This window comes from Agrobacterium sp. rho-13.3 (assembly GCF_033957765.2).
Classification (GTDB): domain Bacteria; phylum Pseudomonadota; class Alphaproteobacteria; order Rhizobiales; family Rhizobiaceae; genus Agrobacterium.
Genome location: NZ_CP192775.1, coordinates 1 through 57,671, shown reverse-complemented (window position 1 = coordinate 57,671; position 57,671 = coordinate 1). Strand labels below are relative to the sequence as shown.

Here is a 57,671-nt window from a genome sequence, read left to right as displayed (position 1 = left end):
AGTATTGAAAAAATCGGTCCTGATTTCCGGATGCGGTTTGGTTTCGCTTCGCTAGAATTTTGTTTTTCCGTCCCGGAATGTGTTTTCAGTTTTTGGAATGTCACGCTGCCAGTTTTCTTACTTATTATCTTAAAAAGAATAATAATAATATTTGGCAGCGTGACAGCTCTGTTTTCTTACAAACATTCCCGGTTCGGGAAAATCTGTTCCGGAGTGTGAGGGGCCGTAGATAAACCGAGCTTATCTTTTGTATTTTGTTTTTTGGCTCTGCACCGCTGTTGCCGCTCCCGATCGATGCGTCGTTTGTAATCCCCAGCGGGATCAGCCACTCCGGCTTGTGCAGAAGCTTTTTCCAGAATCAGCTCGCCCAACATTTTGCATCCTTGCATCAGAGCTGGCTCGGGAAATCTGCACAGCGGGGATAAGTGGAATTTCTGCCTGACTTCGGCTTAGATGCCGGGAACAGGAGATACCATGACGAGACGACCGCGCCGGAACCACAGCCCGGCTTTCAAGGCGAAGGTGGCACTTGCCGCCATCCGAGGTGAGCAGACGCTGGTGGAATTATCCCAGCAGTTCGACGTGCATGCCAACCAGATCAAGCAGTGGAAGGACCAACTCCTTGAAGGGGCGACAGGCGTTTTCGGCGACGAAGGGAAGACGGAACCGGCAGGCCCGACCGTTGACGTCAAAACGCTGCACGCCAAGATCGGCGAACTGACGCTGGAAAATGATTTTTTGTCCGGTGCGCTCGGCAAGGCGGGATTGCTGGGCGGAAAGAAATGATCGACCGCGAGCACAAGCTATCCGTCGTGCGCCAGGCGAAGCTTCTCGGCTTCAGCCGTGGCACAGTCTACTATCTGCCTCGTCCAGTGCCTGACGGTGATCTTGCCCTGATGCGCCGGATTGACGAGTTGCATCTCGACTACCCCTTTGCCGGAAGTCGGATGTTGCAAGGGCTCTTGAGAGGAGAAGGGCTGGAAGCTGGGCGGCTGCATGTCGCCACGCTGATGAAGAAGATGGGCATCGAGGCCATATACCGTCGCCCGAACACATCCAAACCAGCACCCGGTCACAAAATCTATCCCTACCTCCTGCGCAAGCTGGCGGTGACCCGTTCCAACCAGGTTTGGGCGATGGACCTGACATATATTCCGATGGCTCGCGGCTTTGTCTATCTCTGCGCCGTCGTGGACTGGTTCAGTCGGCGGGTTCTGTCGTGGCGGCTGTCGATCACGATGGAAGCAGCCTTCTGCATCGAAGCAGTCGAGGAAGCGCTGGCCCGTTATGGCAAACCCGACATATTCAATACTGACCAAGGATCGCAGTTCACCTCGATGGACTTCACGGCAGTGTTGAAGAAAGCCGAAATCGCCATCTCGATGGATGGCAAGGGCGCTTGGCGGGACAATGTCTTCGTGGAACGCCTTTGGCGTTCGATCAAATACGAGGAGGTCTACCTCCACGCCTACCAAACCGTGTCCGAAGCCCGCGTCGGCATTGGCCGATATCTGACCTTCTACAATAGTCGACGCCCACATTCATCCCTTGACCGGCAGACGCCGGATCAGGCTTACTTCAACGCGCTGGCACCAATGATGGTGGCGGCATAATCGAGGCGGAAATCCACTTAACGAAACGCCCGAAACTGTTCAGACGAACCGAGCCACCTCTCATCTGCGGGCATGAAGCACGCTCGTATGAAGATGGATCGAGTGTGTAGTGCATCCCGAAACATGTTGGCCAGCGGTGCGTTGAAATCGGGTGAACAGGAATAATAGCGTCGACCGGAATATGATTCAGGTCGCTTTCGACAATCTCCATCGCCCGCTTGAATGTTCTTTCAGTGGTTATAGATTTGAACAACTCGGCAGGCACCTGCTGTCTTTCATATGTGAATGTCCGAATTGCACTGTGAAGCGGCATATTCACCTCCTTCACATAGTTCAGAACGAAGCGCCTGAAGTCGTCTTGTGCAGGAATTTCCCGATAGTTTTCGAGAAGGTAGGATGGATGGTCGACGGAAGCGAGAGTGCTGGGCAACTGTTCCTTCCATCGTGCAACTATAAACGCTGTCAGCCATGGAGTGGATTTATCATTACCATGCAACTGGTTCGGACGCGGGAAGCTCTTCCGCTCGTCACTTCGTTTGAGTGCGAAATCGAAAGCCGCCTCAATGTAGACAGGATAAGAGATGCCAAGTTCATCTGCGCGTTGGCGAGCCGCGACCAGTTGGCTTCTTTCGCGGGCATCAACTTTCATAGTGAGAACGTGGACGCCGCTCACTTTTTTAGCGCGCTCGACATCAACCTCCTCCGCAAATTTCCTACGGTAGATGTTCTGATAGGTATTCATGAAAAGCCGGTTGGCTTCCTTTGGTGACATGAACCGGTAGTCAAACCACTTGATGACAGTCAGAGGTCGCTCGGCTTCGAGGACTTCAGTGGGGTGCTCCTGGATAGTTTTGATGAGAGATTCGACTCGGATCTGTTCTGGGGATTTTGATGTTTCAGGCATGGGTCATCCTTTCCGCCAATGATGGCGGCTGTTTAGATTTTGATGTGAGGATGAGCGGCCGGCTGCTCTGAAAACCCATATAGCGAAATCGTCGGCGGTAATTGAAAAAAGTTACAGGTGGTCAGCGAAAACTTTTCCTCGCGCCAGCGATCATGAAAAAACCGTTCCTGTGCAAAGCCCAATAGTTTTGACCAGTAAAAGCATCACAATCGGCTGGAAAACTAAGAAATCCGGATTTCCGCGTCAACTTAGTGGAAAGATAGCGCTAACGATCATCTTATTTTGCATAAGAAGAACGACAGTTATTGTCGCCACCATTGGTGCCAGCCCGTGACGGTTCTCCCCTTGCAGAAGGCCGCTAAGTTGTCAGAACGTAAACTTCAGCCACATAAAAGGAGAGGTGGCTTGAGAATAAAAACCTTGGTGGCAACCCAAGGCATCCCCTTCACGCGAGACGACGTTCTCTAGGACTTCGCTTGCTGTCCGGGTGACATGCGCCCGGACATACAATGCAACATTAAACAGTAGATCGATCTATCCTAGGCGGGCGACCAGATCATCAGCAGCAAGATGTGTGTAGCGTTTCAACATTCGCAGCTCTTTGTGACCGGAGACGGCGCTGACCTCAATCACGTTCAGACCACGCTCGAATAGGCGACTGACGCCCTCGTGGCGCAAATCGTGAAATCTCAGGCTGGAGATGCCAACCCGAGCCAACAGACGATACCACACTTGCTCCAGGGAACCGGCTTTCATCGGAAAGACGATAGCTTGATCTACGTCTGCGAGTGACCTCCAGTCCATCAGGGCATCGAAGGCACGCTGGGACAGCGGCACCTCGCGGCTGGTTCCGTTCTTAGTCATCGCCAGACTGATCACCCTGCGATTGTGCGAGACATCCGCCCATTGAAGGCCGAGAAGCTCTCCACGACGCATCCCTGTCTCGATCGCTAGGATTAGCAGCGTCCGGAAGTAGGGAATCTTTCCACCAGCACAGCCATCGAGAAGACGCTGCTCCTCGTCGCCGATCAATCGGCGGCTGCGCTCGTTGCGTATGACCGGACGACGCACCAGTTTAACAACGTTCTTTGACAGAGGCAGACCCCAATCACGGATAGCGACTTCAAGGACGTGGCTGAGGATCGCAAGCTCTCTGACGGTAGTAGATGGAGCTACGGATTGCAGGCGTTCATCTCTGAATGACGCAATGTCCTGCTGGCTCAGACCGATCATTGTCCGGTAAGAAAGATCGTGCCGGCGCAAAACGTCGATGCGTTGGATTTCCTGGACGGACCCACGCTTCAAAGGAGAGACTTCCCGCTGATATCGTTCAAGAAGCTGTCCAAGCGTTGTGCTCTCGAGAATTTTCGTGTCGGGGGCTGCACCGAACCTATCAACCTGTGCTTCGAGATCGCGCGCCCATTTCTCCGCTTCGATCTTCGTGTCGAATGATTTGCAACGGGGCTTCATGCCACGACGACGAACCTGTGCTTGCCAGCGTCCTCTAAGTTTTCTGATAGTCGCCATGTGATCTCCAAGCAATGTTGAAAATCATGCGTAGGATGCCGCATTAGGGGTGCCAAGAATTATCCCGGTAAAGACGAAGGCAGGACAGTCCTCTTCGAAATTTCGGCAACGCGTCCCCGGAATGTTTGGTCGAGCCGGATCATCGAATCGACCATATAATCGACCATTGCCGGCCACTGTTCACGATCGAAGATATTGCCAGCTCGTTCTGATTTAATTCGGCAAGCCCGTCGACCTTCGAGACGCTCCCAGACCAATTCTTCGCCGAATTCAGTTTGTATTGCTGCGGCATCAGACAAGAGCGCGTCGAAGATGCGCTCATTTTGTCCTTCAGCACCTGCATCGATATAGACCTCTACCCTGGCAGCCGTGCTGGTCACTACAAACGTAAAGCTCACCCCTCGGCTCCCCGCACTGGTCCCAATGTAGTTCGTGGTCCTCGGGGACAAGTTTCGAAATAGTGGACTCCTCTGGTTCATCGCAGGCAGCAGCAGCGTCCAGAACTCTAGCCGCAGAGCGTGTCGCGTCTTTTCAGCCTCCACGCGTTTGACTTCTGTTTGCGCTTTCGCAGTCAAGCCGATCATAAAATCTTCGGCATCCTTAGTCGGGATGATTTGGTCGACAGTTAGAAAGAGGTCATCACCCTGCGAGAACGGCGAGACCTTGAAGCACTGGATGCGCAGATTGAAGCTTGATAGCCAGAGAACCGTCGAGGTGACCTCTTTGCGGAAGTTTGCCGCAATTAAGATTATGCGTTGCGTCACCCCTTTGTTCAGCGTGACGTCCTGATATTCATCTTCGTCCAGAAAATTGCAGAGCTTTTCTTCGGCATTGGCGCCAGGGAAATGTCGGTCCAGGTAGGACTGGAAGATATCGCGAATATCGTTGGAGGTCAGCCGGGAGCAATAAGAGGCGTATTTTAGGGCCTGCCATGTGACATCACGGCCTGTGTCGTCGAGCTTGTTCTCGATAACAACTAGTGAGCCCTGCTTGTCGATGGCGAGAAGGTCCAGGCGCTCTTGAGTGTCTGAGAAACCAGCAAACTCTTTTTGGACGATGAGCAGATCCTCGCCCAAGGCGTCCGGCTGATTTGCGATCCACTCCTGGAGATGAGCACGCTCTTTGAAACCAAGTTCCGTGAAAGACCGGGGCGAAAGACGCTCTATCCGGTTCTCTTGCTTTTTCAATTTTAAACACCGATAGCTCCAGTTCGCGGAGAGGAGTTGCCTCCTGGGACGATAAATTGGATACGGGCAGGTATATTCACCCGGTCAATCTCAGAAAGCAACCGACGCTAGCCAGTGTCCTCTGAGCTTCCAGATCGTTGCTACCGTGATCTCCAATCGACATGGAACATCACGCATAGGATGCCCTTGAAGGGGCGCCAAGGATTTCCCTTAGACTTACATCAACAGATCAAGATGCCTTCTCGACGTTCATAGCATGGATGTAGCAAGAGCTTAACCCCGCCGGGTTCCCAGAACTATTCGGTTCATACTATCAATTAGCGCAAGCATAGCATCGTCACATGTCTCCGCTTGAATATCATTGTAGCGATCGCGGTCTACTACAACCGGCCCGGATAATACTGTCCATGTCGCAGATGGTGCATCTTCGATCATAGCTATTAATCGTTCCGCGAACGGACGAACGCGCGGCGCGAATCGTTCAAGAATGCCGTATTCTTGGCTAGCCAACAACATCACTTGACTGAGGCGATCAGCTGGCCCCAAGAAAGGAGACTGCGCAAAGGAATCGATAACAATCATAGCGCTCGCTTGGAGCAAGCTGGCTTGGTCGTCTTCACGAGCAAGGCCCGGAATGAGGTCTACATCCTTAACGTAGCGCGATAAAACATTGATCAGTGTTTTGTATTCTCCCTCGAATACGAATGGGGTCAGGCAATCGCCTTCATTTTGCCACACACGCACTTGTGCTTCATCAATATGGCCTTCCCACGGATGCACCGATCCACGCTCTGAAATATCTCTGATGAAGTCGTCCCATTTAGAACCCTTTATACTAACGCGATCAAGCGCGTGTGCTCCAAGGTAACCATCATACCTAGATGGCAAGAAGATACTTACTTCGGTTTCTCCACCGACGTAATGATCCCACGAGCAAATCCAAAATACTCTTGAGGCAGTTCCCTGAACGGGCTCACCGACGTGGCCGAGGGCGGCACCGTTTATATCTTCTAACGTGAGTTTAACCTCTTCTAGAAGACGTATAGTTGATAGCGCACTGACAATGTAGGAAGGATCGTGTTTGATATTATTATATTCTTTCCGGAGATTATGGAGAGCATCAACGCGGAGCGCATCTATCCCACTAGACCTCAGCTCTTCTATAAAGTTATAAAAATTATCATTAGATGATTTAAGAGGAAATGCGTAACGCTTGAGGAAAACCTCGATGTTTCTCGCGCAATCGACAACAGCATCCGCGAAGCACTTAATTAGATAATCTTCATTAATATAATCTCTCAAACGTTTTACGGATTTCTCTGTCTCATTAACAATACTATTCCCATATGTATTCATTATCGTGTTTCCACCACATTTTGCCTAAGGCGGGGGATATACGAAAAGTATCAACAACTGGTAATTGGATAGCGAGGCAGCGGTGGCCTTTGCTGCGCCGAGAGTGTGGCGCTAGCCGATTCTGCATCTGTTTCTATGTTCCGGAAAAATCTACAGATTGCAAAAAAAGCGTTGGTAACCCAAGGTTCAATATGGCGGAGAGGGTGGGATTTGAACCCACGATACCCTTGCAGGTATGCCGCATTTCGAGTGCGGTGCATTCGACCACTCTGCCACCTCTCCGCGGGCACGAAGTTTTGAGGTTCGTGCGGGCGTTCTCATAACCAGCAATACTGGCGCATGCAAGGGCAAAATGTTTGTTCTGTGTGTCGAGGTGCAAGTTTTTGATGTTTTTATGAAAACGGTGAGTTCCGCTGCTGTCGAGTTGTAGACCGTGGTGTCGACTATTCGGAATTCATTCGGAACAAACTTCTCCCCAAGGGTGTTTCCCTGCCGACAAATGCGAGGGCAGCATGCAGGAGACGACATCGCTAAATCGAGACAATCACAGGCGTTTTTGGTCCCTTGAGTGTGGCGACTCTCCCGTCATCGGGACGGCCATTCACGATGGTCATGGTGCTAGACAAGATGTGCTGCCGCTCATGGCGCTGTCAGGTGATGATCGGCTTCGCGAGGAGGATCCGTTTACGGCGGAGATGATTTCCGGCCTTGCGAATCGCATCGTTGTTCACCGCTCTCGGTTTGAGGTTGATCTGAACCGGGCCAGAGCGCAGGCGATTTATCTGAAACCCGAACAGTCATGGGGGCTGAATGTCTGGTCACACCAGCCGAGCGAAAGCGTGACTGGCCAATCGCTTGATTTCCATGCTGATTATTATGCGATGCTGGAGCACACGCTGACGCAGATGGAAAAGCGGTACGGCAAATTTGTCGTGCTGGATGTGCACAGCTACAACCATCGCAGAAATGGCGCGAATGCTGCCTCCACGCCGCAGCAAGATGCGCCTGATATCAATATCGGCACCGCCTCTATGGATCGGGATCGTTGGGCCGATGTGGTGGATGCGACAATCCGGCATTTTGCATCCGTCACCATCGGTGGTCGGAAGCTGGATGTGCGGGAGAATATTGCCTTTCAGGGCAGGGGCGAACAGACGCGGTTCATCCACGAGCGGTTTGCTGAAAACGGCTGTGCCATTGCCATCGAGTTCAAGAAAATCTTTATGGACGAATGGACCGGCCAGCCAGATACCCAGATGATCGCGGATATTCGTGATGCGATGACATCTCTGGAAACGGTCCTTGAAGACCTGCTGAGGACGCGCACATGAGCGTGGCCGATGCAAAGCTGCCGGTTGCGGCCCCTGATGTCCTGGATGAGATTCTGGAAAGTCTCGCAGCGGGAAAAGCGATTCGAAAAGATATCGGCAGCAACGGACGGCTGCATATCGATAGGCCGCTGCCATTCATCTGCCTGCATGTGACGGGCGGCTCGAAAGATTTGGCAGCGCGGGATATTGCTGCCGCCCATGCGTCTTACCTGATTGCCGCCAATATCAGCGAGGCCATGCCATTCCTAAGAGCTGTTGGCGCAGAGATGCAAGAGCGATTCGGCACATTCATCGTGCTGGATATGGGAGAACTGGAACACGATATTCTTTTGGCGGATGATTCGCCCTATCTGCCGCACTATGAGGTCGCGGTTTCTGCCACGTCGGAGCCGGAAACGCAAAATGCCAAACGGGTGTTTATCAAGGCTGTTTGCGATGCGGAAATCCGTTTTCGCACACCGCGCATCACGCGTCCCGACGCGGAGAATGATCCGGTTTTAAAACTGGAAGCAGCGGGCCTCGCTTTTCCCTGCATCAGTGTTCGTTTTGCGCCAATTTATCGCCAGCCGGAATCGGGAGCGGATTATCCGGGCCTGCGGGAAACGATGATCGCCGATCTGTTCGATGCTGGCCTGCGGGCTTTTGCCGCCTTTTCCAGTCACTCGGAAGCGCTGAAGGTCACAACGCATCGCGCACTTGGGCGCAAGGCGTTTGTAGATGCCGTGCGCCGTGCGGATCGCTCCGTCGATGACATTGCCGCCTCGTTCGATTTCCTGCTGTCGGTCACGCCGATCAATGCCCGCAAGGCATTTGTGGATTTCAAAGAAAGCGGCTTTCAATATGCGCCGCATTTTCTTTATCGTCCGCTGGGCGTTGATGTCGAAGAGCAGAAACGGAAACTCTATTCCGTCGCGTTCGATCATTTGGAAGACCCGGTTCTCTACCATCTTTACCGCGAAAAACAGCAGGAGCTGGACCTGCAACTGACGATGCTGGCGCATCTGCATCGCCGTCAGTTTCCAGATTTCAGCCGTGCGCTTTATGGCTCCGTCGAGCCTGCATTGCTTGCCATTGCGCAGGACGTTCTGGCCCGTTGCCCGCGTGCTGACGATGGCGAAGTGGCGATGGTAGACTGTTATGAAGTGGCGAAACAGGCCCGAGACATGGTGGAGGCCTACCGCGCCGAAGAACCGGAATTCAAGGCTCGTGTGGACATTCGTGATGACCTGCCGCCGGGACTGATGGTGACGGGCGAAAAGCTGCTGGTGTCCCGCCATACGGTGATGGAGCGCAGGCGGCTTGAGGCTTTGCTGCACCATGAAATCGGTGTGCATCTTCTGACCTATTTTAACGGCTCAGCACAGGGACTTCGGCTGTTTCGTACCGGTCTTTCCGGTTATGAGGGTGTGCAGGAAGGGCTTGCCGTGCTTGCCGAATATCTGGCCGGAGGCATGACGCGCGAGCGGTTGCGGCTCATCGCGGGGCGTGTCGTTGGCTGTTCGGCGATGCTGGATGGCGCGAGTTTTGTGGAAACCTTTCGGCTCGTGACACAAGACCACGGCTTTGATGAGGTCGGTGCTTTCAACATGGTGTTAAGGATCTATCGCGGCGGCGGCCTGTCGAAGGACGCCATCTACCTGCGCGGTCTGTGTGAAATTCTGGAGCATTTGCGCAAGGGCGGCGCGCTTGATCCGTTCTGGATGGGCAAGATATCCGCTGCCCATTTCCCCATCATGCAGGAACTTGCGCTGCGCGGTCTTCTTCGTCCGCCCGGCATACGTCCAGCGTTTCTAGCGCCTGCAAAGGCAAATGAACGTCTGGAGAAAATACGATCAGGATTATCGATCGCTGAAATGGCAACTTTATAGGGAGGCACATATGCGTTTAGCATTTTTCGTCAATTCAATTGAGGGCGAGCAGCCAACCTTTGCTACGGGGCTTCTGGCAATGGCTGCGCTCAATCGCGGACACGAGGTTATATATATTACGCCGGGTGATTTTACCCTGCGCCCGGACGATTCACTGGTGGTCCACGGCCTCGTTCTGCCGCGCCAAAAATATAAAAAGGTCGAGAATTTTCACGCTGTCTTGCAAGAGAAGAAGCTTGAGCGGGAAACGATCAACATCGAAGACATCGATGCGTTGATGTTGCGCAATGATCCTTCGCTGGATCAAACGGCACGACCCTGGGCGGTGCATTCCGGCATTCTGTTTGGCCGGCTGGCAGAACAACGCGGTGTTGTGGTGCTGAATGATCCGGAAGGATTGGCGCTGGCGCAAAACAAGCTTTATTTCCAGAGTTTTCCAGAAATCGTACGGCCGACCACATTGATTTCGCGCAATGTCGAGGAAATTCGGGCTTTTGCGGACGCGCATCCAAAGGGCGTTATCGTCAAGCCACTTCAGGGTTCAGGCGGCAAAAATGTCTTCAAGATCGAGTCCAGCAAGGAAACCAACCTCAACCAGATATTCGAGGCGGTCAGCATCGAAGGCTATTTGATCGCACAGGCCTATCTTCCCGCAGCGAAAGACGGCGATATTCGTTTTTTCATGATGAATGGCGAGCCGTTGATGCGGGATGGACACTACGCGGCGCTGCGTCGTGTACCAGCCAAGGGTGATCTGCGCTCCAACATTCACGCCAGCGGAACGGCAGAGGCCGCAGAGGTGACGGATGAGGTCATCGCACTTGCAGAAATGATGCGCCCGAAACTGGTGGAAGACGGCATGTTCCTGGTGGGGCTGGATATCGTCGGTGACAAGATATTGGAAGTAAACGTCTTTTCACCCGGCGGTCTAGCGCACATCCGTGACCTGACCAAAGTTGATTTTACCGATACGGTCATCGAAGCGATAGAGAAGAAAGTTGCGATGCAGCAGGCCTCTGCCGGAATGCTCAACAACCGCTTGCTGGCGACTTTGTAAGCCGCCAGCATCAAGCCATCACGCGTTTCGAAGCCGCCCTTGCATCAGGTCAATCACCGCACGGGCGGCTTCCAGAACATTCGTGCCGGGGCCGAACACGGCAGCCACGCCATTGTCCAGCAAAAATTGATAATCCTGCCGTGGCACGACGCCGCCAACGATCACGATGACATTTTCAGCACCGCGATCTTTCAGCGCCTGCACCAGCTGCGGGGCCAGTGTTTTGTGACCAGCCGCCAGCGATGACATGCCCACCACATGCACCTTGTTTTCAACGGCAAGGTTCGCGGCTTCTTCCGGTGTCTGGAACAGCGGACCTGCGACGACATCAAAACCAATATCGCCAAAGGCCGATGCAATGATTTTTGCACCTCGGTCATGCCCATCCTGGCCGAGCTTGGCGATCAGCATTTTGGGCTTGGTGCCGACAACGGCGGAAAGCTCTTCCAGCCGGGTGCAGAGCGTCGCATATTCCGGATCGCCTTCATAAGCGGCACCATAAACATCATGCACCACTTCCGGCACGGCGGCGTGGTCACCAAAAATGCTGCGCATTGCGTCGGAAATCTCGCCAACCGTCGCGCGTGCGCGTGCCGCCTCCACCGCTGCTTCCAGCAGGTTGCCGGTGCCGGTTTTGGCAATGTCCGTCAGTGCGCAGAGGGCGGTTTCCACGGCTTTTGGGTCGCGCTGGCGGCGCACATTTTCCAGCCGCCTGATCTGGGAGGCGCGAACGGCGGAATTGTCGATATCGAGAATGTCGATGGGGTCTTCATTCTCAAGCCTGAATTTATTGACGCCAACGATGATTTCTTCGCCGCGATCCACTGCCGCCTGTCGTTTGGTGGCGGCTTCTTCGATCAGCCGTTTGGGTAGGCCTTCACCGACGGCCTTGGTCATGCCGCCAAGTGCCTCGACCTCTTCGATCAAGGCCCAAGCTTTCTCGGCCAGCTCATTCGTCAGGCTCTCGACATAATAGGAACCTGCCAGCGGATCGACCACCTTCGTCACGCCGGTTTCATGCTGCAAAATAAGCTGGGTGTTGCGGGCAATACGGGCTGAAAAATCAGTCGGAAGCGCCATGGCTTCGTCGAGCGCATTGGTGTGCAAAGACTGCGTGCCACCTAGCGCTGCCGATAGCGCCTCATAGGCTGTACGGATGACGTTGTTGTAAGGGTCTTGCTCCTGAAGCGACACGCCCGATGTCTGGCAATGGGTGCGCAGCATCAGCGAGGAGGCATTCTGCGGATTAAATTCCTCCATGATGCGCGACCACAAAAGGCGGGCGGCACGCAGCTTGGACGCCTCCATGAAAAAATTCATGCCGATGGCAAAAAAGAAGGAAAGCCGCCCGGCGAAATCATCGACATTCAGACCTTTTTTCAGCGCGGCGCGCACATATTCGCGCCCGTCTGCAAGGGTAAAAGCCAGCTCCTGCACCAGCGTCGCGCCCGCTTCCTGCATGTGATAGCCAGAAATGGAAATCGAGTTGAAGCGCGGCATCTCTTTGGCCGTATATTCGATGATATCGGCAATAATCCGCATCGAAGGTTCGGGCGGATAGATATAGGTGTTACGCACCATGAATTCTTTGAGAATATCGTTTTGAATTGTGCCGGATAGCTCCGCTTTTGAGCAACCCTGTTCCTCACCCGCAACGATGAAACTTGCGAGAATGGGAATGACCGCGCCGTTCATGGTCATGGAAACCGACATGTCTTTCAACGGAATGCCATCAAACAGGATTTTCATGTCCTCGACACTGTCGATAGCCACACCCGCTTTGCCCACATCACCAACCACCCGCTCGTGGTCACTGTCATAACCGCGATGGGTGGCCAGATCGAAAGCGACGGATAGGCCTTTTTGGCCGGCAGCAAGGTTGCGCTTGTAAAAGGCGTTGGATTCTTCAGCCGTGGAAAACCCGGCATATTGGCGAATTGTCCACGGGCGCCCCGCATACATCGTGGCCCGTGGCCCGCGCACGAAAGGTTTGAAACCGGGCAGGCTATCGAGATGTGCAATGTCTTTGACGTCTTCGGCGGTGTAAAGCGGCTTTACGTCGATGCCCTCAGGCGTGTGCCAAACGAGGGTTTCGGGAGAGCGTTTCAGTTCCTTCTCGGCAAGCGCCTGCCAGTCCTTCACCGTCTTTTTGTCCGACATTCACGTCTCCTCTCAATCAGCATTTTTGCCTTGGCAGACGCAAACGCTTCACCTTCCCAATTGGACGCATGTGTTTTGCGTTCGTTGAAGGCAAGATATGGAGCCAATCCTTTTTACACAACCACGACGGCGCGAACTTCTTTGATTTCGTTCACGCGTGCAGGCTCAAGGTGCAATACTGGGTAAGCCCGTCATCACGTTGAAAACTCCGAATTTTCGGGCAATTCTGGAACTTTCCGGGTTCGGACGGTTTGATGGCTAGACCGGGTCCGATGGAATGGGAAGCAGGCGATGAAACAGGCGTGGGTGCACTTTCGGCGGACCTATTTGACCACATCGGTCATGTTGAGATCGATCCCGGTGGGGGTCGTTATTGCAGCGGGCGTGGTGGCGACAAGCTGGACCCATATTTTGCTCAGCGACCATCAGCAACTCGTCGTGCAAACATATGAAGCCATAGACACCACCAAAGACGTGCTGATCGGCTTGATCGATGCTGAAACCGGCCAGCGCGGTTATCTGTTGAGCGGCGATCGTCGTTATCTGGAGCCCTACGACAAAGCGCTGACCCGGCTGACACAACTTCGAACAACACTACGGACGGAAATCGTTGGCAGCGCTGACAAGGTCGCGCTGGTCAAAGAGCTTGACACGCTGGTTGACGGCAAGCTTGGCGAACTGAAAGCGTCGATAGATTTGCACGACACCGTGAGCCCGGACGCCGCCAGAGAGCGGGAAATCGCCATGATGCAGCGGCCGACCATGGACCAGATACGGCGCACAATCGGCCAGATAACCGAGACCGAGAAAGGGTTGCTGTCATCCAGGCAGTCTGAAGTCGACCTTGATGAGACGCGCATACGCGTCGTCGCTATTCTGGTGGGTCTCGCGTCCTTCCTCACCCGCGCTGTGATCGAGATGTATATCGCGCGCTTGAGAAAGCGACGTGAGGCATCAGATCAGTCTCGAAAGCCTCTGGAAAATTAGAATTATCGACCGTCTTTTTTCCGTTCTGCGGGACCGTTCATATCGCGACCGACCCATTTGAAGAAGAAAAACACGGCAGCACCGATGAGCAGAAGCGGCATAAAACTTCCGAGATCAAACATAACAATCGCTCCTGATTTGGTATCAGGATTGTATGCCAGAATGGGAAGGGAGCGAACTGTCAGAAGTGTCGAGCGAAATGTTGGTTTTGATAAAAAACGCTGCGGATGCTGCCGATTCTCACGGCAGCATCCGGCTTTCAAAAATGCGTTTTATCGGGCAATGGCGTTATGCCGCCCTTTGACGATCTGAATGACCGTATTTTGATTTCGCCGCGACACCACTTCCAAGTTTGAAGCGGGACACAAGATCGCGCAGCCTTGCTGCTTCCTGGGCAAGATTGGCGGACGCCGCCGTCGATTGTTCGACCATCGCGGCGTTCTGCTGCGTGACCTGATCCATGGAGTTGACGGCGGTGTTGACTTCGGAAAACCCGGTCGACTGTTCTTTGGCAGATGTGGCAATCGCATTCATATGCTGGTCAATGCGCGCGATCTGGCCACTGATCGTCTTCAGGGCCACGCTGGTGTCGAGAACGAGTTTGACGCCGCTTTCGACTTCGATCGTCGATTTCTCAATGTGGCCCTTTATTTCTTTGGCCGCTTGTGCGGACCGTTGCGCGAGTTCACGCACCTCTTGCGCCACAACGGCAAAACCCTTGCCTGCATCTCCAGCACGCGCCGCTTCGACGCCCGCATTCAAAGCCAGCAGATTTGTCTGAAACGCGATCTGGTCAATGACGCTGATAATGCTGGATATCTGCTGGGACGAGGCTTCAATACGGTGCATGGCGTCTTCCGCGTGCGAAACGACCTCGGCGGATTTGGCCGCGTTCAGATTGGCGTGGGCGGCTTCGGCTCTGGCTTCGTTTGTCAGCTTGGTTGAGTTCGACACATTGACGGTGATCTGATCAAGAGCCGCAGCGGTTTCTTCAAGCGAGGCGGCCTGTCGTTCGGTGCGTCTGGACAAATCTTCTGCGCCCGACGCGATCTCGCCGCTGCCTTCGTCTATCGCGGCAACGGCTATCGCGATGGCGCCCAGCGTCTCGTTGAGTTGGCTGACGGACGTGTTGAAATCGTGCCGTAGGCCCTCAAAATCGGGGGTGAAAGGCTCGTCTATCTGGAAAGCAAGATCACCGGAAGCAAGGCGTTTCAGGCCATCGGCGAGACCAGACGTGGCCATGCGCAGTCGCTCGGCGGCGCTATCGTCCGCCTGCTTTCTTGCTGCAACTCTGTCGGTTTCGGCGCGCAATCTGGCTTCTGCGGCTTCCCGTTCCAACTGTCTGTTGGTGATCGCGGCTTGACGGAAAACCTCGACTGTGGCCGCCATCGTCCCGATTTCATCGGTGCGGCCAGTAGCGTTACAGGCAAAGTCGGTATCGCCCGATGCGAGTTTTTCCATGTCGGTCGAAAGCGATAGAATGGGCGTCGTTACGGTTTTACGGATCACAAAATAAAGACCAACTGCGAAGACAGCCGCAAGGCCGAGAAGAATTTGCAACACGATATCGATTGAGGCTTTGAGATGGGAGCTGTTGTCTGAAATGTCCTGCGAGGCAGCGGTGATCTGATCACCGGCATGTTCCATCGCCGTTTCCAGCGCTGAAAACTGCTTCATGAACTCAGGCAATGCCTTCAAGGCTGCGTCGGCATCACGCGAGGCGACATCAACCATCTTGGTAGCGCTAGCAATATAAGCCAGAAGAGGGCCTTCGACGCTTGCAAGAACTGATTTCGTGGTGGCGTCGGAGGCGAGAGCCTTGTTCGCGTCGATCATTTCGCGAAACGATGATTCATGCTCGGCCAGATCAGCCTTCACCGCTTTGATATCAATTCCGGCGGCCGGATTGGCCGCCAGGATGGATGCGAGTACATCGCCGCGCAGCGCGTCGTGCATCATATCCGCGTTCATGTGGTTTCGAAGGATTTGTGATGACTGCATGACATCGGCAGTATTTTCAGAGAGAATGGACGCGGACCACATGCCAATGCCAGTTGTACCACCAGCCAAAACAAAGAACGCGAGACTTGCTGCAATAATTTTATTCTGGATAGACGCCATGGCAAGTCTCTCACGTTAAAACTATCTCCGTGGTATATCGAAACATGTTTAATTAATTGCGAACTTAAATACGGTTGCTTTGTTCGTAAGACTTATCCCCACGCGTGCAAGAAACTGTCCTATAAGTCTTCAGCAAAAAGCCGCAACACGATATCGTGCTGCGGCTTTTTCGACGTCATGAATGGTTACGCGCTCACACGGCCTTATCCATTTTATAGTCCGTATTGGCGGGTTCTTCCTGCTTGTGCTGGATCAACGGACGATTGCCGGAGAGTTTGCGCACGAGCACGTAGAACACAGGTGTCATGAAAATACCGAAGAACGTGACGCCAATCATGCCGGAGAACACCGCGATACCCATTGCCTGGCGCATTTCCGCGCCCGCGCCTGTGGAAATCACCAGCGGTACGACACCCATGATGAACGCAAGCGAGGTCATGAGGATTGGGCGCAAGCGAAGACGACTTGCCTCGATGGCGGCGGCGATGGGCGTACGCCCTTCAAACTCCAGTTCACGGGCGAACTCCACGATCAAAATCGCGTTTTTCGCCGATAGTCCCACAAGGACGACAAGACCTATCTGGGTGAAGATATTGTTGTCACCTCCTGTCAACCACACGCCGACGAGTGCCGCCAGAATCCCCATCGGCACGATCATGATGATGGCGATCGGTAGTGTCAGGCTTTCATACTGGGCTGCCAGCACAAGGTAGACAAGCAGCAAGGCGAGCGGGAAGACGACAATGCTCGAGTTGCCGGCCAGGATTTGCTGGTAGGTCAGATCTGTCCACTCGAATTCGATACCGGGAGGCAGCGTTTCGTTGAGGATTTTCTCCATGGCTGCTTGCGCTTGTCCTGACGAGAAGCCCGGTGCGGGACCAGCGTTGATGTCCGCAGCAAGGAAGCCGTTGTAACGGTTGGTGCGTTCAGGGCCGGTTGTTGCGTCGACCTTGAGGAGTGTGGACAACGGTATCATCTGGCCGGTCGAAGAACGCAGCTTCAACCGTCCGATGTCTTCCGCCTGGGCGCGGAACTGGGCATCTGCCTGTACCCGCACACTGTAGGTTCGGCCGAATGCGTTGAAGTCGTTCACGTAGAGCGAGCCGAGATAGATTTGCAGTGTCTGGAAGACGTCTGTGACCGAGACGCCAAGTTGCTCCGCCTTTGCGCGATCGAGATTCGCGTAAAGCTGTGGCACGTTGATCTGGAAGCTGGAGAAGACACCAGCCAGTTCAGGTGTCTGGTATGCCTTGGCGATAACGGCCTTCGCCGCTTCGTCAAGGGCCTGATAACCGTAGCCTGAACGATCTTCGATCTGCAACTTGAAGCCGCCTGTCGTGCCGAGACCGTTGACCGGCGGCGGCGGGAACATGGCGATGAAGGCGTCCTGAATGCCAGAGAGCTTCTGGTTTAACTGCATGGCGATGGCATTGCCGGAAAGCTCCGGCGTCGTGCGCTTTTCGAAGTCATCGAGAACCGCAAAGACGATGCCGGAATTGGAGCCTATGGTGAAGCCATTGATAGACAGGCCAGAAAAGGCGATGGCATTGCTGACGCCCGGTGTGTCCAGAGCGATGTCGCTCATGCGCTTGATGACAGCCTCCGTCCGGTCGAGTGTTGCTCCATCGGGAAGCTGTGCGAAGCCAATCAGATATTGCTTGTCCTGTCCCGGTACGAAACCGCCCGGCACGGTCGTGAAAATACCATAGGTCGCGCCGACGAGCGCCAGGTACACCAACATCACAAGGCTCTTGCGCGACACGAGACCGCCCACAGTACGGCCATAGCCGTTGGAAGCAGCACCGAACACCCGGTTGAAGCCACGGAAGAACCAGCCAAAGACCTTGTCCATACCGCGTGTCAGCCAGTCTTTCGGGGCGTCGTGTTTCTTGAGCAGCATTGCCGCTAGGGCAGGAGAGAGTGTCAGCGAGTTGATGGCCGAAATGACCGTCGAAATGGCGATCGTCAATGCGAACTGCCGGTAGAACTGGCCAGAGAGGCCAGAAATAAAGGCAAGCGGCACGAATACGGCCACGAGCACGAGCGCGATGGCTATGATCGGGCCGGACACCTCGCGCATGGCTTTATAGGTCGCGTCACGGGGGGAAAGTCCCTGCTCTATGTTACGCTCGACGTTCTCGACCACGACGATGGCGTCATCCACGACGATACCGATTGCCAGCACCAGACCAAACAAAGTCAGGGCATTGATAGAGAACCCGAAGGCATACATCACCGCGAACGTGCCGATGATCGATACGGGAACGGCGATGAGCGGAATGATAGAAGCGCGCCACGTCTGAAGGAAGATAATCACCACCAGCACCACGAGGCCAATGGCTTCGAGGAGCGTATCGATCACTTTCTCGATGGACGAGCGCACGAACTTTGTCGTGTCATAGACAATTTCATATTTCACGCCATCGGGCATTGCCAATTGCAGGTTGTCCATGGTCGCGCGCACGTTGTCGGCGATTTCAATGGCGTTGGAGCCGGGTGCTTGAAGGACGGCAACGGCAACGGCAGGCTCGCCATCAAGCATAGAGCGCAGGGTATAGTCCGCAGCGCCAAGTTCGATGCGGGCAATGTCCCGGAGGCGGGTGATTTCACCGTTTGCGCCACTTTTGACGATGATGTTGCCGAACTCCTCCGGCGTCGTCAGGCGTCCTTGAGCGTTGACGTTCAATTGCAGGTCGATGCCGTTCGGGCTTGGTGAGGCTCCGATGATACCGGCTGCCGCCTGTACGTTCTGCTGGCGGATCGCGTTGGAAACGTCACTGGCGGCGAGGTTGTGTTCGGCAACCTTTTGCGGGTCGAGCCAAATGCGCATGGAATAATCGCCAGCGCCGAAGACCTGCACCTGACCGACACCTTCAATCCGTGCCAAGCGGTCCTTGACGTTCAGCGTTGCATAGTTGCGCAGGTAGGTGATGTCATAGGCGTCGGTCTTGGACACCAGATTGACCACCATGATGAAGTTCGGTGAACTTTTGACGGTCGTAATCCCCAGCGCCTGAACCTCCGATGGAAGGCGAGGCCCTGCTTGGGACACACGGTTTTGCACAAGTTGTTGTGCTTTGTCCGGGTCCGTACCGAGTTTGAAAGTGACAGTCAAAGTCAGCACGCCGTCTGACGTCGCCTGGCTCGACATATAGAGCATGCCTTCAACGCCGTTGATCTGCTCCTCAAGCGGCGTAGCAACCGTTTCCGCGATAACCGCCGGGTTTGCTCCGGGGTAGGTTGCGCGCACGACGACAGATGGAGGAACGACTTCCGGGTATTCGGAAATGGGAAGGGCGCGCATGCCTAAAAGGCCCGCGACCACGATTAGAACCGATAAAACGCCAGCAAAAACTGGCCGGTCCACAAAAAATCTGGAGATGTTCATAGTAAGGGCCCTCTCCGGGTGGATTTTGGATACAGGAAAGTCCCCAGCGGCGTCAGGCCACTGGTGGGTTGTTTTTCCTGTCATGAATTTGCTGGCGGGCCTGCAATCGGCCCGCCATAAACAATTACTGCGAGGCCGCGACCTTTTCTTCGGTCTGCGGTACGACCGTGGCGCCGGGACGAATGCGCTGTAGACCGTTGACAACGATCTTGTCTCCGGCAGCAAGGCCGCTTTCAACAACGCGCTGGCCGTCGGTCGATGTGCCGGGCTTGATCTGGCGGTAATTCACCTTGTTCTCACCGTCGACGACGAAGACGAATTTCTTGTCCTGATCCGTACCGATGGCCCGGTCGCTGATCACGATGCGATTTTCGGACTTCGGCTCACCCATGCGAACCCGCACAAACTGGCCGGGGATCAGGTGTCCATCCGTATTGGCAAACACGGCGCGGACCCCGATTGTACCGCTTGCGGCATCGACCTGATTGTCGATGAGATGCAGGGTGCCCTTGATCGGCGTACCTTCATCAGCCAGCGTGCCGACTTCGACCGGGATTTGCTCCAGAGCCTGAAGCGAGCCATCCGATACCGGAAGCTGCGACAGGGCCTTGGCCACCATTTCTTCGCTGGCATTGAAGCTGGCGTAGATGGGGTCTACAGATACGAGTGTTGTCAGAGCCGGTGATGCCGAACCGGCAGCAACGAGGTTGCCAACCGTGATGTCAAGCTTGCCGACGCGGCCTGAAACGGGCGCGCGAAGTTCGGTGTAACTCAAGTCCAGTTGTGCCGTGGTCAGAGCTGCGCGAGCGGCCCGTACCTGTGCTTCCGCATCAGCAACGTTGCTCTGTCGCTGATCGAGATCGCTTTGTGAAATCGTGCGGTTATCCGACAGTCTGCGGCCACGCTCAAGCTCGGTTCTGGCAAGGCCGACCTTCGCTTCTGCGGACGCAACCTGTGCTTCGGCACCGGCAACCGTTGCCTGATAAGGCGCAGGATCGATGGTAAACAGTGCGTCGCCCGCCTTCACCAGAGCACCTTCACGGAAGTGAACGGCTTTGATCTGGCCTGCAACGCGTGAGCGGATCTGCACCCGCTCGACGGCCTCCAAGCGACCGGAAAACTGTTCCCAATGGGTAATATCCTTGCTTTCGACAACGGCGACAGTCACGGGAACAGCGGGTGTCTCAGCAGGACCGGATGCGGCAACCGCACCGGTTGTGATGGGAAGATCAAATAAGAATGCCGCCGCTGCAACGGACACGGCGATGCCTATGCCAGCACCCGCAAGGGCCTGGCGCTTGTTCTTCAGCGTCATGGGTCTCTCCTTGGCTCCATCAGGAGCCGATCAGTTATTTAGAAAAATGCTAATGCTTTAGGTCTTGAACGAAATCCGAAAATTCGGCGCAAACACTGGATAACCATTTGCCACCTTCGCCTCGGTAAAGCCCTGTCCAGCCGGAACCGGCAGGGAAAACGCGTTGCCGAACCTGTACCCCTGCGTCACTCAGGCGACCGGCATAATTGACGGTCTCGTCGCGCAGAGGATCATCCTCGGCTGTAAATATCAGTGCCGGAGCAACCCGGTTAAGCCGCGTGCAATGGCACGGGGCAGCATAGGGATGTGCGAAACCGCACGCCTTTGCCAGATAATGGCTCCAGCCTTCTGCCCAGCGCTGCCGCATACCGATCTTGTCCGCATCACGAAAGGACGTGGACGCCATCAGCGGATCGATCATTGGCGACAGCAATATCTGCCCCGCCAGTTTTCCCGGCATCCGGTCCCGCGCCTTGAGCGCCAGACCGGCGGCAACATTCCCGCCTGCTTCTTCACCCGCAACGAACAGCAGCGATTTGGCACTGCCGTATTGTTTGCGATGGTTGCTCAAGCAATCGAGCGCCTCGAAAGCGCAATCGATCACTGCCGGAAACTCATTGCAGGACGTGGTGCTGTAATCGGCCTCGATCACCACCGCACCATTGTCCGCAAGCGCTCTGGCCACCGGAAGCTCAGGACACTGGCCACCCTGTTCCAGAAACGAACCGCCTCTCAGATAAAGCACCAGCGGCGGTGTTCGGTTTTCACCTCCGCTTTTGTAGACGCGCACCGACAGAGGAGGCTGTGCCGCTCCACTGCTTTCTATGGTGTGCCACTGGGTGTTCATCGTCGTCTTTCAAAGCCAAAAAAATGACTCACTTGCGGTAATTTCTGAAATAGATATTATTGTTCGGGATAAAATGCACAAGTATCCAAAATTGAAAACACTATTCCAAAAATCGGAACAATCCATCAAAAGGGAAAATGCGCTATGGACCAGCTGGCAGCGATGCGCGTTTTCGCACGCGTCGTGGAAACAGGCAACTTCACGCGGGCGGCCAATGCACTGAATATTCCCAAGACCACCGTGACGAATATGGTGCAGGGGCTGGAAGCACATTTGCGCACAACGCTGCTGAACCGCACGACGCGACGGGTCATGCTAACGACGGATGGAGCGCTCTATTATGAACGCGCCGTGCAAATCATATCCGAACTCGACGAACTGGACGGAAGCCTGTCCAGTGCAAACGTTCAGCCATCCGGCAGGCTGCGTGTCGAAATGGCCGGTGCATTCGCCGATACGATCATCATTCCCAACCTGTGCGATTTTCACGAAAAATATCCGCAAATACAGCTGGACCTCGGCGTCGGTGACCGGCTGGTGGACTATATCGCTGAAAATGTCGATTGTGCTTTGCGTGTCGGGACGCCACGCGACCAGTCCCTCATTGCGCGCAAAGTGTCGGAACTTGAATTGGTGACCTGCGCGTCACCGAGTTACATCGAGAAATTCGGCATGCCAGGGCAACCGGAGGATCTGGAGGGCGATCATTATTGCGTGGGATATCTCAACGCCTCCTCCGGTCAGATCATGACGATGGACTTCGATAACGGTGTGCGCTCAGTCGAAATCGCGCCGCGCTACATCGTTTCGACCAATGACAGTCGCACCTATCAGACTGCGGTTTTGGCGGGCATGGGGGTCGCTCAACTCGCGCCGTTCACCATCCGTGATGAAATAGCCAAAGGTAATCTCGTGCTTGTTCTGACCGAATGGAAATGCGAACCCATGCCGGTATATGTCGTTTATCCGCAGACAAAACACGTCACCAACAAGGTCCGCGTTTTTGTCGATTGGGCCGCAAAACTGCTGCACAAGAGTGCGCTGGGAACGTTGTAACCACATCGCAAAGAGCTGGCCTCTTGTGGGGCCAGCTGGCTTTTTACGCCGCTGTTTCCATTTGTGATGAAGCAGCGCCAGCCTTTGCGGACACGCCCTCATGGGAAGCATTCAGGCGGCGGGCAACCACATCGTGGTTGAGCCATTGCACAGGCGCGTGAGGCTCGGAAGACGCGCCGAAAATCAACTGACCGGTAGCTTCGACGACAAGTGCACTCAACAGGTCGCTGATCATGACTTTGCTGTCACGGTGCATGGCCGTGATTTCATTGGACGTCCCGATTGTCAGGTCAGCCTGCGTCTGGCTGTTGGGCATCGGCCATGCGGAGAAATCATAGAACGGAACCATGACGTCGCTTGCCTGAAGGCTGCTGATTTTGGCGATGACGTCATCCAATGTGAAGCCATCTGCCAGAAGCGCTTCACAGGCCTGCCACTGCTCGTCGGCCCATTTGCCGCCGTTCTCTTTCTTCAGCGCAAGCAGAAGCGGGATGAGCGGCAGTTCAATGCCGGTAAATACATCCGAGGAGTTGGTGCGAATTTCCGGGCAGTTATAGACCGTGGCCTTAACACCCTTTGCCCATGCATCTTCGGCGATGCCCTCGAGGCGCATCTTGGCATAGCCTTGCGTGTAGTTCGTGTAGGTCTGCCAGCGATATTCGCCGCCGATAAGGATGCCAGTGCCGTGATAGCCGTAAGCCGTATATCTGACCTGACCGCCGGACGTCTCGACGCGCTCGCGAATGGCTGCGCTGAAGTCCAGAAGATGTTGGAAGGTATTAGCGGAAACTTCATCGAAATTGCGCAGAATGAGCTTGCCCATGTCGCTATCGATCAGCGCCTGCGAAGACATGTGCCGTGCGCCGGTGCCCTTGTAGATTTTGTTGGCGACGACCAGAAAGACCTTCGCCTTGGGAATGCCGCCCGCCATCGTATGGGCAAAAAACACGTTGCGGCCAGCAGGGATCATGCCGTCAAGAACAGCCATGACCTGTGACAGTGCACCCGTAAACCGTTCCGTCGCAACGGCCTGACATTTTTCAATGTAGTCCCAATCGAGCTTTTCACGCTCCCAGCTCTCAAGTGTCAGCCCGGCCAGAAGATCGGTAGGGGTGGGGCCACCCGCTGGCGCATCGAGATCAAAGCCAGCCATGAGGGGAATATTGATGATCGTTCCGCCCAACCGGGCTTCCGCTTCCGAAAGCTCGTCGCTGGTGAGTGGACGTAAGGCGTTGTTCTCGTCACGCCGTCCAACGGTGATGCCGACGATCTGCATTCCGGCTTTGCGGGCCTGGTCCAGCAGGCCAGTGGCATAACCGCGACCGAACAATTCACCAAACAGAACAAAAACATCGCCCTTACGAAACACGGTATTTTCGGAGATGTTCTTCAGCGCGATCGGTTTTTTCATGTGCTCAGTTCTTCAGATAAGGAATCGCCGGGCAATAACCCGGCATGTGTTGACCCTATTTGAACACAGACGACCCAGATGGAAAGTCATTTAAAGTAACCGATTATATCGAAACGTGAAGCGGTCCGTTATTTCGGTCGTCGCAGCGTAATCACAGTCAGTTCCGATAGTCTGCCGAGCCGCAAGGCAAAGCCGGGCCAGAGACCAGTCCCGTTGTTCACATAAAGCTGCATTCCGCCGACATCATAGAGGCCAGACACGAAACCATTGTTTCCGCGGGCAACAAGCATATCCAGACCTCTGATCATTCCACCATGCGTATGACCGGAGAGTTGCAACGCGACACCGGCTTGCGCGGAGCGTTCCGCCATTCTGGGCTGATGATCGAGAAGAATGACAGGCGCATTAGCGGGCGCGCCCCTCAACGCAGCCGTGAGATCAGGCGCTGGAAAGGCGCTGCCCATGGCTGCAAGATCGGTCAGACCCGCCACGACGACGCGATCCTCACCGCGCTCTATGACTGCATGTTCGTTCAAAAGCATGCGGATTCCCAAACCAGCATCATGCCGCATCCACCCGTCATAACCGAAGTAATATTCGTGGTTGCCGGGGATGGCGAGAACACCGTCTCGCGCACGTAGGTTTGCAAGCGGCGCAACATCCACTTGGCGCGCCTCCAGCGTGCCATCGATGAAGTCTCCGGTAATCACCGTCAGATCAACATCAAGAGCGTTCGACCGCTTCACGACTTCCTCCGCCCAAGAGGCTGGGAAAAGACGGCTGATATGCAGATCGGTCAGTTGCAGGACACGGTATCCATCGAATGCCGCTGGCAACCCGGCGATGGCGATCTCGATATTCTTGAGGGGCGGGATGCGTATCGCCTGACTGACGCCAAACGCCGAAAGCCCCAGTGCCAGAACACCGATGCCATAGCGAACAGACGGTGGCACGACAGGAAAGCCACGGTTTACCAAAGCCACGATGAGCGAAATCGCATCTAGCGCGAGTTGGAAGAAGGCAAGCAGCACAATCGCCCCGAAGACGACATTAAAAGCAATGATCAGTGGTCGCGGAAATTCCGGCGAGAACACAGACCCGGAAGAAAGGCGGCTGACCAAATGATATTGCGAAGCCACCAGAAGAACGACTGCAACGGCGATCTTGACTGACAAAATCCAGGGGAGGGGCTGAATGAAGCGGAGGACAACAACGAGCCAAGGAAGCCCGAAGATCAGATGAAACATGAAGATGCCTGCCAGATAATGAGACCGGGAAAAGTGGTCGGGAAAGCGTAATGTGGATATGGGAGTGGACGCTGACAAGGGCTTCACCGTTCAGCGTAACGACGTGCCTCCGGTGTCGCTTTCCCCTGAAACCAACTCGAGCGGCCAGATAATTTGCGGTTTCTCATTTGGATAAAGCGACGCATAAGCGGGCATTGTTGAGAGCAGAGTTTTTCCCACAGACACGCCGAGATCACGCAAGGATAGTCTGAAACTGGTGAGCGGCGGTTGAAGAAAGCGGCCACGTGGCTCCTCGCGAAAGCCGATAACGGCCAGATCGTGGCCCACTTTCAGCCCCACTTCTGCCAGCCGCCGATACAGGCCAAGCGCCATCAATTCGTAAATCAGCACGATGGCTGTGGGCCGCTGGCTCATATGCAACAGCTCGCTGCCAGCATGATACCCGCCTTGTTCACTGGATTTCGCCTTGATGACCAAAGACGGATCGAAGCTAAGCCCGTTTTCCGTCAGTCCTTTTTTGTATCCGTCGAGAAAGATATAGCCCAGATTGATGTCGTTATCGGGAACAGCGACAGCAATGCGTTTATGTCCGCTTGCAGCAAGCCGGTTGACCGAGGTTCGCGCCACCCCCTCGAAATCCAGATCGACCCATGGATAATCGCCACCGGATTGTGATCTGCCTAACGTCACGAACGGCACGCCGGTCTTGACCAGAAAATCGATCCGCCGATCAATGCGCCGTGTGGACGAGATGATCATCGCGTCCACGAGACGACGCGCGACCATACGTTTCAAATACTCTTCCCGGTCTTCGTCATCGGAGCAGGGGAGGATGACGAGGTCGAGCTTGTGAGGCGCAAAAACGCTTTGCAGCCCGTCGGTTACGCCCATGAAGAAGTTGTCGGAGTTTTCCACCGTGTCGGCGTTGCTGCCCATCATCAGGCCGATCACGTTGGTCGTGCCTTGACGCAGGCTACGGCCAGACTGGTTGGCGACATAGCCCAACACTTCGGCGGCTTCCAGAACGCGGCGACGGGTTTCTTCGTTGACATCCGGCTTGCCGTTCAGTGCCCTCGAAACGGTTCCGATGGAGATGTCGAGATGTTCGGCAAGCTGGCGTATTCCCTTCATATCGAACCATTCTCCGTATCGTCGATTGACGGCGTTTCCATACGCCTCTTGACACATATATCATTTCCATCATAGCGTCGTAAACGTTTACGGAGTCTCGCACCTTGAGGAGTTTGGTGCGAAAACCGGGAGGAAATCGTGATATTGAATGCCGTTTTATGCGGATGCGGAGCTATGGCAAAAGGCTGGCTGCGGGCCATCGCCACAACGCCGGAGCTTGCCGCATCCATCAAAATTGCCGGACTTGTGGATTTGAACCCGGATACGGCGCAAGCGCTGGCGCTTGAGTTCGGGCTCACAGATGTTGTCATCGGCACCGATCTGAAAGAGATACTCGAGGCAACGAATGCGGACATTCTGTTCGACGTCGTCATTCCCGCCGCACGGTTCAACGTCGTCTCCACCGGCCTTGCCGCCGGATGTCATGTGCTGAGCGAAAAGCCGATGGCATCATCGCTTGAGGAAGGACGCGCGCTCATTGCCCTGGCTGAAAAAGCTGGCAAGGTGCACGCGGTCGTTCAGAACCGCCGCTTTATTTCAGGTGTTCGCCGCCTTCGTCGCGCTATCGCCGAAGGTTTGATCGGCAATCTTACCGGCATTCACTGCGATTTCTTCATCGGTCCGCATTTCGGCGGCTTTCGCGAAGAAATGAAAAACGTGCTGCTGATGGATATGGCGATCCATACATTCGATGCCGCACGTTTCGTGGCAAGCGAAACGCCGCTGGCGGTTTATTGCCTTGAAACCAACCCGTCCGGCTCGTGGTACGCCCACGGCGCTGCGGCCAATGCCGTGTTTGAGTTTTCCAATGACGTGGTCTTTACCTATCGCGGCTCCTGGTGCGCCGAAGGTGAGCGTACGAGTTGGGAAAGCCGTTGGCGGCTGGTCGGCACGAAGGGCATGATTACCTGGGATGGCGAAGAGGAATTTCTGGCCTCGCTCGCCGGAGAAGACGCCGGGTTACTGCGTGGCTCTAAAGCCGTAAACGTTTCTGGCCCCGCCCACGATGAGGAAACCCACGGCCATGCCAGCGTGATTTCCTCCTTCGTTTCCGCCATCCGCAATGGCGGCGTGCCGGAAACGGCTTCATTCGACAACATCAACAGCCTCGCCATGGTCATTGCCGCGATTGAAAGCGCGCGCATTCGCCAGCGGGTTACAATTGCAGCGTAAGGATCGATAACAGTGAGCAATCCGGCAAAATCCATCCGCATCGGCACCATGGTCAGCGCTACCAAAGGTGCTGCGGCAGAACGCATCGCCCAGATCGCCGATATGGGATTTGAAAGTTTCGAGCCATTCTTTTGGCAAACCACCGGTGGGCAGGACATTGCCGAACTCGGCAAACGCTGCCTCGATTCCATAGGCGACCGTGACATCACAATCTCCACGCTTGGCATGTTCGGCAATCCGCTCGAAGAGACGGATATCGACCTTGAAACCTTGCAGGGCTGGAAGGATTGCATCGATAACGCGCATCATTTCGGAGCAACCTGCGTTGCCGGTTTCACTGGCCGTTTGCGCGGCAAGCCGCTGCCGGATAGCCTGCCGCGTTATAAGGAAATCTGGAGCGAACTTGCCAAGCGCGCAGCGGATAAGGGCATCAAGATCGCGTTCGAGAATTGTGCCATGGACGGCAACTGGGCAAGCGGTGACTGGAACATCGCCCATAACCCGGATGCGTGGGAGCTGATGTTCAACGAGACGCCGCACGACAACATCGGCATCGAATGGGAGCCCTGCCATCAGATGGTCTATCTTATTGACCCGCTGCCGCAGATCCGCAAATGGGCAGACAAGATTTTCCACGTTCACGGCAAGGATGCGACCATTCGCTGGGACGTGATCAAGGAACACGGCATTTTCGGTAAGGAAAAATTCGTCTTCATGCGCACGCCTGGATTTGGCGATAGCAACTGGACGGACGTGATTTCGGAACTGCGCCTTGCAGGTTGGTCCGGTTCCATCGACATCGAAGGCTGGCACGATCCGGTCTACCGCGATGCGCTGGAAATGACCGGGCAGGTGCATGGGCTGAACTATCTCAAGGCCTGCCGCGGCGGAGACTTTGTCACCGATCCGGCGTGAGCGACGAGCGCGGCTCTGGAGGTGAGCCGCGTTAGAATTGCAGAAACGATAACCACAGAGGAGGAGATCATATGGGTATCGCGAAAAGCATGATTATGGGTGCAGCAGCACTTGCCGGCGTTTCCCTTGCCGCACTGTCGGCAAAGGCTGAAGACGTCAAGATTACGGTGTGGTCGCTGGACCGGGACATTCAGCCAGCGCCCAATCTCATCAAGGACTTCAACGCACTTAAAAACGGTATTCAGATCGAATATCGCCAAATCCAGTTCGATGATGTGGTGAGCGAATCCATGCGCGCTTATTCCACGGGCAAAGCGCCTGACATCATTGCCATCGACAACCCCAACCATGCGATGTTTGCAGCGCGCGGGGCGTTCCTCGACATAACGGACAAGATTGCAAAATCGGATGCAATCAAGCCCGCGAATTATTTTCCCGGTCCGCTGAAATCCGCGACATGGAATGGCAAATATTTCGGCGTGCCGAAAGCCACCAACACGATTGCACTTTATTACAACAAGGATCTGTTCAAGGCTGCGGGTCTTGATCCTGCAAAGCCGCCGCAGACATGGGACGAACTGGTTGCGGATGCCAAGAAGCTGACTGACCCGTCCAAAAATGTCTATGGCCTGACATTCAGCGCCAAGGCGAATGAAGAAGGCACGTTCCAGTTTCTGCCTTGGGCGCAGATGGCCGGTGCCACCTACAAGAATATCAATACCGATGGTGCCATAAAAGCGCTGGAGGTGTGGAAGCAGATTATCAGTGAAAAACTGGCTTCGCCCGATACGCTGACGCGCAGCCAGTGGGATTCGACCGCCACCTTCAATGCTGGCAACGCCGCCATGGCGATTTCCGGTCCGTGGGAAATCGACCGTATGCTGAAGGACGCCAAGTTCGATTGGGGCGTTGCGCTGCTGCCGGTTCCAACGCCGGATGCGCCACGCTCTTCGGCCATGGGTGACTACAACTGGGCGATTTTCTCCAGCACCAAGCACACGGAGGAAGCCTTCAAGGTGGTCGAATATTTCGCCTCGCAGGACAAGGATATGTTCAAGAACTTCGGGCAGTTGCCTGCCCGTTCAGACATCGCCATCCCGCCAACCGGCAACAAGCTGAAAGACGACGCGCTGAAGGTCTTTGTTGATCAGTTGCAATATGCCCAGCCGCGCGGTCCATCTCCCGAATGGCCAAAGATTTCCAAGGCTATTCAGGATGCAATCCAGGCTGCTTTGACGGGTCAGATGTCGCCCAAGGAAGCGCTCGATCAGGCCGCTCAGAAGATCAAGCTGGTCGAAGGTTGATGCACATGCCGCAGCGTTGAAAGAGGCTGCGGTGTGCCACCTTAACATTTCCTCCCGGCGGGCTGTCTGTCGTTGATGACGGCAGGCAGCCCCGCCCGGAAGATAACCCTGTTCGGAAAACAAGGGCATCTCATGAAGAAGCTATTTTCCAGTGTGAGCGATGGCCGCGGTTTCGATATCGTCTTGGTGGCGTTGCCGCTCGCATTCCTGTTCGTCATGGCGGGTTTGCCGCTGATCTACAACATCCTGATGAGCTTTCAGGAAGTTGACATGTTCAGCCTCGGCAGCTTCGTACGGCCGTTCGTCGGCTTCAAAAACTATATCGATCTGTTCAAGCAACCCGAGACGATCCCTATCCTCACCAACACGGTGATCTTCGTGGTTGCCTCCATCGCCGGGCAGTTTTTCTTCGGTTTTGGACTGGCACTGTTTTTCTGGACCAACTTCCCCGGCGCATCATGGCTGCGCGGCCTGTTTCTTGTGTCCTGGGTTATGCCCGGCCTTGTGGTCGGCGCGATCTGGAACTGGATATTGTCCGGTGATTTCGGCGTGCTGAATTTCATTCTGCGCGAAAGCGGCATCATCGATGCGAATATTTTCTGGCGCTCGGACCCGAATTTCTCGCTCTGGGCTGTGGTTCTTGCCAATATCTGGCTTGGCACATCGTTCAATATGATCCTGTTGTCCGTTGGACTTGCTGCTATTCCTGGTGATCTTTATGAGGCCGCAGAGCTTGACGGCGCCAATGCATGGCAGCGTTTCTACACGATCACCCTGCCCATGATGCGCTCGACCATTGGCGCCATCGTCGCGTTGGGGCTGATCTTCACCTTGCAGCAATTCGATCTTTTCGCTGCCATTACCGATGGCGGGCCGAACAACACGTCGAATGTCGCGCAATATTGGGCTTGGGATCTGTCCTTCCGGCAATATGATTTCGGCAAGGGTGCGACCATCTCGGTCATCATGATCGTGTTCGTGATGCTGGCATCCGTCGTTTATGTTCGCTCCACACGTCATGAGGTGCGCGGATGAACCTCGTCACACGCAATCGTTTCATGCTGGCCATCGCCATCGTCATGGCCGCGATCTATCTGTTTCCGCTCTACTGGATGTATGTCACCTCGCTTAAAAGCGGCTCGGAGATGTTCGCCAATCCGCCAAGCTTCTGGCCGTCCGCACCGCAATGGGAAACCTATGCCTATGTGTGGGAAAGCCGCAATATGGGCCGGTATCTCTGGAATTCGGTTCTGATAGCCACCGGTGCCGTCAGCCTCATTACTATTCTCGGTGTCGGGTGTGCCTACGTGCTGGCACGCTATCGCAACCGCTGGGTGGATGCCGGTCTGTTCCTGATCCTGATGCTGCAGGTTCTGCCTGCCTCCTTGATGATCACGCCCATTTTCGTCGGCTTTTCGCAGGTCGGCCTTCTCGATTATCCGCGATTGGCGGTCATTTTGGCGATTGCGGCCAAGAGTATGCCGTTCTTCGTCATTCTGGTGCGTGCCACCTTCATGGCCGTGCCGCAGGAATTGGAGGAGGCGGCACTCGTGGATGGCAATTCGCGTGTTGGCGCTTTCTTCAACATCGTCCTGCCGCTTGCCCGCAACGGCATCCTCGTCTCGGCCATTCTGATCTTCATGCAGGCTTTCGGGGAATTCGTCTATTCGAAGTCCATGATCCAGGCGGTGGAATTGCAGCCTGCAAGTGTCGGACTGAATTCCTTCATGGGGCCAAACACCAGCGAGTGGAACAACATCATGGCCTACGCCACGATGTACGTGACGCCCATCCTCGCCATCTTCATTCTCTTGCAGCGCCGCATCGTTTCCGGCCTGACATCGGGAGCACTCAAATGACACTTCAAATCGAACTTTCCGGTGTGAACAAATATTACGGCGCGTTTCATGCGCTGAAGAATATCGACCTCTCCATCAAGAAAGGTACCTTCGTCGCCCTCGTCGGCCCCTCCGGCTGCGGCAAGTCCACATTGCTGCGCTCATTGGCCGGGCTCGAAACCATATCCGGCGGTGATATGCGCATCGCCGGTAAGCTCATGAACGGCGTGCCGCCCCGCAAGCGCGATGTGGCCATGGTGTTCCAGTCCTACGCACTCTATCCGCATATGACGGTCGAGGAAAACCTCACCTATTCGCTCCGCATCCGCGGCGTGAAGAAAGCCGAGGCCCGCAAGGCTGCCGAAGAGGTGGCGGCGACCACCGGCCTTTCGCAATTGATGAAACGGTATCCCCGCGAACTCTCTGGCGGCCAGCGCCAGCGTGTCGCCATGAGCCGCGCCATCATTCGCGATCCGCAGGCGTTTTTGTTCGATGAACCTCTATCCAACCTCGATGCGGCTCTACGCGTGCATATGCGCAAAGAAATCAGATCATTACACGACCGTCTTCATGCAACATCTGTGTACGTGACCCATGACCAGATCGAGGCGATGACCATGGCAGACCATGTGGTCGTCATGAAAGACGGTGTCATCGAACAGCAAGGTTCGCCCATCGAGCTTTATGACGCCCCGGTCAATCGTTTCGTGGCGGGTTTCATCGGTTCGCCAGCCATGAATTTCGTCCCCGCGATCGTCGGCGATGATGGGCTTCACCTGTCGCTTCAATTCGGTGCTGGCCTTGCGGCAGGAAATCTGCGGTTAAACCAACCGCTGAAGCCAGGTTCCCGCATCCTTGCCGGTATTCGCCCGGAACATATCCAACTGACCGAAGCAGGAAAGGGCCAATTCAGCCTGCCGGTGGCCGTGGTGGAAACAACCGGCTCTGCAACGTTCATAACGACCGCAACAACACCAGAGATTTCGATGGTCGTTCAGGGTCGGAGCAATGTGAAATCCGGAGAGCAGGTGGGGTTCGCCATTGACCCGGCTTTGGTGCATCTGTTCGATGAGACGACGGGCAAGCGGATATGATGATGGAGTAAACCATCGGCGGCGGGCTGGTTGTCGAACTCTAGCCCGCCTTTCATCACCGACCACCGCTCGAAGCGTTCACGCCCGTTAAATTATAACGTGAGTTATCAAGCCGTTCTTGCCTGTATTTCAGCGTTATTCTGTTGAAAGACCTGTCGAAATCATGCCCTTCCGCCAACTCCGCCGCCAGACCTTTGATCGGTTCTCGGTTGCCGATGAGCGCATGGACCAAAGCTGCCGCCCGCGCAGAAAGCACTTGGCGTGAGAGAATGGAGCCAAAGTTCAGTTTCAATCTGAAACTGCTCCACGTGCCTGCTTTTAGTCCGCGTATCTGCACGAAAACCGATGGACTATGACCCGTTTCGGAATACTCCAACACATAGACGCATTCCCAGCCACCATTTTCTCTTTCGGTAAAAACCGGACGGCTTGCAAGTGATAAGTCAGCAATGCCGCGGCATCGCTGGCGGTTAAAACTCGGCACCGGGACAGAAGGTGAGCTTATCTGGAATGTTTCAGCACCATCCAATTTCAAGTACAATGGATTTATCGCTTTGGTTGCAGGCGCGCCACCAAATCCGTCGGCATCGAACGCCAGTAAAACCAACGATAACAACGAGGCAAATAGCATAAGTCACGCGCCTCACATCTGCTCGGGTCGAACTCTAAAACATATTATGCTGGTAACACTCATTTGATAACCATTCTAGAAAAAGCGTCTTAGATCTCGCGGACATCCTCCGTCTTTGGCTGTATCAAACGTCCAGGATCAAAAGTCGCGACGATTCCCGGTTTTTGTGACGATACAGATAATTGCGCACCGCATCATAACTGCTGGACAATCCGGCAGCCGTCTTCAATATGCAAAATAGATGGCACAATATAGGGTTGATCAACCACCGCGTTTAATGCATTCACGCGCTATAAGATTGTTAGATAGAAAATGAAATATGACCGTTGAGATCATTGGGCGCTCCGTCCGCACCCCTTCCGCTCGCAACGTAGATGAGCTTTTTGAACTTTTAAGCAACGAAGTTTGTGCGGTATCAAACATCCCCGCAGACCGTTGGAGCATGGCGCGCTTTTGGCATCCTGTGGCTGGAACGCCCGGAAAATCATACAGTTTTGCCGCGGGTGTACTTGACGATATTCATGATTTCGATCCGGCAGTGTTTGGCCTCACTGCGCGTGAAGCCACATACATGGATCCGCAGCAGAAGATTTTGCTGCAACTGGTGTGGCGGGCTCTGGAAGATGCCTCACTCAACGTAACGGCACTTCAGAAAGAACGTGTCGGCGTTTATGTCGGTGCATCCAGCATCGACTCTGGTAATTTGTATGTCGAGGATCCGGCCTCCGGTGGTCCTTATTTCATGACGGGGAATACACTTTCCATCATCGCGAACCGTATTTCTCACGTCTTTGGTTTGAGCGGCCCGAGCCTGACCATTGACACGGCCTGCTCGTCATCACTGGTTGCGCTTGATCAGGCAGTGCGTGCGCTGCACAATGGCGAAATCGATACCGCCATCGTTGGTGGCATAAACATTCTTGCGCATCCCTTCTCGTTCGTCGGCTTTTCACAGGCGCGTATGCTGTCGCCGGAAGGTCTGTGCCGGGCCTATGGCGAAAACGGACAGGGTTATGTTCGCGCCGAAGGCGGCGGTGTGGTCGTTTTGCGCTCCAGCGCCAAGGCGTCGGCCAATGGCGACCGAAGCTACGCCACAATCGTTGCGACGGGATTGAACTCGGCAGGGCGCACCAATGGCATTTCCCTGCCATCGCGTGAATCGCAGGCGGCACTGCTTCGCAGCGTTTACGAACTCAACGGTCTCAACCCCAACGATCTCGCCTTCATCGAAGGCCATGGAACGGGAACGAAGGTTGGAGATCCGGCAGAGCTTTGGGCCATCGGCACGGAGTTGGGGTCCAAACGGCGCGAGAAATTGCCTATTGGCTCGGTTAAAACCAATGTCGGGCATTCCGAACCAGCGTCGGGCATGGTGGGTTTGGTGAAGGCAATGCTGGCACTCCAGCATGACTTTCTGCCGGCGTCTCTTCATGCCGAGGAACTGAGCAGCGAGATCGATTTCGATGGTCTCAATGTCGAGGTCAACCGGGCCGGGCGGGCAATACCACGCGGCGACAACAAACGTCTCGCCGGAATAAATTCCTTTGGTTTCGGCGGTACCAATGCGCATGTGGTGATTTCCGACCCAGAACAACAAGCGCAGACCGTTTTGCCGTCCTCTGGCATCTTCATGGTCAGCGCGCACACGCAAACCGCATTGACCACGCTGCTTGAAAATTACGCCACGGAGCTTGAAAGCAATCGCCCTGGCGTGAGTGAGGTTGTTTCTGTTTCCGCACATAACAGGGCGCATCATAAATTCAGGTTCGCGGTCGATAGCGTCGAACCGGACACCGTTCAAAAAAGTATAAAAGATTATCTTGCGGGCGATACGGCCGCACTTGGACATAGCGGTGAGGCGTCGTCTACAGAAACGCAAATCGCCTTTGTTTTTTCCGGCAATGGATGCCAGTGGGCAGGCATGGCGCTGGATGCCTATCAGCACGAAACGCAATTTCGTGAACGCTTCGACGAAATCGGGTCTCTTTTCATGCCGTGGCTGGAAGTTGATCTGGTCGCGCTGTTGCAGTCGCCAGAACTCAGCAAACATCTGCGGGATACACGCATTGCTCAGGCTTTGCTGTTTGCCATTCAGGCGACGCTTTCCGATCTTCTGATCCGCAAAAACATCAAGCCGAACATGGTATTCGGTCATTCTGTCGGAGAAATCGCCGCGGCGTATTGTTCAGGCTCCCTGTCGCTTGAAGATGCCGTTGCCATCGTTGCTGTTCGGTCGCGCCATCAACACGCGCTGTCTGGCGAAGGAAAGATGGCCGCTGTTTCCTTAGGCGCAGAAAAGGCGATGGACTTCGCAAGACAACATGCGCTGATTGGTATTGAACTCGGCGCAATCAACACGCACTCTTCGGTAACGATATCCGGTCCAGCTGATGAAATCGCCTTCTATAGAGACAGGGCGCGCAAGGCGCATATTCCTGTCCATGTTCTCGATATCGATTATCCGTTCCACCACTCGATTATCGACCGAGGAAAAGACGCCTTCCTTCGGGAGCTGCCATTCTACCAGCCAGACACAGGCGACATAACGTTTATTTCCACGGTGACTGGTCAGGTCATGAGCGGCAATGAACTGGATGCCGGTTATTGGTGGAGCAATGTTCGTGATGTCGTGCGTTTTAGTGATGCGACAGCCGCTGCGTTGAATGCCGGATGCAATCTTTTCATAGAGATTTCGCCGCGGGCCATTCTCTCGTCTTATCTGACTGAAAACGCGCGCCAAAAGGCACTGTCTGTCACCACGCTTTCAACGCTCACCCGTCCGGTGCGCGCCGCAAATCCCCTGCCACACATCGTCGCGCAGGCAATTGCGTCCGGTGCGTCGGCCTGGCAAAACGAAGACGGGCGTGGCCGCAAATCCGGAGTGACGCTGCCGCCGCTTCCTTTTGAAGAGCAAACGTTGCGCCCCACGGAAACATCGGATCGGGTGAATGTGTTCGGTCGCGGTGAAGGTGCGCATTCTTACACGCTTTTGGGCTGGCGTACGGACCCCAGTGCGGGCTCATGGAAAAACCATGTAGACGCAAACCTGTTTCCGGACTTGGCGGAGCATGTCGTGGATGGCAAGTCCATTCTTCCGGGCAGCGCTTTCATCGAAATCGCCGTCACCGCTGCTGCGCAGTATTATGGTAGCGCGAACATCGAGCTTAGAAACCTCGAAATACTGCGGCCTTTGGAATTGCACACCAGCCGTATCAGCGAAGTATCCACCATTTTATCGCCAGAAACCGGGCAGATCGAAATTCGCTCGCGCGAGTATCTGAGTGAAGATGACTGGAGCCTGCACGCTGTCGCCCGCGCTCGCAAGCCCGTAAAAGCGCAGGCGCGAGATGCTGCTCGTGCTGACAGAGTCCAGCAATCAACCAAAACCATAGATGCCGCGACTGCTTATAGAACGGCGAGCCAGTTCGGCCTTGATTACGGCCCGGCATTCAGACTTCTGAAAAACGCAACAGTTTATGCGAACAATACGCTTAGTATCGATCTTGTGACGCCGCAGCAGCCTGCGCATCCTTATCTCACCTACAATCTCAACCCCATGTCCATCGACGCCGCGTTCCATGGCCTCGTTGCGCTGTTTGCAGATTTGACAGGCGATATGGGTGGCGCACCCTATATTCCAGTGCGGTTCGGAACGGTGCGGTTGCAGTCTATAAGCGCCGCCATCTGTTCGGCGCGCATTGAAATCCTGCGGATGTCCCCTCATTCACTGAAAATTCGTGTGGAATTGTTCGATGGACAGGGTGCTCTTGTTGCCGCCCTTGATGATTGTCGCTTCCGTCGCACATTCTTGAAAGTGCACCACACGCTGGATACGATTGCGTTTCATTATGACCGCATCAGCCATGTTCGCAGTGTCGCGCAAGATGCCATTTTACCAGGCCTTGTCCCGTCCTTCGAGGCCGCACCGGCGGCACCTTTCACATTGCTTTTGGATGCCGCCATTTATCGTGCCAGCTATGATATTGCCCACAGGGTGATTGCTGCATTCGGCAGTGTTGAATCGCCCGCGTTCAGACATTACGCCAGTCTGCGGTCCTATCTCGCAAACTGTTTTCTCATTCTGGAAGATTGCGGGCTTGCGACGTATGAAAACGGGTTGTGGCTGCTTTCGCCAGAATCCGGCCTTCCAGCGGTGGACGGTGTTATCCGTGAATTGATCTGGACATCGCCGGAAAGCAGCGCATCGGCTATTCTGGTCAATGACGCCTATCGGTATACAATGGCTTGTCTGGATGAAATTTCACAGGGTGGTGACGGCACGACACTGTCTGATTTCAAGCCGTCAGACGCCACCGTTGATCATTTCCGCAACCATGTGGCGCTTTCAGCCAAGCGCATTGATAGTGTCTACCAAATGGTCGAGGCCTATCTTCAACAAGCCTCATCCACACGTTCGGGTTTGGTCATTGCCGAGATCGGCGCGACCTCTGTTGCGGTCAGTTCCCGATTGGCAGTGCTTGCGGATCGTTACGATGCAAATCTGTTCATCGTGGAGAGCGACGAGAACCTGCGGCGCACGCTGGAAGTCGCGCTCGTCAACAATCCGCGGGTGACTGTCATAGACGGTGACATTGCCGCGTTCTCCCCGCATGTCGATCTTGCGTTCAGTGCCAATGGCTTCCTTTGCGAAAGACTGGATGCAAATGGAGGCGTTCGTTCTGCATTGCGCAGCGTCGTTGGCTTGGGTGCAGAAATTCTGTTGCTGGAGCATCCTTCGACAGCACTCGACGATTTTGTATTTGGATTGCAGCAAGACTGGTTTGGACAAGGCGTTCTGTCCGACCTGCCAGTTGGAAAAATGCTTTCCACGTCTGAAATGCAGCATTTGCTTGAGGATGCCGGCTTTGAGGATGTGTCCGCTCATCAGATCGAGTTTGCCGAAGGCCCGCTTGCGATTTTAACCGGCCATGGAAAAAGTGCGGCTGCCGAGTTGGTGCAATTGCAGGTTCGCGAAAGTTTGCTGGTAATCCGGGCCGATGGGCTGTCTTTTCCCGACCTCAATGCGAAGAAACATGTCACGCTTGCATGGCAAGACAATCTGACGCCGGAAGCAGCGGGTAGCGCCATCGCCAAGGTGGGTGTGGATGATCTCGACATCGTTTATGTCTTGCCGGATAGCGCGCATGATCACGGCCATTCCATCGCCGTTCAGGAGCATATCGACTTTATAGGCGTCCTGGCTGAATCCCTGCGTCACGCACTGACTGGGAAAAACGCACATCGTCCACGGCTCATCATTGTTGCGCCGGGCGGTGCCAGCACAAATGAAGCAGGTGTCAATCCCGTTAATTATGCGATCTGGACATTCGCACGTGTTCTTCAGAACGAATATGACGAGTTTGATGTCGTGCTGATGGACGTGCGGCAAGAGCATTTGTCCGCAAAGGTTTGGTTCGAGCTTCTCGCCTTGCAGGAAACGGGTGAAAGCGAATTGCTGTTCAACGCAGCAACGGGCTTGTGCCAGTCGATCAGAGTGGTGCCGGGCCCAGACAACGCATCGCTTCGTCTGGTGGATCGCTTCGAGGCTGCGACCATCGTGCAAAAGTCGCCGGGGCGGATCGAAACGATTGAGTGGCGGGCAACAACGCGGCCATTGCCACAGCCTGACGATGTTGTCGTCAAAGTCGCGGCGACCGGACTGAACTTCCGCGATGTGATGTGGGCCATGGGGCTTTTGCCGGAAGAGGCATTGGAAGACGGTTTTGCTGGTGCAACCATCGGCATGGAGTTTTCCGGCACTGTTGTGTCGGTCGGTGAAAATGTCTCCGACATCAAGGTCGGTGATAAGGTCATGGGCATTGGCCCCAAGGCGTTTTCGACCCATGTTTCCGTATCGCAAATGGGCCTGACGAAGATTCCCGACAGCATCGGCCTGATCGAAGCCGCAACATTGCCGGTGACATTCCTGACGGCTCAATATGCGCTTGTGGAGCTTGCCAGATTGCGGGCAGGGGAGACCGTTCTCATTCATGGTGCGGCTGGCGGTGTCGGGCTTGCCGCCTTGCAAATCGCAAAACTCAAGGGCGCTATCGTCATCGCGACGGCAGGGACGCAAGAGAAGCGAAATCTGTTGGCAGCCCTCGGTGCCGACCATATCTTCGATTCCCGCTCTCTCGATTTTGTTGGTGATATTCTCGACATCACGGATGATGAGGGTGTCAATGTCGTCGTCAATTCGCTGTTTTCAGAGGCGATGGAACGCAGCATTGAACTCGTCAAACCATTCGGGCGTTTCCTGGAACTCGGTAAGCGCGACTATTATGCTGATCGCAAGATCGGGCTGCGACCGTTCCGCAAAAACATCTCCTATTTCGGCATCGACGCGGATCAGTTGCTGGTCGACGTGCCTCACATCGCCGCAAAGGTTTTCGGCGAAATATCCGCGCTTTTCCGCGATAAAAAATTGAAGCCGCTGCCGTATCGTACATTTTCCTATGATGAAGTGCCAACCGCTTTCCGGCTCATGCAAAGCGCCGGTCACATCGGCAAAATCGTCATTACGCCTCCGGAAACCGGGCGCGATTTCATCCAGCCTGCACCGGCGCAGACCCTCAGCCTCTCCAGCGGCGTCTACCTCGTCGTGGGCGGCATCGGCGGTTTCGGTCTTGAAGCTGCCAACTGGCTGACCACGAAGGGCGCGTCGCATGTGGCGCTGGCAACACGCGGTGGAAAACGCGACGCCGAAACCAGTGCCGCTATCGAGCGATGGAAGCACGCGGGCATCACGTCTTCGGTTCATGCGTGTGATGTTACCCACGAGGCCCAGCTTTCGAGCTTGCTGGATGATTTGCGTAAGATCGGTCCGCTCAAAGGCATCGTGCACGCCGCAATGGTCCTCGACGACGCGCTGATCTCCAATCTTACGCGTGAACGCAACAGCCCGGTCATCCACACCAAGGTGGAAGGTGCTGCACTTCTGGACAGGCTGACGGATCAGGATGAACTCGATCTGTTTCTCCTGTTCTCGTCAGCAACCACCATGGTCGGCAATCCCGGCCAGTCCAACTATGTTGCCGCAAATGGCTACCTCGAGGGGTTGGCGCGGTCGCGTCGTGCGCGTGGCAAGCCAGCATTGGCCGTCGGCTTCGGTGCGATCGCCGATACCGGCTTCCTCGCCAGAAATACCGAGGTCAACGAAAAACTCTCGCACCGCATCGGTAAAATGGCGCTGAAGGCACGCGATGCGTTGAGATTTGTCGAGGAATATCTGACCAACACTCACGCTCACGCATCCGTCATGATCGCCGAAATCGATTGGGCTGCGGCATCGGCTTTGACCACGGTGAAGCGACCCGCGTTTTCCTCCATCGGTATCAGCCAGTTCAGCCAGCAGGCGAGCGACGGTGAGCAGATCGATCTCTACGCCCTGATGGACGGAAAACCGATCCATGAGGCGGAAGCGACGCTACATGCCATGATCGCAACCGAACTGTCATTGATCCTGAAACTCGCAGAGAATAACATCACGCCCGATAAGGTTTTGCGTGATATCGGGCTGGATAGTTTGATGGCGATGGAGTTGGGTACGAGTTTCCAGCAAAAAACAGGGATCGATCTTCCGTTGAGCAGCATCTCGGATACCACCACAGTCGGCAACATCGTCGGTAAGCTGCGCGACAAACTGCTCAGCCGTCGCTCCGGTGATGACAGTGCTGGTGAGCCGGACGAATTGCTCGAAGGTCTAACCAGCAGGCATTCGGCACCAAAATCGACAGCGGTGGCGTGACCATGGAAAAAGACCCGCAAGAACAACCAGAGATGCTTTCTTCCGGCATGATGGACCGCTTGCGGCAGCAACGCCAGTCCGTCGATCGCAACAGAAGCCGTCGTAGCGTGGAAAACATTCCGATTGCTGCTCCGGCGGTGGATCAAACAAAGTTCGAGAATTTACCGCAATATAAAGCCGTTCAAATCCAGAAGGCCATTGCTGCATTCGCCGGTGTCGAAAACCCGTTTCACCGCGCTCATGATGCCGCTGCCGGTGCGGAAACACATATAAATGGTCGTAAACTCATCAATTTCGCGTCCTATGATTATCTCGGGACAAATACCCGTTCCGAGGTTCACGAGGCGGTCAAAAGTGCAGTCGATCAGTATGGCGTGTCTGCCTCAGCCAGCCGTTTGGTGGCGGGAGAACGGCCACTGCATGTCGAACTTGAACACACCATCGCCACCAATTACGGCGTTGAAGCTGCGGTGTGTTTCGTCAGCGGCTATCTGACCAATGTTTCGACCATCAGCTGCCTGATGGGACCGCAGGATCTGATCATCCACGATGAATTCATCCACAACAGCGCATTGACCGGCGCACAGCTTTCCGGCGCTAAACGGCTGTTTTTCAAACACAACGACAGCCGTGATCTGGAACGCATCCTCAACACCGTCGCCAAGGATTATCGGCATGTGCTGGTCATCGTCGAAGGTATATATTCCATGGATGGCGACATTGCGGATTTACCCGCCCTTTTGCGACTGAAATCGCGTCATCCTTTCTGGCTGATGGTGGATGAGGCGCACGCGCTTGGCGTGCTGGGAGCCAGTGGCAGAGGCACATTCGAGCATTTCGATATCGATCCTCAGGACATCGATATCTGGATGGGAACGCTCTCCAAAACGTCATCCAGTTGCGGTGGTTACATCGCCGGCAGTGCGGCACTGGTGGATATTCTCAAGGCTCATGCGGGTGGCTTCGTCTACAGTGTGGGTCTTGCGCCACCCCTCGCCGCGGCAGCGCTTGCCAGTCTTTCGATCCTCAAAAATGAGCCGGAACGGGTTGCCCGGATTTATCGCAACGGACAGATGTTTCTTGAGAAGGCCAAAGCGAACGGCCTCGATACGGGCACAAGCGCAGGCTTTTCAGTGGTGCCCGTCATCGTCGGCGATTCCTTGCGGGCGGTCGAGCTGAGCAACCGCCTGTTCCAAGCGGGCATCAACGCACTGCCGATCATCCATCCGGCTGTGCCGGAGCGGCTTGCACGCATCCGGTTCTTTCTCACCAGCGAACACACGGAAGCGCAGATTTCGCGGGCCGTCGAGGCAACGGCGCGACTTCTGCCAGAGCTGGTGGAGCAAAATGTCAGCACCGCAGCGCTTGATCTGGCCGAGTTGCAACGCATCATCTCACCCAAATGAGCCGCAGCAACACCAGACATATCATCGTCACGGGTGGCTCCAGCGGAATCGGCTTTGAGGTCGCCCGCCAGCTGGCTGTGAAAGGAAACAACGTTTCCATCATCGCCCGAAATCCCCAAATGCTCGAACGTGCGTGTGAGAACTTGCGCAGAAGCGCACCAAACTCGATTTTCAGCGCCTCGGCAGATGTGACGCGACCCGATGAACTGATTGCGGCCATCGGCGCTTGTCAAAAAAACTTCGGCCCTTGCGACGTGCTGATAACCTCCGCAGGCATCGTTGAACCCGCTTTTTTCGATCAGCTCCATCCGGCGCAGTTTCAGGCGCAGATGGATACGAACTTTTTCGGAACCGTCAACGCGGTTCGGGCGGTGTATTCGGATATGAAAGCGCGCCGAAGCGGTAGCATCATGATGATTTCATCGGCTGCCGCGTTTATCGGAATTCCGGGCTACACGGCCTATTGCGCATCAAAATCTGCCCTTGCATCCTTTGCGGAAAGTCTTCGGAGTGAAGCTGGGGGTGATGTTCATATCGGAATCAGTTTCCCCCCCGATACGCAGACACCGCAATTTGAACAGGAAATTCCAAAGAGGTCGGAAAGCGCAAAAACCTTGATGGGTAATGATGTGCCCTGGCCTGTGGATAAAGTTGCTCACCATATTGTGAACGGTATTTACCGCAGGCAATACGAGGTGCATTTTGGACTTAAATTGCGATTGCTGAATCTATTGGGCAACCTCATTAAGCCATTACTTTACAGACGCTTGCGCGGTTAAAATCGCCAAGATCATGTTTTGTCTTTGGAACTTCAAAGCTGGCCCCGAAATGTAACAGGTTACTTTACATAGTTGCTTAGGGTGTGAAGCCGGAAACATAAGGCTTTATGCCTTATTTTGATCTATTTTATGACCAGCCGATTATCTTGATCGTTTTGAGTTTTATATTGGCATCGGCCATCGTTTACGCCACCGACTTTATGGCGCTGCCTGCGGCGGCGCGGCTTAAATATGCGCAGAAGAGAAGTCCGCTTCGCCTTGTTGTGGAACTTGTCGCACGCCTCCCCATTATTGCATTTATCTTTGCTTTTTTCTTCGTCATTTCCTGGCGACCTATTTATTCAGGCTTCGCAACAGCCAGCTTTTTCGTTATTTTTACGGCGATTTCGCGCATCAAATTTAAGTTCATTCGCGAACCGCTGTTGTTTTCGGATATCGCGCTTGTTTTCGATGTTTTCAAATACAAGACGATCTTTTACGCAACGAAATTCAACATCCTGTTCTGGGTTGCTGCGCTCAGTTATGTCTTTGGCCTCTCTGCCCTCTACATGGTGTTCGAGCCGCACATCCTTCCAGCCACGTTTAAATTGTTTTGGGTTTTTGTCGGTTTGGCAGCGTTCCTCTGTCTCATCGCGCTGCTGTTCGTCAAACCGGTCAATCGTTTGGCAGCCACCTTGTCGGAACGCCTGTTGAAAACCCTGAAAGTCAGGCCAAATACCGTGCGTTTCGGCACGTTCACATCGGTGGCATTGCATTTTCTGGTCTGGCTGGGAAAAAATCGTGACGTTATCGTCAACGAAATGTCGCAAGGGCTGCACCGCGTCATTCATGACCTGATTGATAGCGAGCATCATGATGCGCCTTTGATCATCGTCTGGCAGTCGGAATCCTTCTATGACTTGCGGCATATGGGCGATAATGAGCTTCAATTGCCGACCATCGACAGTTTGAAGGAAAGGGCAGTTCAGTGGGGTCGCCTCACCAACGTGTTTGAAGGCGGTTATACGCTGCGTACGGAGTTTGCCGTGCTCAGCGGTTTGAAGCCCGACGAAGTTCACATCGATGCATCCTACCCTTACCTGCGGGCTGGCCATTACGCGGATGTGGTGTGGCCGAACAAGCTTTTGCGCAACGATTGGCACACGCATTTCATTCATCCCTATGACCGCACCTTCTTCATGCGGCATAAGGCGTTACCTCTGCTTGGTTTTGAGCACATGACGATGCTGGATGAGTTCGATCATCAGCCCACGCCAGCCAATCCCTATGTTTCCGACATGGATTTGACGCATAAGGTTCTTCACACGATTGGTGGCATCGGTGATGCCAAGCCGTCGCTGGTCTTCGTCGCATCCATGGCCAATCACGGTCCTTGGGAGCCAGAGCGCTGCGCGGGGTTGACGGAGCCCGTCGAAATTTACCGCGAACTTATGCGCCGTGCCGACGAGGCACTTGGAACGTTGATCGATGTGTTGGACAAGTCCACACGTCCAGTATGGCTGGCTTTTTACGGTGACCATGCTCCGCTGCTGAAATCCTACGCTGATCCGTTCCCAGATCCGCGCACGGATTACTTCATTGTTCCGCTCGGGGCCGCACGCGCTGAAAAACCAGCCCATGCTCACCCAAGAGAAGAAGCGCCTTGGAATCTTTTCGAAACAATTCTGCTCCATGCCAAGCTCTATAAGGAGCGTTTTGCATGACTGCTCCATCTGAGGGGGCAGATGGTTCGCATGTGTTTTTGTTTCTGCAAGGGCCGTCATCATCACTTTTTTCCAAGCTGGCATCCCGTCTGGAGGATGCAGGACACACGTGTTTGCGTGTCAATCTGAACGCGGGTGACTGGCTGTTCTGGAAAGGCAAAGGCGCACTGAATTACCGAGGCAGCTTCGCAAACTGGCCTGACTATGTCGCCAGACTTCTTTCCACGCGGCACGTAACCGATCTTATCCTTTTGGGGGAAGAGCGGCCATATCACAAGGTCGCCATAGACGCTGCAAAGGCACGCAACATCGCCGTGACAGTCATCGAAATGGGCTATCTGCGGCCCGATTGGATAACCGTAGAGCGCGACGGAATGTCTTCAAACTCCCGGTTTCCCAATGATCCAGGGGAAATCCGGCGTTCTGCACGCGACCTTCCGCCAACAGTTCTTGAACGGTCTTACAACCAGAGCTTTTTCATGGAAGCCTTGCTTGATCTTTCATACAATCTGCCGAATGTGTTCCTCGCCGGTCTTTTTCCCGGCTATCGGCGCCATGGTCTTTTTCACCCCTTAAAAGAATATGCGGGCTGGGTGAGGCGGCTGCTGAGTTCTTCACGCCGGCGCAAAAAAGCTGACACCCTCATTCAGTCGATGAGTGAGAGAAAACCCAGCTACTTCGTCTACCCACTGCAATTGGAAACGGACTATCAATTGCGCTCCCACTCTCCTTACCATTCGCAGTTTCAGGCGATTGAAGAAATACTTTCATCGTTTGCCAGCCACGCGCCACCAGAGGCGGAATTGGTCGTCAAGACCCACCCACTCGACAATGGTTTGCTGGACTGGGAGCGAAATATTACCGAGATTGCGTCCCGTTTGGCTGTCGATAAACGCGTGCATTATGCGGATGGAGGCGATCTTGCCGCCATGATTGAGGGTTGCAGCGGAATGGTAACCGTCAACTCAACTGCCGTGTTGCATGGCCTTCGTTTGGGGGTGCCAGCAAAGGTGTTGGGAGCGGCGATTTACGACGTCGACGGAATGACGGATCAAGGGCATTTGGATCGTTTCTGGATGGCCCCTCGCGCACCAGATTCGGCTCTCACCGAAGATTTTTACCGTCTTCTTGCAGCGTCCATTCAGGTGAAAGGCAACTTCTATTCTCAACGCGGCACAGACGCCGCGGCGGATGCAATATCCCAGCGATTACTTGGGTGTAGAGTCAACTTTCCCGGAGGGGATTGCGGGCGGGTGCCGCGTTTCAGGCCACTAAAAAAGCCTGTGGTTGAACGCCGAGTGGCAAGTTTGGCACAGTCGACAACAAAGAGTTGTTGAGCATATGGCAGGTTGCTTTTTGTGGTCTTCATTAAGCGGATGTTGAGAGTAAAAAGTGCATGGCTGTGGGATAAGGCATTTTAGTCGTTTCTATGCTTGCGCGCACGCGTTTGAATATATGCGTTTCTGGGGATTTTCATTTGCGTCGACTGATCAGTCCGAAACTTCTTCGTGGTTATGTGCTTTTGGCCTGCGCGGGAATCGGTGGTTGTGAAGCTTTGCCAAGTGCGGGGCCGACCGCAATGGACATAAAGTCACAGGCTGGCAAGCCGACGACCGTTGCCGGTGATTCCATGTCGACGGTCTTCGATGTGGTCGATGTCAGCCATCGCTCAGCCCAGATGGTTGCCAATTTTTCGACAACGACGCTGCATCGGCGCTTCGGAATCGGCGGCGCTGCAAAGCGCGTGGTTATCGGCGTGGGCGATCAGCTCAAGGTCATGGTTTTCGAAGCGGGTGCGGATGGCCTGTTTTCCACATCGGAAAGCAAGCAGACAACGCTGGATGTCGTCGTTCAGCCAGACGGCACGGCGGCCATTCCCTATGTCGGTACGGTTAAATTCGCGGGCAAAACACTCGAACAGGCGCGTCAGCAAATTCTTGCCGGGTTGAAGGGCAAGGCGGTTGAGCCGGATGTGCTGGTCACCAGTATCAGCACCAGTTCGCGCAACGTGACCGTTTCCGGTGCGGTTGGCAGACCTTCCATGGTGCCGATGAGCCTGACCGGTGAAACGATCACAGAGGTTGTTGCCAAGGCAGGTGGACCTATTGCGCAACCCTACGATTCGTATGTCACGCTGGTGCGCGGCAGAGAAACGGGCACCGCACTTTTAAAGACGATTATCGAAAATCCGTCCGAGAATATTTATGTCGAGCCGGGCGACCAGATTTTCGTTGCCAAGGATCCGCGGACGTTCACGGTTTTAGGCGAAGTGTCTAAAAACAGCCGCATCGAATTCGGTGCGAATGATTTGAACGTTCTCGAAGCCGTCGCCATGGCGGGTGGCGGTTCATCCGATCGCTCCAATGCGACCGGTTATTTTGTTTTCAGATATGAAGAGCCGGAGATCGTCGCCGATCTTCTGGGAAGCGAACGTTTTCGGCAGTTGCGCGAAAAAGGCATGACGCCGGACAGAAACGGTCGCTATCCTCTCGTTTATCGTCTGGATATGAGCCGTCCGGATAGCTTGATTGTCGGGCAGACGTTCCCGGTCAAGAACCGCGATGTGATCTTTGTGTCTCGTCATCCGGCTGTTGATCTTGACCGCTTCCTGCAATTGATCGGACGTCCGATTGGCACGGCCTATCAGGTCAAGAATCTGACGGATTGATTTTTCGGGGTCGTGTTCCTGCGCCGGATTGGTCGTGGTAGCGTTTTATGGTGCGAGTGAAGGTAGTGAAGGTGATGATCGTGCGTTCAACCTGTTGTTTTGGTTTGGGCGTCACACTTTGAGGTGTGGAGGCGGATGAGTTGTATTACCTGAAGACCCACATCCGTGTCGTCGCCGCTTTGCTCGTTCGTGAGATGTCCACGCGGTTTGGCAGCAAGCCGGGCGGGTACGTGTGGGCAATCATCGATCCGGCCGGTCACATCGCTTTCCTGTCACTGATCTTCATGGCGATAACCCACACACCGGCACTCGGGAAAAGTTTCCCGCTGTTCTTCGCCACGGGCTATTTGGCCTTTCAGTTTTATGCGGCGATGGCCGGTTATCTAAACGGCGCCATCAAAGCCAACCGAACCTTGCTGAGCTATCCCAACGTAGCGCCGATCGATACGATCATCGCCCGTTATGTCTTGCAGGCCGGGACCACCTCGGTCGTATCCTTCTGCGTCCTGGGTGTCATTCTGCTGACGGTTGACCAGCCGGTTTATCTGAATTGGCCAGCCATTCTCGAAGCGGTTTTTGCTGCGACGCTGCTGGGTCTGGGCGTTGGTATTTTCAACAATGTCGCCACGTTGCGGTTTCCGCTGTACGAGCAGATATTCAATATCGTCAACCGTCCGCTGTTCCTGATTTCCGGCGTGTTCTTTCTGCCGGATGCGCTGCCTGCGCCCATCCGCGATATCGTGCTGCTAAACCCGCTGGTGCATGTCGTCATGCTGTTCCGCAAGGGCTTTTATCCGGAATACCGCGCGCTGGAGATGGACATGTTCTATCTCTACTCCTTCACGTTCACGGTCATTTTTATCGGCCTTGTGCTGTTTACCAGCTCCGTTTCCGTATTGAGAAGCCGATGATCAGACTGGAGCAGGCCACGAAATATGTCCGGGCCAAGGGCATCAAGAAGCCGATCATCGAAAACGCCTCGCTGGTCATCAACCGTGGCCGCAGTGTCGGGTTGTTGGGCCGCAATGGTGCGGGTAAATCTACCCTGCTGCAATTGATTGCCGGATCGCTGCAACTGGATCGTGGGCGGATTGTGCGCCAGGGCAAGATTTCCTGGCCACTCGGCTTTCAGGGCAGCTTCCAGCCAAGCATGTCCGGCGAGCAGAACGTCCGCTTCGTCGCCCGCATTTATGGTGTCGATACGGATGAGTTGATTGCCTATGTCGATGATTTTGCCGAACTCGGCGCGTTTTATCAGGCGCCAGTCGGAACCTATTCGTCGGGCATGAAAGCGCGGCTGGCCTTTGGTGTCAGCATGGGCGTGAAGTTTGACTATTATCTGGTGGATGAGATAACAGCGGTCGGTGATGCCAATTTCAAGAAGAAGTGTCACGAAGTCTTCAAGTATCGATTGCAGGATTCGGACGTGATAATGGTATCCCACAGCACCGGCACGATTCGGGATTATTGCGAATCCGGCGTCGTTCTGGAGAATGGGAAGCTGACATATTTCGAGGATGTTGAGGATGCGATCCGCGTTCATGACCGCAATATGAAGGGAAGCGAGAGATGAGCGTCGAGAGCCAAGGTCCGGGCAAGAAGAACGATGACGTGCAGCTTCCAGCCAAGCGCGCCAATCTCACGGTTTTCGATAATCTCCTGAAACTCGATATCCGCCCGGAGCGGGATGGCACATCCCATTCCACGGCGCAAACGGCCATGCGCAAGAGGCTGCGCGGCGTAAAGCTGCGCCATGTGGTGATCGCCGCGGGCTTCGCGCTCTGCGTCGCTGTCCCCACAGCCCTGACCGGCGCCTATATGGCGTTCATCGCGGCAGATCAGTACCACAGCGCGTCGGCTTTCGCGGTCCGCAGCATCGATGGCAAAGCGGGCGGCGATCTGCTTGGCATGTTCACACAAAGCTCAGGCGGCAGTTCCACCAGTTCGGATTCCTACATGCTGCTGGATTACATCCGCAGCGAACGCATGATCGAGGCGGTTTCGCAAACCATCGATCTCGAACAGGCCTTCGCCCGTCGCGGCGCGGATTTCTTTTACGCCATGGCCCCCGGTCTTGCCGTTGAAGAACGGCTGGAATACTGGAAAAACGTGGTGAAGGTGAATTACGACCACACCTCGTCCATCCTCAACCTCTCGGTCAAGGCGTTCGATCCGCAGACGGCACAAGCCATCGCAAATGCCGTCATCGTGGAAAGCGAAAGGCTCATCAACGACCTGTCGCTGGAAGCGCGCAACGGCGTGCTGAAGGCATCGCGCGAAGAGGTGGCGCTGGCCGAAAGCAGGCTGTCCGCCGCCCGCGTCGCCCTGCGCAATTTCCGCGATGTCACGCAGGAAGCCGACCCGGTGGAAGCGGCAAAGCTTGCTGCCCAGCTCGTCGGCTCGTTGGAACAGCAACTCACGCAGTTGAAAACCGAACTCACCTCCGCGCAAACCCGCATGTCGGCAAACTCCCCGCGCATCCGCGTCATCACCACGCAGATCACCAGCTTGGAGAAACAGTTGGACGCGGAGAAGCAGCGCTTCGGCAGCGGCACATCGGGCAGCAACCAGTCCAGTGATGTCGCCACCCGCATTCTGAATTACGAGTCGCTGGAAACCGAGCGTGAGTTTGCGGAAAAAGCCTACACGGCCGCCCTTGGCGGTCTGGAAAAAGCCCGCATGGATGCCAACAACCAGCAGCGATACCTCGCCACCTTCATCCAGCCCACCCTGTCGCAACTGGCGCAATACCCCTCACGCGCCATGAATGTCGCTCTGGTGTTCCTCGCCTGCCTGTTTGCATGGGGCGTCGCCACCATGGGATATTACAATATCCGAGACCGTAACTGATCGATGAACACGCCGGAACAGAATGGCCGCGATCCCCTTGTCCAGCGAACGGATGCACTGCGCACAGAAGGGTCGGTCGTCGCCTTTCATATGAAGGCGTGGAAACATCCTTTCCTGCAACAGTTCTTCCCGCAAAAACGCTTCCACTTCGCGCCCTTCCAGCTCACGCAACGCACCTTTGAGAAAAAGATACTGCCCCTGCTGGAAGCGCCGCAAAAGCCAGTCGTCTTCGTCTGGAGCAACAACCTGCCGGATTTCGCAGCGAAAGACATCGCCCGCCTCGGCTTGAACGTGTTCTTCATGGAAGATGGCTTTATTCGCTCGCTGGAAGCGCACGCCGGTTACTCCGTGCCGCTCTCCCTGTCGCTGGATGGAAACAGACCGTATTTCGATAGCCGCGGCCCAAGCGATCTTGAAAAGCTGCTGCTGCATTATGATTTTGAGAATGACCAGGCCGTAATGCAACGTGCCCGCCACGGCATACAGACCGTGCTGGAACAGAGACTCACGAAATACAACGGACGCCCAGCCAGCCCAACGCCCACGCAGGCGCAAACCACCCCAACGCGTAAACAGGTGCTTGTCATCGGCCAGGTGGAGGAGGACGCCTCCATCCGTTATGGCTGTGATCGCCCCTTCACGAACAATGATCTGGTGCGCCTTGCCGCAGCGGAAAACCCGCACGCGGATATCACCTATAAGCCCCACCCGGATGTCCTGAGCCGCATGAGGCGCGAAATCTCAAATCCGGATGATGTCGCCCACCTGTGCACCATCTTGACGGGACAGATTTCCCTGCCAGATGCGCTGGATGCAGCAGAACACATCTACACCATCACCTCACTGGCAGGTTTTGAAGCCCTCATGCGCGGCAAAAAAGTCACGACAATAGGCGCACCCTTTTACGCAGGCTGGGGCCTGACAGATGACAGGCAACCAACACCCCGCCGCAACAGAACCCTCCCGCTGGAAGCTCTCTTCGCAGCAGCCTACATCCTCTACCCAATGTATTTTGATCCCGCCACCGGCAGAGCCACCTCGTTCGAAGAAACGATAGCCAGCCTCACAAAGCCGGAAACAAAGCCCCACCTCTCACTGGCCGGAAGAGTAAAGTGGAAACCCTACGGCACCTATGGCCTTCTAGGCTGGCGTCATTTATTGACGCCAATCGTTGCGTACGTGGTGGCGAAGGTGGGGAATGAGCGGGATGCAGAGTTGTATAGACAAAACCCTGCTGTCTATTTTAGTGAGCTTTCCGATAAACCCTATCAAATAATAGGTGGGATTCTATATCCTTGGCGTGGCATTTGACAAAATCCCCTCCTCGAATTTTTTTTGATATCTCGCGCATATTAAGTAGGTTGAATATGCGTACTCCAAGCGGTATCGACCGAGTAGAGCTTGAGTACGCTAAGTTTACGGCGTCGGCTGGTGGAGTTTTTGTTGCTCAAATATCCAATCGCCTAGCTATCGTTCCTACGCATTTAGCAAGCGCTGCTATAGATGGTCTTTCAAAAAGTTGGACGAGTGATCAATCTAATCAAAGCTCACTATCATCGTTAATTAAAGTTTGGAAAGACCAGGCTTCATCGAAACAAATATACCAACTATTGTCCTACTTTAAGTTGTTATTTCAGGGGAGGTGCGCGCCATCGCTGGAGCTGAAGTGGTTGCATGATTTTCCTCACGCTGACAATGATTGGTATCTGAACGTTGGGCATACTGGAATCGATAATAGCGGTTTGTTCACTTACATACGCTCGAACACCAAGTTGCGTATTGCACTCTATATCCATGATGTTCTACCGCTCACTCACCCTGAACTTTTCGTTGAAAAAGAATATTCGCGGCATGAGGCGAGAGTTCTAAATGCTCGACAATTCTCCGATAAAATATTTGTGAACTCCTTTTACACGGCGTCACAGCTTTCGTTACGAGTAGGCGATTTACAACCAAAAGTTATTGAGATAGGCACGTTTGTGCATGGTGGAATGTCTAATGAAGAACGACGTCCTATCAGGAGGGATTTTGTATCAATCGGTACCATCGAGCCACGTAAGAACTATCTGTGGCTTGTTGAACAGTGGCTAATTTTCTGTGAGAAAAACTCCAATTTTGTAACGAACGAAAAGTTACGAATTTTCGGCCGAGTGGGCTGGATGGATGAAGATGAGTTCTCTCATCTTGCCCATATGGCGAGGAAAATGGATAAGCTTGAGATTGTCACCGATGCGACGGATTTTGAAATTGCGAATGCTCTGCTTAATTCCCGAGCCTACATTTCTGCTTCGAAGGTTGAGGGGTGGGGAATGCCTTTAGCAGAAAGTCTCGCTGTGGGTACTCCAGTTATCGCAAGTGACATCGACGCGCACAGAGAAGTTACACAGGGCTTAGCCCAGTATTTTAGTTGCTCGGTTCCAAGTCAGCTTCACGAAGCCCTATCCGCATGTTTCGATGCCGAAGTTTATGAAAATTGTTTAACACGAACCAAGCAGTTCGAGCCTTGGAGTTGGGCGACGCATTTCGCCACGCTTCAAAGTGAGTTGTGCAAATCAAGCTGGTAAAATGACACAAAAAAAGAAATTCCTGATCTGTTCCGTCGACTCGTTTCCTCGCATGGGAGGAGTTTCAACCTTGGCATACGAAGTCACGCGAGCTCTCGGAGCTAGTGGGCACGATTGCGTATATGTTGGACCACGGGGCATCAATTTTGGGCGACGTCTAACGAATTTTCGCGTCTATGAAGACTGGGAATGCGATTTAAAACTCAGAGCAGGTGAAGGCGCCGATCTAGAAGATGAACGAATTTTTGATTTATTGAAAAAGATTTCGGAGGGCTATTCATTAGACGCGACAATTGCTTTTCATCCTTTTTATTATGGTTTAGCGGCTGTTCAAGCGGCTAAATTCTTAGAAAAACCTTCTGCGGTGATGGTACATGGAACTGAACTAACTAGTCAGTTTCCTACTTCGATCGATCAAACCGTTGATAAACACGTATCTGATGTTTGTTCATTACCCGAAAGGTTGAGGAAAACTATTTCCTCAACGGATTTTGTGCTTACTAACAGCAATTTTACGTCTGATATCGCTAGAAGAATTAGTCCTGATATTCAGACTGAAGTTATTGGCTGCGGTATATCTGAAAAAATCTTGGATCATCTGGAGCAACGAACTCCATCGTATCAAGCTAAATTAAAGAGTCGGCGGCGCTTACGAATCGGGCTGAGTTCTGAAACATTGATCGCGTATGTCGGTCGGTTTGTTGCGCACAAAAACCTGTTCCAACTAATTGATTTGGGGGCTGCTTCCGGCTTCCAAGTGCTCATGATGGGCAATGGTCCACTCAGAGACGAATTAGAAACCTATGCTAATCTCCGCGGTGCCAAAGTTACGTTTGATAACGATGCTGATGATGAAAAGAAGTGGCAGGTCTTAGAGGCTTCTGACTTCGGATATTTGATGTCAACCTTCGATTCAACTACCGGCGGGTTTGAAGGTTTTGGTATTTCGATGCTCGAATATTGTGCAGCAGGTGCAGTATGTATTACTAGCGGTGCAAATGGAATGGCTGACTTCGCGAGTAATGAAGTTACGACATTGGATATTCATGATGAAAGTGGAGAGATTTCAGTTAGTCGCTTAAAATCTTTCGCCGCCGATGAAGCCCGAATGAATTCGGTTATTTACAATGCGCGCCTTCTCATACGTGAGGATTATACCTGGGAGAGTGTGGCTAAAAAGATAGTGGAGACGTTTCAGTGAACGTTCTTTCTCAATCCATTAGGCAAAGTATTTCCTCTAAAAAAACGATAATTGTATCTGATCGCTACCTGCCGAAATCTTTTGGCGGCGCAGAGGTTAGCCTTCACAATGCGCTGGTTGCGGCTGACGACGAATTTCGTTCAGATGCTCTTGTTGTTTTTTTTGATTCTGAGATCACTGAACCACACTTATACAATATTTCTAAAGTATCTGTTTTGGCCGTGCCGGATTCCGCAGCTTGGCCTTTCAACAGTTTGCCTCGTGCTCGCCATGCGCAACTTTTAAAGCGCAAAATTTACCGCCATTTCTGGAAATATGCCCTACCTGTTAAGAGTATTTTTCAGTTCAATCATTTTTTGACGCGGTTAGGTGCATATTATTTGGAATTGGGGCCTAAGCCTCGCGGCGGCGTCCAGTCAGATTTTCTTCTTGGGGATAGTGATTTTCGCGTTAAATGCCTTCGCGAAGTTGTCGAAGTTACAAAATGCAAGCTTCTTGTTGCCGATAATACTCGAAGTATCATGGCTGTCGGGAATGTTAAAATGCCTTTGGAGCGTACGATTGCGATAATTCGTGATCATAGGTTCAATTGCGCGCGCCACAACCAAATTATGATGGTCAACGGTAATCATTGCCAAAGGTGTGATTACTCCTGTGCGATCGCAGATAGCAAAAAGGTTGGCTTGGCCGAAAAGATTCATCGCCAGCATCTCGAAAGAGTTCAAGAAAAGCGGAAAAATGTTCTCAGCTCTTTTGGAGAGGTTGTTGTTACGAGCCATCTCTTAGCAAGAAATGTGCGTCGGTTGCTCGGGTCGGATTCCATTGTAACCAGAGTTCCCAATCCCGCTGGCTCATACAACGAGGTAATGTCATTTTGCCGTGGCATTGCAGAGGAGCCGCATAACGATATTCTCGTGATCGGTATGCTAAATGAGGCAAAAGGACAACTGGAGTTAGTTAATCGAGCAGTCGGTTGGCTCGAGAACCGAAAGGACGTTCGTTTTATTTTTGCAGGGCGTGGCGAACGTATAAAAAAGTCCATTCAAGGAATTGTTGAAAAAAAAGGTTTGAAGGCGAATTTTGTTTTCAAGGATTATGTCAGCAGAGAAGATCTATTTAAATTAATTAGGTCATGCAAAGTTGTCCTTTTGCCAACTCAATGGAAGGAGCCTTTCGGGCGCGTCCCTTTGGAAGCAGGTTTAGCTCGAAAAGCGGTGGTGAGCTTTGCTGTTGGCGGTATTTGCGAAACCGTCATTGACGGACACACAGGCATTCTCGTTGAACCCGGAAACTTTGAGGCATTACTTGTAGCATGTGATAATTTACTAGGGGATGGGGCGCTTCGTATGAGACTGGGTGAAGAGGCATTTAACCACGTCGTGGCGAATTATCTTGACGATCAGACCAGCAACCGACTGATCGATGTTATCAGAGGCACAGGGATGGCGGATACTTAGGATTTGTGCTCTGTGGGTTCTACCGTAGAAAAAGTGGATAAATTGGCACCGGTAGCCATTGCCGGAAAGGCGAATGATACCAGTCTGTTATCATAGAATTGATCACATAAAGACAAACCCTAATTTTGGTTTCGACTTTCATGAGAGGGACAAATGAGCGATCAAAAAATTATGCGAGATTACTGGCATAAGGCTGGTGCTGGTGACAAAGTAAACTGGCATATTGCCCACATTGATGATGAGGAAGAATTTTTCGCATCCGGCATTAAAGACGTTAATAAGATTTTTGATAATCGGATTGACACAATTAAGGGCGGCAGCACTGTATTGGACATTGGGTGCGGTAAAGGACGGCTTGCTCGTGCTTTAGCAGAAGTGAGACCGGACGTTAGGATTTATGGCGTTGACGTGGCACCGTCGATGATCCAAAGCGCGATGAAGGTAAATTCTGACATCGTTAACCTCTCATTTTGTGTCGGTGATGGCTTATCTTTGTCGGTGTTCCCTAACGAAGTTTTTGACGTCGTATACAGCTATATCGTGTTCCAGCATCTTCCCCGACATATAACAGCTCAATACATAGCTGATGCTGCGCGCGTGTTAAAACCAAAAGGCCGCTTAATATTCCAGGTTCAGGGCAATGAACAGGCTATGGCAATTGATCCACCTTGGGATAATTTCCGCAAGATTCGTTATTACACTGAAGAACAAGCTAAAGCGCTAGTTCCAGCGTCGCTGTCAATTGTAAGAACGCGTGGCAAAGGCGAGCACGATTTCTTCATAGAGGCGATAAAATCCTAACGGATTGAGTTATGGAGCAAGGCGAAGAGATATCAGATTCTTTGCTTTGTTCCACTCTGCTTAAATGATTAGCAATAGGCAATGAGCAAAATAGTTTGCTTATCTATCTCCGCTATTCGCTGGACACCTCTGCTGTTTTGCACTTTTCAGAATTCAACGGCGCCGCGTATTCAAGATGTAGGTGGGAGTTTTGTCATAAATTGAAGTAGGAATATATTCATATTTTTCTTTGCCGCAGGATATTATTGCGTTATATTTGCTTCAGGTTTTTCCCGCTCTGGTTTCCCCAGGCGGGAAGCTGAACAGGTGTTGTGCTGATGGAAAGACGCAATCTATCGGCGCTCACGTAATGATTGAAATGCTCGCGGTGATGGCGAGAGGGAATGCCTGATGTGCTGAGGAGGGAGCTTGTATGAATGCGGCTCCCTTACAGTGCTTGTCAGGAATTGAATGATGAATGGATGAGACTGTGTTGGTGAAGTTTAGAGAAAAAGGATTGAAGGCAGGACAATATGACGTTTGATCGACACACAGGGCCCGTGTGTCGAGATAATCAATGATGAAATGATCGGGGCGCTGCGAGGTGCCATACTAAATAAACTTTCGAGGTAGCTTTCAGCGCCCCCGTTAAAATGGCCCGCAGGCTTTTACGAGCTGAGCGGGCAATGAATGGTTATGACGCGGACTTTGTCAGTTCCGCGAACGAGAACTTATATCCTCATTGAGAAAGGAGGTATGATCGAAATATAAAAAGTATAATTATATAAAATCGCTAAAATTGTCTTGTCGTATATATTGATATATATTTACTAAGCGATTTTGCATGAAAAAATATATTATTGGCCGCGAGATTGATTTTCGGTCAACCAGTAGGTTTGCGCGTTTTTATATGAATTTAGCCAGATCAGCACAGAAAACCCACAGAAAGCCGTGAAAACCAAGGGAAACCAGCAAATGAGTGGATATGAAATTGGAAGGTACGAGGATATTTTGGTTTTCGACCGAGGCGGATCGAGATTACAATAACAGTATCA

40 protein-coding genes and 1 tRNA gene are annotated in these 57,671 nt (G+C 53.8%); 26 read left to right on the top strand and 15 right to left on the bottom strand.

All coding sequences use genetic code 11. The annotated features are described in order from the left end of the window. Positions 1 to 176: 176 nt before the first annotated feature. The gene (locus tag RMR16_RS15170; protein WP_320199513.1) at positions 177 to 374 is read right to left on the bottom strand and encodes a hypothetical protein; all 198 of its coding nucleotides are present in this window, start codon (positions 372 to 374) and stop codon (positions 177 to 179) included. Positions 375 to 474: 100 nt separating this feature from the next. On the opposite strand from RMR16_RS15170, the gene RMR16_RS15165 reads away from it, so the two are divergent. After that, positions 475 to 1,613, top strand: a protein-coding gene (locus tag RMR16_RS15165; RefSeq protein ID WP_432354751.1) for an IS3 family transposase whose coding sequence is annotated in 2 segments (ribosomal slippage) — positions 475 to 733 and positions 733 to 1,613 — 1,140 coding nt in all. Because the reading frame shifts where the segments join, the coding sequence is not laid out codon by codon here. On the opposite strand, the gene RMR16_RS15160 is transcribed toward RMR16_RS15165, so the two are convergent. The 5 genes from RMR16_RS15160 to RMR16_RS15140 all read right to left on the bottom strand — a co-directional run bounded on the left by RMR16_RS15160 (position 1,579) and on the right by RMR16_RS15140 (position 6,869). Then, complete coding sequence (locus tag RMR16_RS15160; RefSeq protein ID WP_432354749.1) at positions 1,579 to 2,517, bottom strand: hypothetical protein; 939 nt, start codon at positions 2,515 to 2,517, stop codon at positions 1,579 to 1,581. The genes RMR16_RS15165 and RMR16_RS15160 overlap by 35 nt on opposite strands. 534 nt (positions 2,518 to 3,051) lie before the next feature. Beyond that, complete coding sequence (locus RMR16_RS15155; RefSeq protein ID WP_320201868.1) at positions 3,052 to 4,044, bottom strand: site-specific integrase; 993 nt, start codon at positions 4,042 to 4,044, stop codon at positions 3,052 to 3,054. A 59-nt stretch (positions 4,045 to 4,103) separates the two neighbouring features. Next, positions 4,104 to 5,231 (bottom strand): DUF4268 domain-containing protein, encoded by a 1,128-nt coding sequence (locus tag RMR16_RS15150; protein ID WP_320201869.1) that lies wholly within the window; start codon positions 5,229 to 5,231, stop codon positions 4,104 to 4,106. Between the two features lie 273 nt (positions 5,232 to 5,504). Then, positions 5,505 to 6,587, bottom strand: a complete 1,083-nt coding sequence (locus RMR16_RS15145; RefSeq protein WP_320201870.1) for a hypothetical protein — start codon at positions 6,585 to 6,587, stop codon at positions 5,505 to 5,507. Between the two features lie 192 nt (positions 6,588 to 6,779). Next, positions 6,780 to 6,869, bottom strand: a tRNA-Ser gene (locus RMR16_RS15140). A gap of 230 nt (positions 6,870 to 7,099) precedes the next feature. Between RMR16_RS15140 and RMR16_RS15135 the strand changes: the two genes are divergently transcribed. The 3 genes from RMR16_RS15135 to RMR16_RS15125 are packed head-to-tail and all read left to right on the top strand — an operon-like array spanning position 7,100 to position 10,843. Beyond that, the gene (locus RMR16_RS15135) at positions 7,100 to 7,918 is read left to right on the top strand and encodes an N-formylglutamate amidohydrolase (protein WP_320201871.1); all 819 of its coding nucleotides are present in this window, start codon (positions 7,100 to 7,102) and stop codon (positions 7,916 to 7,918) included. Continuing rightward, on the top strand, positions 7,915 to 9,786 hold the full coding sequence (locus RMR16_RS15130; protein WP_320201872.1) for a flavohemoglobin expression-modulating QEGLA motif protein: 1,872 nt from the start codon (positions 7,915 to 7,917) through the stop codon (positions 9,784 to 9,786). The genes RMR16_RS15135 and RMR16_RS15130 overlap by 4 nt, the downstream gene beginning before the upstream one ends. A 10-nt stretch (positions 9,787 to 9,796) precedes the next feature. After that, positions 9,797 to 10,843 carry a glutathione synthase gene (locus tag RMR16_RS15125; RefSeq protein ID WP_320201873.1) on the top strand — a complete coding sequence of 349 codons (1,047 nt, stop codon included), beginning with the start codon at positions 9,797 to 9,799 and terminating at the stop codon, positions 10,841 to 10,843. Between the two features lie 18 nt (positions 10,844 to 10,861). Here RMR16_RS15125 and scpA read toward each other — a convergent pair whose 3' ends face one another. Next, positions 10,862 to 13,003, bottom strand: a complete 2,142-nt coding sequence (scpA, locus tag RMR16_RS15120) for a methylmalonyl-CoA mutase (RefSeq protein ID WP_320201874.1) — start codon at positions 13,001 to 13,003, stop codon at positions 10,862 to 10,864. A gap of 291 nt (positions 13,004 to 13,294) precedes the next feature. On the opposite strand from scpA, the gene RMR16_RS15115 reads away from it, so the two are divergent. Continuing rightward, positions 13,295 to 13,990, top strand: a complete 696-nt coding sequence (locus RMR16_RS15115) for a CHASE3 domain-containing protein (RefSeq protein ID WP_320201875.1) — start codon at positions 13,295 to 13,297, stop codon at positions 13,988 to 13,990. 288 nt (positions 13,991 to 14,278) lie between these two features. Here the strand turns inward: RMR16_RS15115 and RMR16_RS15110 are convergent, their stop codons facing one another. The 4 genes from RMR16_RS15110 to RMR16_RS15095 all read right to left on the bottom strand — a co-directional run bounded on the left by RMR16_RS15110 (position 14,279) and on the right by RMR16_RS15095 (position 21,661). Then, complete coding sequence (locus tag RMR16_RS15110) at positions 14,279 to 16,111, bottom strand: methyl-accepting chemotaxis protein (RefSeq protein ID WP_320201876.1); 1,833 nt, start codon at positions 16,109 to 16,111, stop codon at positions 14,279 to 14,281. Between the two features lie 193 nt (positions 16,112 to 16,304). Further along, positions 16,305 to 19,499: an efflux RND transporter permease subunit gene (locus tag RMR16_RS15105; RefSeq protein ID WP_320201877.1), complete on the bottom strand. Its 3,195-nt coding sequence runs from the start codon at positions 19,497 to 19,499 to the stop codon at positions 16,305 to 16,307. A 124-nt stretch (positions 19,500 to 19,623) separates the two neighbouring features. Beyond that, on the bottom strand, positions 19,624 to 20,814 hold the full coding sequence (locus RMR16_RS15100; protein ID WP_320201878.1) for an efflux RND transporter periplasmic adaptor subunit: 1,191 nt from the start codon (positions 20,812 to 20,814) through the stop codon (positions 19,624 to 19,626). 49 nt (positions 20,815 to 20,863) lie between these two features. After that, positions 20,864 to 21,661, bottom strand: coding sequence for an alpha/beta hydrolase (locus tag RMR16_RS15095; RefSeq protein WP_320201879.1), 798 nt, complete (start codon positions 21,659 to 21,661; stop codon positions 20,864 to 20,866). A 144-nt stretch (positions 21,662 to 21,805) separates the two neighbouring features. On the opposite strand from RMR16_RS15095, the gene RMR16_RS15090 reads away from it, so the two are divergent. Further along, entirely contained in the window at positions 21,806 to 22,717 is a 912-nt protein-coding gene (locus RMR16_RS15090; protein WP_320201880.1) for a LysR family transcriptional regulator, read from the top strand. Positions 22,718 to 22,760: 43 nt separating this feature from the next. On the opposite strand, the gene RMR16_RS15085 is transcribed toward RMR16_RS15090, so the two are convergent. From RMR16_RS15085 to RMR16_RS15075, 3 genes are all read right to left on the bottom strand, one after another. Further along, positions 22,761 to 24,128 carry an enoyl ACP reductase FabMG family protein gene (locus RMR16_RS15085; RefSeq protein ID WP_320201881.1) on the bottom strand — a complete coding sequence of 456 codons (1,368 nt, stop codon included), beginning with the start codon at positions 24,126 to 24,128 and terminating at the stop codon, positions 22,761 to 22,763. A gap of 128 nt (positions 24,129 to 24,256) precedes the next feature. Next, positions 24,257 to 25,375 (bottom strand): metallophosphoesterase, encoded by a 1,119-nt coding sequence (locus RMR16_RS15080; protein WP_320201882.1) that lies wholly within the window; start codon positions 25,373 to 25,375, stop codon positions 24,257 to 24,259. A gap of 90 nt (positions 25,376 to 25,465) precedes the next feature. Further along, complete coding sequence (locus tag RMR16_RS15075; protein ID WP_320201883.1) at positions 25,466 to 26,506, bottom strand: LacI family DNA-binding transcriptional regulator; 1,041 nt, start codon at positions 26,504 to 26,506, stop codon at positions 25,466 to 25,468. Positions 26,507 to 26,644: 138 nt separating this feature from the next. On the opposite strand from RMR16_RS15075, the gene RMR16_RS15070 reads away from it, so the two are divergent. From RMR16_RS15070 to RMR16_RS15045, 6 genes are all read left to right on the top strand, one after another. Beyond that, positions 26,645 to 27,679: a Gfo/Idh/MocA family protein gene (locus RMR16_RS15070; protein ID WP_320201884.1), complete on the top strand. Its 1,035-nt coding sequence runs from the start codon at positions 26,645 to 26,647 to the stop codon at positions 27,677 to 27,679. A 12-nt stretch (positions 27,680 to 27,691) separates the two neighbouring features. After that, positions 27,692 to 28,594 carry a sugar phosphate isomerase/epimerase family protein gene (locus tag RMR16_RS15065; protein WP_320201885.1) on the top strand — a complete coding sequence of 301 codons (903 nt, stop codon included), beginning with the start codon at positions 27,692 to 27,694 and terminating at the stop codon, positions 28,592 to 28,594. A gap of 71 nt (positions 28,595 to 28,665) precedes the next feature. Beyond that, the gene (locus tag RMR16_RS15060; RefSeq protein WP_320201886.1) at positions 28,666 to 29,898 is read left to right on the top strand and encodes an ABC transporter substrate-binding protein; all 1,233 of its coding nucleotides are present in this window, start codon (positions 28,666 to 28,668) and stop codon (positions 29,896 to 29,898) included. Positions 29,899 to 30,030: 132 nt separating this feature from the next. Beyond that, a complete protein-coding gene (locus tag RMR16_RS15055) occupies positions 30,031 to 30,933 on the top strand; it encodes a carbohydrate ABC transporter permease (protein ID WP_320201887.1) in 903 nt (300 codons plus the stop codon). Further along, positions 30,930 to 31,757 (top strand): carbohydrate ABC transporter permease, encoded by an 828-nt coding sequence (locus RMR16_RS15050; protein ID WP_320201888.1) that lies wholly within the window; start codon positions 30,930 to 30,932, stop codon positions 31,755 to 31,757. The genes RMR16_RS15055 and RMR16_RS15050 overlap by 4 nt, the downstream gene beginning before the upstream one ends. After that, positions 31,754 to 32,830, top strand: coding sequence for an ABC transporter ATP-binding protein (locus RMR16_RS15045; protein ID WP_320201889.1), 1,077 nt, complete (start codon positions 31,754 to 31,756; stop codon positions 32,828 to 32,830). Before RMR16_RS15050 ends, RMR16_RS15045 begins: the two co-directional genes overlap by 4 nt. A 55-nt stretch (positions 32,831 to 32,885) precedes the next feature. Here the strand turns inward: RMR16_RS15045 and RMR16_RS15040 are convergent, their stop codons facing one another. Further along, positions 32,886 to 33,461 (bottom strand): DUF6030 family protein, encoded by a 576-nt coding sequence (locus RMR16_RS15040; RefSeq protein ID WP_320201890.1) that lies wholly within the window; start codon positions 33,459 to 33,461, stop codon positions 32,886 to 32,888. Between the two features lie 319 nt (positions 33,462 to 33,780). On the opposite strand from RMR16_RS15040, the gene RMR16_RS15035 reads away from it, so the two are divergent. The 14 genes from RMR16_RS15035 to RMR16_RS14970 all read left to right on the top strand — a co-directional run bounded on the left by RMR16_RS15035 (position 33,781) and on the right by RMR16_RS14970 (position 56,637). After that, the gene (locus RMR16_RS15035) at positions 33,781 to 41,208 is read left to right on the top strand and encodes a type I polyketide synthase (protein WP_320201891.1); all 7,428 of its coding nucleotides are present in this window, start codon (positions 33,781 to 33,783) and stop codon (positions 41,206 to 41,208) included. Next, entirely contained in the window at positions 41,205 to 42,614 is a 1,410-nt protein-coding gene (locus RMR16_RS15030) for an aminotransferase class I/II-fold pyridoxal phosphate-dependent enzyme (protein WP_320201892.1), read from the top strand. Before RMR16_RS15035 ends, RMR16_RS15030 begins: the two co-directional genes overlap by 4 nt. Then, on the top strand, positions 42,611 to 43,393 hold the full coding sequence (locus RMR16_RS15025; protein ID WP_320201893.1) for an SDR family oxidoreductase: 783 nt from the start codon (positions 42,611 to 42,613) through the stop codon (positions 43,391 to 43,393). Before RMR16_RS15030 ends, RMR16_RS15025 begins: the two co-directional genes overlap by 4 nt. A 107-nt stretch (positions 43,394 to 43,500) precedes the next feature. Continuing rightward, positions 43,501 to 45,096, top strand: a complete 1,596-nt coding sequence (locus RMR16_RS15020) for an LTA synthase family protein (protein WP_320201894.1) — start codon at positions 43,501 to 43,503, stop codon at positions 45,094 to 45,096. Further along, on the top strand, positions 45,093 to 46,433 hold the full coding sequence (locus RMR16_RS15015; protein WP_413786050.1) for a capsule biosynthesis protein: 1,341 nt from the start codon (positions 45,093 to 45,095) through the stop codon (positions 46,431 to 46,433). The genes RMR16_RS15020 and RMR16_RS15015 overlap by 4 nt, the downstream gene beginning before the upstream one ends. 242 nt (positions 46,434 to 46,675) lie before the next feature. After that, positions 46,676 to 47,764 carry a polysaccharide biosynthesis/export family protein gene (locus tag RMR16_RS15010; RefSeq protein WP_320201896.1) on the top strand — a complete coding sequence of 363 codons (1,089 nt, stop codon included), beginning with the start codon at positions 46,676 to 46,678 and terminating at the stop codon, positions 47,762 to 47,764. A 140-nt stretch (positions 47,765 to 47,904) separates the two neighbouring features. Then, a complete protein-coding gene (locus tag RMR16_RS15005) occupies positions 47,905 to 48,675 on the top strand; it encodes an ABC transporter permease (protein WP_320201897.1) in 771 nt (256 codons plus the stop codon). Further along, the gene (locus RMR16_RS15000; protein ID WP_320201898.1) at positions 48,672 to 49,337 is read left to right on the top strand and encodes an ABC transporter ATP-binding protein; all 666 of its coding nucleotides are present in this window, start codon (positions 48,672 to 48,674) and stop codon (positions 49,335 to 49,337) included. Before RMR16_RS15005 ends, RMR16_RS15000 begins: the two co-directional genes overlap by 4 nt. Beyond that, the gene (locus RMR16_RS14995) at positions 49,334 to 50,614 is read left to right on the top strand and encodes an RkpR, polysaccharide export protein (protein WP_320201899.1); all 1,281 of its coding nucleotides are present in this window, start codon (positions 49,334 to 49,336) and stop codon (positions 50,612 to 50,614) included. The genes RMR16_RS15000 and RMR16_RS14995 overlap by 4 nt, the downstream gene beginning before the upstream one ends. Before the next feature lie 3 nt (positions 50,615 to 50,617). Next, the gene (locus RMR16_RS14990) at positions 50,618 to 51,925 is read left to right on the top strand and encodes a capsular polysaccharide biosynthesis protein (RefSeq protein WP_320201900.1); all 1,308 of its coding nucleotides are present in this window, start codon (positions 50,618 to 50,620) and stop codon (positions 51,923 to 51,925) included. Between the two features lie 56 nt (positions 51,926 to 51,981). Next, positions 51,982 to 53,178 (top strand): glycosyltransferase, encoded by a 1,197-nt coding sequence (locus RMR16_RS14985; protein ID WP_320201901.1) that lies wholly within the window; start codon positions 51,982 to 51,984, stop codon positions 53,176 to 53,178. Between the two features lies 1 nt (position 53,179). Next, the gene (locus RMR16_RS14980) at positions 53,180 to 54,379 is read left to right on the top strand and encodes a glycosyltransferase family 4 protein (protein WP_432354727.1); all 1,200 of its coding nucleotides are present in this window, start codon (positions 53,180 to 53,182) and stop codon (positions 54,377 to 54,379) included. Further along, positions 54,376 to 55,836, top strand: a complete 1,461-nt coding sequence (locus RMR16_RS14975) for a glycosyltransferase family 4 protein (RefSeq protein WP_320201902.1) — start codon at positions 54,376 to 54,378, stop codon at positions 55,834 to 55,836. Before RMR16_RS14980 ends, RMR16_RS14975 begins: the two co-directional genes overlap by 4 nt. Positions 55,837 to 55,989: 153 nt before the next feature. Then, on the top strand, positions 55,990 to 56,637 hold the full coding sequence (locus RMR16_RS14970; RefSeq protein ID WP_320201903.1) for a class I SAM-dependent methyltransferase: 648 nt from the start codon (positions 55,990 to 55,992) through the stop codon (positions 56,635 to 56,637). The last annotated feature ends 1,034 nt before the right edge of the window (positions 56,638 to 57,671 follow it).

What these genes read in the sequence shown, in the direction of transcription:
- RMR16_RS15010 (WP_320201896.1), top strand. Translation starts at nt 46,676, where the DNA reads ATGGACATAAAGTCACAGGCTGGCAAGCCGACGACCGTTGCCGGTGAT.
- RMR16_RS15050 (WP_320201888.1), top strand. Translation starts at nt 30,930, where the DNA reads ATGAACCTCGTCACACGCAATCGTTTCATGCTGGCCATCGCCATCGTC.
- RMR16_RS15015 (WP_413786050.1), top strand. Translation starts at nt 45,093, where the DNA reads ATGACTGCTCCATCTGAGGGGGCAGATGGTTCGCATGTGTTTTTGTTT.
- RMR16_RS15105 (WP_320201877.1), bottom strand. Translation starts at nt 19,499, where the DNA reads ATGAACATCTCCAGATTTTTTGTGGACCGGCCAGTTTTTGCTGGCGTT.
- RMR16_RS15000 (WP_320201898.1), top strand. Translation starts at nt 48,672, where the DNA reads ATGATCAGACTGGAGCAGGCCACGAAATATGTCCGGGCCAAGGGCATC.
- RMR16_RS15080 (WP_320201882.1), bottom strand. Translation starts at nt 25,375, where the DNA reads ATGTTTCATCTGATCTTCGGGCTTCCTTGGCTCGTTGTTGTCCTCCGC.
- RMR16_RS14995 (WP_320201899.1), top strand. Translation starts at nt 49,334, where the DNA reads ATGAGCGTCGAGAGCCAAGGTCCGGGCAAGAAGAACGATGACGTGCAG.
- RMR16_RS15125 (WP_320201873.1), top strand. Translation starts at nt 9,797, where the DNA reads ATGCGTTTAGCATTTTTCGTCAATTCAATTGAGGGCGAGCAGCCAACC.
- RMR16_RS15090 (WP_320201880.1), top strand. Translation starts at nt 21,806, where the DNA reads ATGGACCAGCTGGCAGCGATGCGCGTTTTCGCACGCGTCGTGGAAACA.
- RMR16_RS15135 (WP_320201871.1), top strand. Translation starts at nt 7,100, where the DNA reads ATGCAGGAGACGACATCGCTAAATCGAGACAATCACAGGCGTTTTTGG.
- RMR16_RS14980 (WP_432354727.1), top strand. Translation starts at nt 53,180, where the DNA reads ATGACACAAAAAAAGAAATTCCTGATCTGTTCCGTCGACTCGTTTCCT.
- RMR16_RS15055 (WP_320201887.1), top strand. Translation starts at nt 30,031, where the DNA reads ATGAAGAAGCTATTTTCCAGTGTGAGCGATGGCCGCGGTTTCGATATC.
- RMR16_RS15155 (WP_320201868.1), bottom strand. Translation starts at nt 4,044, where the DNA reads ATGGCGACTATCAGAAAACTTAGAGGACGCTGGCAAGCACAGGTTCGT.
- RMR16_RS15020 (WP_320201894.1), top strand. Translation starts at nt 43,501, where the DNA reads ATGCCTTATTTTGATCTATTTTATGACCAGCCGATTATCTTGATCGTT.
- RMR16_RS15160 (WP_432354749.1), bottom strand. Translation starts at nt 2,517, where the DNA reads ATGCCTGAAACATCAAAATCCCCAGAACAGATCCGAGTCGAATCTCTC.
- scpA (WP_320201874.1), bottom strand. Translation starts at nt 13,003, where the DNA reads ATGTCGGACAAAAAGACGGTGAAGGACTGGCAGGCGCTTGCCGAGAAG.
- RMR16_RS15145 (WP_320201870.1), bottom strand. Translation starts at nt 6,587, where the DNA reads ATGAATACATATGGGAATAGTATTGTTAATGAGACAGAGAAATCCGTA.
- RMR16_RS15100 (WP_320201878.1), bottom strand. Translation starts at nt 20,814, where the DNA reads ATGACGCTGAAGAACAAGCGCCAGGCCCTTGCGGGTGCTGGCATAGGC.
- RMR16_RS15045 (WP_320201889.1), top strand. Translation starts at nt 31,754, where the DNA reads ATGACACTTCAAATCGAACTTTCCGGTGTGAACAAATATTACGGCGCG.
- RMR16_RS15040 (WP_320201890.1), bottom strand. Translation starts at nt 33,461, where the DNA reads ATGCTATTTGCCTCGTTGTTATCGTTGGTTTTACTGGCGTTCGATGCC.
- RMR16_RS15025 (WP_320201893.1), top strand. Translation starts at nt 42,611, where the DNA reads ATGAGCCGCAGCAACACCAGACATATCATCGTCACGGGTGGCTCCAGC.
- RMR16_RS15130 (WP_320201872.1), top strand. Translation starts at nt 7,915, where the DNA reads ATGAGCGTGGCCGATGCAAAGCTGCCGGTTGCGGCCCCTGATGTCCTG.
- RMR16_RS15075 (WP_320201883.1), bottom strand. Translation starts at nt 26,506, where the DNA reads ATGAAGGGAATACGCCAGCTTGCCGAACATCTCGACATCTCCATCGGA.
- RMR16_RS15035 (WP_320201891.1), top strand. Translation starts at nt 33,781, where the DNA reads ATGACCGTTGAGATCATTGGGCGCTCCGTCCGCACCCCTTCCGCTCGC.
- RMR16_RS15085 (WP_320201881.1), bottom strand. Translation starts at nt 24,128, where the DNA reads ATGAAAAAACCGATCGCGCTGAAGAACATCTCCGAAAATACCGTGTTT.
- RMR16_RS15115 (WP_320201875.1), top strand. Translation starts at nt 13,295, where the DNA reads ATGAAACAGGCGTGGGTGCACTTTCGGCGGACCTATTTGACCACATCG.
- RMR16_RS15060 (WP_320201886.1), top strand. Translation starts at nt 28,666, where the DNA reads ATGGGTATCGCGAAAAGCATGATTATGGGTGCAGCAGCACTTGCCGGC.
- RMR16_RS14985 (WP_320201901.1), top strand. Translation starts at nt 51,982, where the DNA reads ATGCGTACTCCAAGCGGTATCGACCGAGTAGAGCTTGAGTACGCTAAG.
- RMR16_RS15170 (WP_320199513.1), bottom strand. Translation starts at nt 374, where the DNA reads ATGTTGGGCGAGCTGATTCTGGAAAAAGCTTCTGCACAAGCCGGAGTG.
- RMR16_RS14970 (WP_320201903.1), top strand. Translation starts at nt 55,990, where the DNA reads ATGAGCGATCAAAAAATTATGCGAGATTACTGGCATAAGGCTGGTGCT.
- RMR16_RS15095 (WP_320201879.1), bottom strand. Translation starts at nt 21,661, where the DNA reads ATGAACACCCAGTGGCACACCATAGAAAGCAGTGGAGCGGCACAGCCT.
- RMR16_RS14990 (WP_320201900.1), top strand. Translation starts at nt 50,618, where the DNA reads ATGAACACGCCGGAACAGAATGGCCGCGATCCCCTTGTCCAGCGAACG.
- RMR16_RS15110 (WP_320201876.1), bottom strand. Translation starts at nt 16,111, where the DNA reads ATGGCGTCTATCCAGAATAAAATTATTGCAGCAAGTCTCGCGTTCTTT.